Genomic DNA, 54541 nt, shown 5'->3' with positions numbered 1-54541 from the left:
GTTGTTAAAGCATATTGAAACTGCAGTCCTCCTGCAACATCTACATTAGTCATCAATCTTATTCCATAAGAGCTTGCCCTATCATTGTGATTAATCATTTCCAATGCTGAATTGCCATTACCCAACTGACCAAGCCTTAACTGTTCAAAATTGTAAACACCAGGTATAAGAAGTGCTTTCGAAGCAACAGAGGTGTTAAAATCACCTATTTGTAATAAGGAGGTAGGTGAAGCAGTACCAATCCCTACATTACCGTTAGGATTTATGGCTAATGCGGCTATATCTGTTCCGTTACTCTGCACAACATTTAATCTAATCTCTGAGTCTAACAATCGCATATACGAAGCTCCTTTAGTATTTAAAATTCTGGTGATAGTAGAGGGGCCGTTGATTACATTATTCCCAATTCCGACGCCAGTATATGATATACCTGGTTCACTTGCCCACAGCATTAAGTCTGCTTGATAAAGAGGATCTCCATGAGGCCAGCGCATATTAAATTGGGTACTGTTATGCTCACCCATCATTTGCATCAGGTATTGAGGGCTTGTAGTACCAATACCTACATTACCACTATTAGGAAATGTGTTTTGTGCCATAGCCAAAGGGCCAGCTAATAACGAGAAGGCTAATAAGATTTTTTGTTTCATATCTAGGTTATTTTTTCCCTGTCAGTTTTTTTAGTATAATATCTAACTTTTCTTGCCTCTCTTCTAATTTTTGAAGCTTCTCTCCTTGTAATTTCGCGACTTCTTTATTTTTCGTCAGCTCTTTATCCTTCTCAATCAAATGCAAGCTCAATTCTTCTATCTTCTTTTGCTGCAATTTTACCATCTCTCCTAATTGCAAGCCGTTAGCCTCAATTTCTTTGGCTCCGGGCATATCTGGCAGGTGTTTGTTGGCTTTAATGTAACTTTCCAATTCTTCCAGTGTTCCAACTTTATAACCTGGTTCAAAAACATAATCAGGCCAGCCTTTCATATCTACCCGTACTTCCTGTGTATGTATTTTACCATTTACAGCTAGTTTTTCATCAGGCGTGGTGGTGCCGATGCCTAAACTACCGTTCATATAGTTTACGCCAGCACCATATAACTGGATGGATCCTTGCACCGATTTCCCCGCAGAATTAACATAGCTATCAACTGTGGTTTTAAAGCCGTGTGCTGGGCCATTTACTTGCTGGTAGGGCAAAGGGTTTTGAACGCCATCATACACAACAGGATTTTGTTCTACATTTGAGCGATAATTATAAGAGGTATTTCCCCTTAGCCAGATAACAAAATCAGCACTACCGCTAACAGTGGCATCCATATAACCTGCTATAAATGGAACATTAATAAAGTTTGTACCATTATGTGAATTTGTTTCTTGCATAATATCTACATCCCAAAAACGAGCGCCGTTTCCCCAGAAGGTATTATGAAATCTAAACCTGGCCATTAAGGAACCTTTCCAATTGGCATCAGCATGAACATCAGATCGGCCGATTTCAACTTCGGTAGGCACATGGTTATACCAGTTCTTATCTTGAAATGCTACAGGATAAAATTTATCCAAATCGCCCTTTACCCAAAAAGACTTTGTTTGGGCTTGAACATATGATCCAAACAGAATCAACAATAGGGGTATTATGATATATCTTTTCATGGCTGGTTTTATTTGTTCTTACTTTGTTTTAGATTATCTACTTCTTGTTTTAAAGCTTTCATCTCTTTATCCTTTTCAATCAAATACAAGGTCAATTCTTCTATCTTCTTTTGCTGCAATTTTACCATCTCTCCTAATTGCAAGCCGTTAGCTTCAATTTCTTTGGCTCCTGGCATATCTGGCAGGTGTTTATTGGCTTTGATGTAACTTTCCAATTCTTCCAGTGTTCCAATTTTATAACCTGGTTCAAAAACATAATCAGGCCAGCCTGTTGCTTCTACCTTAACTTCTTTAGCGCGAATATTGCCATTCACAGAGAGTTTTTCTTTGGGCGAAAGTGTTCCTATGCCTACTCTTCCGTTCAAATCCATAAACATAGTGGTTTGATAACTCAACGATTCATAACTACTTGTTGTTAAAGCATATTGAAACTGCAGTCCTCCTGCAACATCTACATTAGTCATCAATCTTATTCCATAAGAGCTTTCCCTATCACGGTGATTAATCATTTCCAATGCTGAATTGCCATTACCCAACTGACCAAGCCTTAACTGTTCAAAATTGTAAACACCAGGTATAAGAAGTGCTTTCGAAGCAACAGAGGTGTTAAAATCACCTATTTGTAATAAGGAGGTAGGTGAAGCAGTACCAATTCCTACATTTCCTGTTGTGGGAAAAGTATTGCTTTGCGCAAAGGAGTTGAGAGAGAATAATGTAGAGGCGAGTGTCAATAAAGATTTTAATTTCATATCATTTTGTTATTTAGGTTTATTCGATGGTTTTGTTTTAATTTTTTTATGAAAAATACCATTCAACCATTTACTTATTTTACTAGGTTGCTGATTTACAATTATTCCATTTTTGTACTTCAAAATCTGCACGCTATCTGGATTAATATATTTTTTAAATAAACCATTTATTTTTCCTTCTTTGTATTTTCCTTCTTCAGCCAGCGCACCAGACTCTTTATAATTGAAAAATTTTCCGTTTGGTGTTCCCTTTTTATAGGAGACTACCTTTAGCAAGGTTCCATTATCTGCCCAATTCTTCCATGTTCCTGTTTTTAAACCAGCATTAAATTCACCCAGTTCTTTTAAATTTTTATTTAAATAGAATCTGCTAAAGCGCCCGTCTAATAATTTGCCGCTAAAACCACCTTGGGTTGTCTTTATTTGGTTATTGCTATACCAATAATAGGTTTTATTTAAATCGGTATAACTCCTCAGTTGATTATCTTCTACTACATGTAAAGTAATTTTTTCTTCGGGTAAGGTTACTGTATGCTCATAACTTTCCATACCCAAATGATACTTATCTTTTTGTGCTGAAACAGATATCGACGCCAAAATGAATGGCAATGTTAACATGATATTTAACCGCATATTCTATTTTAAAATAATAAACTTAGTTGAATTTTGATATTGTACTTTAACCGAATCACCAGCATATTTAAGCAATTTTAAACCATCCACTATTTGCCCTTCAGCCAGCATAATTTGTTTTCCGTTAAGTTGCATCAAAACTATTTTTTTCTTGGTTGATGGATTTTTGATATATCCCGTATATAAAATGCCCTGCCAGTTTACTTGTGGCTTAATTATTGGTTGGGTGGCAAGAAATTTATTTTCAATAGAAATGCCTTTAGATTGTATTGTAGGAGCCGTTTTATTTTCCGTATCGGAAAAGGGATCTCTGTAATCAAAGTTTAAACTTAATTGTTCCTTAGAGTGATCTGGAATATTAAAGTAGGCAGCTTTCTTTACTTTTTGAGTTATAATTATATCCTCGTCATTATTATTTAATCTCAAATAAATTTGATAAAAAATGACACCCCATAATGCACAAACGCATACAATTAACAAATAAGTAAACTTCTTATTTTTCATTTTTATTGAATCGTAAAACTAAATAAATCGCTTACCGCTCCAATATTCCCTGCTTGATCTATAGCCTTTACTGACCAGCTTATTTTATCTCCACTTACGCCTTCATTAAATGTATAACTGTTTGTATTTACTATAACAGGAAAGCTTTTACTAAATACTATTGTAGAATTGTCTTTGTAAGCAGTTACCTCATATTTTACAGCATCGGTTATGGCTATCCATGTTAATTTAACAGGTTTGGAAACTGTTTGACCGTTGGCTGGAGCTGAAAGTGTAACTTTTGCTGGTGGACTTGTATCATAGGTAAATGATTTAACCGTAGACCATTTCGAGTTTTCTGTCGCATTTTCGGCCCTTACTCTCGCTTGAAATTTACCATCTTTAATCTGTGTGTAATTATATAGAAGATTATCAGTAGTTGCATTTAATACCAGATTATTTTCATCAGCAAAATTGTTATTGTCAATTTGGATTCTATATCTAGTTGCTCCAAATAGTTTAAGCCATTCAAATGGCAAAGTTGGGCTATTTGTATATAAATCATTTGCTGGCTTGCTTACCTGTAGTTCCTGATCTTTTAAAGCAGCATAATAAATTGTTAAAGAGCGGGATACATATTCTGTATGACTACTTCCGTTTTCTGCACGTACTCTCCACTCATATATGCCAGGATCTAATGTATAGGCAAACTTATCCTTTTTAATAAGTGTATCCAATATAAGTTTTTGAATGCCATCAAATTTTGGAGAAACAATTTGTAAACGATATTTAAGAGCATCCTCATGTAAATTCCACCAAAAAATCTGGTTATAACTGTTACTTTCCAATTTATCTTGAGGAGCGAGCAGGGAAATTGTTTGATGCTCAAGACTCGGTTCAATAAATTCTTTACAAGAAAGTAAGAAAGAACTTAAAATGATTAAAAAGAGGTATTTTTTCATAAATGCATGTAATTATTTATTTAGATAGGTAATAACTTTTCAAATTATTGTATTAAGCCTTTCAAAGCTAAATCCATTATAAGTGGTTGATTTTTATTGGCAGTAGTTCCATCACTTTTTTTCAAGTGTATTTTAAGTTTTGCAATTTTACCAATCCCAGTACTTTTACTTAAAGTATCAGCCAATCTAACTAGATTGAAATAGTTCCCCGTAAAACTAAATTCATTAGAGAATACCTTTTTCAATACTACATTGGCAGTTGTATCTTGCTTAGCTTGAGTATCCTGGTTAAAACTAATCTTTACCTGACAAGCCATTGCCATTCCTGAAAGGCTCTGCCAGAGATAATTTTCATGGTCTTCACCTTTAACTTTATAGCTTTTAACAACTTTTAAATAAAACTCACTTTTTCTTTCCAGTTGGGGCTGTCCTGCTTCTCCACTTAAAGCACTTATATTTTCTTTACTTAGCTGCTTATTTAATCTAAAAGCCTCTAATGCATTTTTAAATGAGCATTGATAAGCAATATAAAGTAATAGCAAAACTGAAAAGGCAAGTGCTATCTGTTTCTTTCTATAATCAAGTTTATCAAACATCCTAATACGTTAATAATATATCAAATTGATAAAGATCACTATCTTCCTGCTGATTGTATTTCAAAAGTTTAATTGATTTTATCCAGCTTTTTTCTTTCAATAAAAAAATCCAGTTGTTTACGGCAGATAAATTATCTGTGCTACCCATAATTTTAATGTTGGTTTGCAAAGCTGATTTTTCTTCATCGGTTTTAAAATCATTCATTGAAATAGTAGTTAAAACCAACTGTTTAGGCATGCTTTTACCCAATTCGTTCAGTAAAAAGCCATAATTATATCCTCCATTCCAGCCAATTTTTTTTAATAAAACCTCATTTTCAGAAATTTGCTGATTAAGCTGTTCAACGTTGTCCTTAAAAGTTATATTACTCCCAACTAACTTGCTTAACCGTTCGTTATCTGTGTTATAGTAAGAAAAAATGCCAAAACTTAATAGTAGAAGAATAAAAAGAGAAAATATAAAAGCCAAACCTTGCTTTTTTAGACGAAAGTTTTCAATCTGCTTCGTAAAGTCTTTCTTAATTTTATTAACATTTGCCTCTATTACATCAACCTGATTATGTAAAATCAATTGAAAAGCTGTAGCGTAAGCAACAATATATTCTTCTTCTATTGACTCTTGTCCTAATTTAATTGAAAATTCATTTTTATTATTTGGAATGTATTGATAAGCAGATAATTTTTTCTCGTCGGATAAGATAAACAAGTGCCCATCAAAACGTATTTCTTGGCCATATATATTCAATTGCTTCCATATTTGAATAGTTACAACGGGACCGAGTGTAAGCTGTAGTATTTTTATACCTGCCCTTTCAAATGTTTCTAATAATGGATCGACTACAGAATGCCTAACAATACTAAAAAATTTCAAGGCACTTTCCTGGTAGATCTGTTTGTAAAATACTTTTGAATCAATACCTGGAAATGCAGTTTTTAAACTATTTTCGTCATCTTGGATACCATCTTCATTTATTATTTTATTTAACAACCCCTTCCCAGTTAAACATAAGGCGATGGGGAAATTTTTTGGTAAAGATTCTATAACTGTGGCTAAGGATCCTTTAACAATTTTTTTCGAACTAATATCCAAGCTGTTTTGTAACCTGTTTACTAAGCAAAATCTGCAACTGTATTCTCCTTCTGAAATCAGTTTAAGTTCTACCCCAATACAGTTATTTGTTATCGCAGATACCATACTAATACATAATTATTGGTTTGATAAATACGAGTGTTACTACTTTGTTATTAGATTTTTCGCGACTACTAAATAACCATTTCAAAATTGGGATTCTGGATAGTATTGGTACGCCAGATCCGGATTCACTACTTTCAGTGCGTTCCAAGCCTCCTAGCACAATCATATCTTCGTTTTTAGCCCGAATAATGGAGGTAAACTTACTTGTAGATTTTGGTGGCGGTGAATTAGCTGGTGGGTTTCCAATAAAATCAGAGATATTAACCCCAATATTCAATGTCACCTGGTCATCGCCTGACACAATAGGTTTGATCTCAATTTCAAGATTTGCATTAACTTCCGTAAATTGCTCTGTAACTACAGTTTGCGCATTCAATGAGGGAATAACATTTTGCGTTCGCTGACTATAATATCTGGAACTTCCGATACTTAAATTTGCTTTATGACCGTTTAAGGTTGCCAATTTCGGGACAGACCTAATTTCTACATTGCTATTATTTTCTAATGCATTAAGTTTAACATAAAAATTAGGTGTAACTCTACCTAAATTGATGGAATTGTTACTTCCAAGCTTAGATAATAAACGGTTAATAGACCCAGAACCAAATGTATAATCAATTCCTGGTAGTATTGTTCCGCCAGTTTTAATGGTATCAGAAACTCCTGCTGTTATCCCAGTTTTAACACTTTTACCTTTTCTAATATCCACCAAAGTAACTTCAATCATAATCATTGGAATTACTTTATCTATTTGACGAATATAATTTTCTATTTCCTCTATTTGTGGAGCTGAGCCTGAGAGAAGCAACGTGTTTTGCTCACGAAATTCTTTAATCTCAATACCTTTTTTCCATTCAGAAGGGATCATTACCTGAACGGTATCAATAGATCTGTGCTGAAGTTTAACAATTCTATTGGCTCGCAAACCTTCCAGCCTTCTATCTCCTATCAAATAAACATCGTTATCTTTCTTATAAGTAAAGTCTGATCCTTGAAATAATGCAGTTAAAAAACTATCGTATGTAATGCTTTTTAAATGAGTAGTTACAGCGCCCCTAATATCAGAATAAATGAAATAATTAACACCAGCCTCTATTGATGCTGACTTAATCAGGTCAATAATTGGGGTATTTAATGCATCAACATTAATACTTTTATTCCCTTTAGAATCTCTACTACTGCTAATATTAAAACCTCCCGATTGCCCGACAGATGATCCACCAGAGGCACCCATTAGTTTGTTAGATCTTTTTACAGCAGTTGTATTTTCACCATTAATATAAAGTTCTTCTCCTTCTTCTAAAGGTTGAAAAATATAGACATTATCATTCGTCTTATTTAGTTTAAGCTCATTGGCGAATGCTAATTTTTCTAATGCTGATTCAAAAGGAGCTGCAGCAATAAAGGCAGTCACTTTCTTTCCAAGTAATGCAACTGGAACAACAACATTCTTTTGCGAAAGTTGACTTATTTTTTTTGCTACCAAGCTTAGAGAATCTCCATTTAATTCGAATCCTAAATTATCAGAAGCAGATATATAATTAACTTTAATATCTTTCACTGGCACTGGGGCTCGCGGAGAAATAGCTTTTGTAATAGACATTATAGACCCAATTAAATTTATATCCAAATCGTATTCTTTAGAAATAAATAGAAGCACATTTAGTGCTGTTTCGCCTTTAAAATTTGAATAAACTTTAAAGTTAATCAGTGGATCTACATTAATATTTAGATTACTCGATTGGGCCAATGCTCTTAAAAATTCTTGAGCAGAAGCTCCAGCCATGGATAATTCTACTTTTTGGTTTAGTCCTGGAACCATTACAGAAAGATTCCTTAATCTTTCCTCAATTACTTTCAATCGTTCTGCGCTATTTGGATATTGAGCAAATGCAGAATTAACCTGAACAATAAATATACAAAGGAGTGCGGCGAATAAAATGGCAATTCTATTTTTCATTTAGATAGATAACAATAATGGAAATATTTCTTCTAATGTGGTTTCACCCATCATAAAAAGATTAAATGCGTTTTCTGAAAGTGTTTTAATGTTTCTTGATTTTAGTTGTGTTTCTACAGACATATTGCCCTGTTTAATTTCAAAAGCAAGTTCTGCATCAACGGGTATAACTTCATATACAGCTTTTCGTCCTTTGTAGCCGGTAAAAAAACATTCCGTGCAACCTTTCGCAATGTGATGCTTAGATACAGTAAAAGGAGGCTTAAATTGCTTGGGATAACTTGCTGAATCAAAATCTACTTCTTCCTTGCAATTGGGGCACAATAAACGTAATAACCTCTGTGCAACAGTTGTGTTTAAAGTATTGGCAACTAAGAACCCGGGTATTCCCATATCCATTAACCTGGAAACTGTACCCCAAGCAGAGTTGGTATGGATTGTTGAAAGTACAAGGTGCCCAGTAAGGGCAGCCCTAATTGCCATATTTGCCGTTTCAGGATCACGAATCTCTCCTACCATGATTACATCAGGATCTTGTCTTAAAAAAGTACGCAATGCTGAAGCAAAGCCCAGGCCTATACTTTCCTTTAATTGCACTTGGTTTATACCTTCTAATGTATATTCAATCGGATCTTCAATCGTTAAAATATTACGAGTAGATTTATTTAATAATTTTAAAGTGGCATAGAGAGTTGTTGTTTTTCCTGAACCTGTTGGCCCACTTATCAATATGATTCCATTTGGCCGCTGAACGCCCTGCATATAATGTTCCATATCCGTTTTGGATAACCCCAATGTATTCAAATCTATATCGGTGCTGCTATTATTAAGCAAACGGAGTACTATTTTTTCGCCATGTAAAGTTGGCAATACTGAAACTCTTATATCAAAAGATGATAAGCCTGCTGCTTTATAATTAATCCTGCCATCCTGAGGTAAACGTTTCTCAGCGATATCCAGATTAGCCATGATTTTAATTTTGTTAATTAATGCAGGGTAATCTTCCTTTCTAATTTGATAACGTTCTACCATCATCCCATCTATCCTAACCCTTACACGACACTTATTTTCATAAGATTCGATATGTATATCACTACTTTTAAGTTGCCTTGCTTCTGCAATTAACTGGGATAAAAAATCATCATTTGCGGCAATAACTTCTGCCTGTGTATTATTTTTAACTTTACTATTTTCTGAATAATAATGAATGGATAGAAGCCGTTCTACATCTTGCAATGGCAAACCTTCAAGAATTATTTTTTTTCCAAAAATAATTTCAAGTTCATCAAACAGCTCTTTTTCTTTATCTTCAACACAATAGAAGCTTAAAGATTCCGAATCCGCATTAAAAGGTACAACATGATAACTCCAAGCCAAGTCTTTGCTTACCATGTGAATAATTTCCGGTTCTATTTTAGACTTAATTTCCATCCCCTCTATTAGTTATTTCTTCTTTAATTTAAATTAAATACTTAATCCATTCATCAAATTGAAAGTTTAGCTTTAGTAAGCCTCCAGTTAATAAAATGACGATTAAAAGCAATGATTGTATGCCGGCAAGTGGGATGGTTACTTCAACATTTTTATATATAAACCTACATAAAAATGCGAAGAAAATAGAGATGATTAAAGTAAGAATATAAAAAGCAATATAACTAACGGGAGAAAAATAAAAGCAGGTTACAAATAAAAATAGAATATCTCCCCATCCTAAAAGATCATTTGTGATGTTAACCGCTCGTTTTGCTTTAATGGTGAAATAGAGCCAAAGAAAAAAAAGTTGAACAAGCAAAAAACCTGTTAATATAAAAGCGTCAGTAAAAACTATACGATAGTTAAGGAGCGCTATCTTTTCCGAAATGAAAAGGACTATTAATATTGGAAAAAGAAACCAATAAACAGCTCTATCTTTAAAATCTTGAAAAGAAATGAAAGCTAAAACCAGGATAATTGATATTTTTAAAAACAACATTAATCGGGAGTAATTTCTTTTAAATTTTTGTCTTGATCTATTTGCCAAACATTGAAAACTCCGTTTCCATTAAAATCTGAAACCGCCGTAGCTTTAGCCGTAAAAGTATTATTTGTTGCTGAAACTACTTCGATTTTATAATTCGCTTTTCCATCTTTTCCGTCAGAAGAAAGTTTCTCCTGAATAAAGCCAAGTTCATTCATATCAGTTGTATACTTAGAATGCTCATAAAAATAAGATTGCTCTAATTTAGATAAATGCTCAAGTTGCAATTTAGCCTCAGTAGTTTTAGCTTTTGTAATTAAAGGCATTAGATTGGGGAGCGCCAAAAGCACCAAAATCCCTATTATCACTAAAACCACCAAAATTTCAGTTAGTGTGTATGCTTTTAACTTCTTTCTTAATACACTATTCATAGGTTTATTATTTGTTTATTCTATTACTGTTGAGAATTTTTTAGCTAAAAAAGCATATTCCCTAGTTTTCATTTGTTTTCTAATTATACTGTGGCCTTTTCTATCCAAAAATCCTTTTTGTAAAAGTTACATATCAACATTTATCATTCTAATTATGGTTTAACACAACCGTCTTTCCTCAACTGATGTAATTTTGTTTTTATTCATCAAAAATTGGATTTAGTTGGACAAGCAACTTCCTTAGTAGAAATGTTAAAACTAATTCAGAAATTAGTAAGTGAGTCTATTTCTAGCTTCAGAAAAATCTATAAAAAAGGAGGGATTTGAGGCATTAATATATGAGTGCATAATTTGTTTTTATTTACCCCACAATATCTTCAAAAAAAAGAACTTCACAAAATAAATTAATCGTCTGCATCAATATGGCCAAATTTCAAGTCCGTCAAACAAAATTATTGAGCATCTAATCAATAACATGTATAGGTAGCATATCCTACAACAACTCTTTTAAAGAGCTATAATACCTGATTAAAAAAATATGACCACAAAAAAAGGACAAAATACGTCCGGTATTTTGTCCTTTAAGGGTGGAGAATATCGGATTCGAACCGATCACCTCTTCACTGCCAGCGAAGTATGTACTACAACACAAATAACTTTATTACAAGCAAATACAAGATTCGGAAAACTATAGTTGTAAAACATTTGTAACGAAAACACATATTTATATGCCTTTTATTACTTTTCAATCTTTGCTTTTTCCATTACAACTGCGACGAGGTCATAATTATAAAATGCGAATATTACTAAAATTGCTGTGATAGCTATTATGCCTAAAAGGACAAAATGATAAGCTCCGACCTTACCAACGTTTTCCCTAGTCATTACCCAAATCACAATAGCAAATAGAATAAGGCAGTAACCATAAGAAATTATCATTCTATAGAACAACATTGGATCGGTCCCAATAACAACGTTGGTTAAGAGCTGAATCGTTCCAACTGAAAAGAGAGATATTGCCGAGAAAATCGCTAATATTTCAATTGAACGTCGTTCTGTATTCCTTACTTTATCAGCGGTTTTATTTATATTATCAACAACAACGGCTAACTTTCCGTAGGAATTTAAAAGAGTGTCAAATTTAATTTTGTTAAGCTTCATTGTATTGAGCTTTTGTTCTTCACTAACATAATCTAGCGGGATCACAAATGAAGTAAAGAAAAACAGCCTATGCTCTCCATAGCCTGGAACATTAATTTTCACCTCAGATTTACACTGTTCAAATGGTAATTGAAAATGCACAAAATTTTTACCTTTAGACCATTTGAAGCAATATTCGAATTTTCCTAACACACTACTATATTGTTCAAGCAAAATTTTAAATAATTCAAAATTCGTATTGTTGAGTAGATCGTCCGAAAGTTTTTCAATTTTGTTGGCCAAAATCAAACAGATTTTTTCCCAAGGAAAGAAATTATGTACAAACGTTTTATTTTGAAAATTCTGCAACTCACGTACATCGTCAGATATCTCATCTCTAAAAGTTGCCTTTTCTATTTTAGCTTGTTCCGTTGCGAGAGAGATCTGATTATTATATAAATAGTTGCTTGTTATTTGCAAGGCAAACTTATTGAAAATCTTAGGCACGTCAAGTTTTGCTTTCGAAAACTCTGTTCGTAAATTTTTCAATTGCTCCACACTAGCAGAGTCATCTTTATACGTCTTTGCTAATGCATGGTAATATATGTAATCACCTTCATTGTTCGAATCATCAAAACTTTCCACTCGCTTCCTCTGAAGATGTAGGAACCCAGGAGCTAAATCATAATGAATATCTATAATTTCAATCCAATCTTGAAGCTGTGGGGAGACAGGAAAAGAATCAGTATTTATTGGAATTACACTATAGTGGTCGACAGAGAAACCTAGCGACTCATCTTTCTTATCGCATTTTAATCTATAAACCATTTTCTTTATAAGAAAGTTAACTTTCTCATGTAATGGAGCTAGCAATGGATTCTCTGTTTCCTTTATTCCAGAATCTAATAGCCTTTTTTGTATTACTATTAAGCTGATAAGATTATTCTCGGTATAACTATAATTGAAGTGTTCGAAATTAGCAATAGCAAGGTTGCTCTTAAATATTTCTACAGTATTACCTACTACTATATAATTATAAACATCTTTATTTTGTTTTTCTACTCTAAAAGTAGTTGTGTCTTTTGTTAGGGAAAATTGTCGTTCAATGTCCTTAAGAAGATAAGTGATCCCAGGAACAATAATATTATCTAATGGTCTAATGACATTCTCTAAAAAACCTACTTGCCCTCTTCTGACTAGTGTTACATCAAGAGTTAACAAGTCATTTAACTCAATTATTCTTGCTTGAATGAATACTTTTAGTTTTTCAGATTCTTCATCAAATTTAACATAAGACTCAAGGCAATAATCTCCATTAAGAATGAAAAGGTTATAAAAATTCAGAATTTCCAATGAAATATTCTGAATCGAATTTATTAGTAATGCTGTTGCATCTGGTACGGTTTTAGTCAAGTATTCAGTTGTCCAACCGACATAAAAATACTTCTTAATTAATAATTCCTGAAGATGAGTAGTTGAGAGCTTTGATTCCATTAATAGGTATAATATTTGAGTTCCTGCTTAATAAGACTAGGGCTAATTTCTTTCGAATAGCTCTCCAGTTTCCTAGCTTCACTAAAAGTATATTCCCATGAAAACCATCTATGACTTATATCAACAAGGTCAAAAGCCTTTGCTGCAATTAAGTCGTTGTTTCTTTCTTTTAGATTCCTTACCATATTAATAATTATCTCATTCCTCATCGGGTCACCTAAGATATCTTGAGTAGAAGAAGTTTGAATGGTATTGTCATCAGATATTATAAAATGTTTAAGGTTGTCAATATTATCATAAACATCGCTTTCAACATGACCAAAAGGCATGGCATAGAATCTATTAAATATATCTAAGGCTCGATGATCTGTAGAACAGGCAAAAAAATGTAGTTTAATTACCTTCAACTTACTTAAATCATTTTTGGGATGGTTATTAAATTCGTCAACTCTAATTCCATAGTATTCGCAAAACCATGTAATTAATTCCTTGACAAAATATTCAAAAAGGTCGATTTTCATATAACTGAATTATAATTCAAAAATAAATAGAATAGGCGTCTTGTCAGTTAAATCAATGTAATATATACCTAAAATACAAATTATATTGAATCTAAATGATGATTGACTCTCCTTTATTTACTAACATACTAACGTATTACACATTTTATTAGTTTCATTCATTTTATTTTTTACTTAACCACTCCCCTTTTCCAGTGATGATCCATTCAACTGAAACACCATAAGATTCGGATAAAATATTGATGACATAGAAACTAGGAGTCCTGGTCTTTTCCTTTCTCATTCTATGAAAATTGGGATAGATTAAATTATGAACACCGCAAAAATTGAACATATTCTTAATCTTACCTAATTGCTCAAGTCTATCCAGGGCTAAAAAAAATCGCTCGTTCACTTGAACATCGTAAGCTTTTGATCTTACACCTTCAGAAACAACTTCTTTATTTTCCATTTTTGTCAGCAAGGTTAGTCCAGCGTTTAAGCTGGTTGTCGTCGTAATTGTAAGCTGTGAAGTTTGTGGCTGCATTCTTATATTCTTTTAGTTCTTGTTCGGTCATATATGGCAAGTACTGCTCAATCTTTAACATTTCCTGTATATTTTGGTGCAGGAAATATTTAACTTCATTTATAGCGGTATTATCAATCATTTCTCCATCTCCCAAAATCAACCACCTGGCATTCAAATCCGGATAAAGTTTTAATATTTTGGTAACAGGATCCAGACCTACACTCCCACCCTCTTTTACAAGCTTTGCGACATATTGGGGTGTTGCATCAATAACTTCAGCAAAAGTCCTTTGACTTCCACCGCACTTTATATCTATTACTTGTTTTATCCTTAGATTAATTCCCATACCTAACTCTAAATTCTTTTCTGTTCATTGAATAATGGTACCGAAGATTATTATACCATAGATACTTTCCATTTTTAAACATCCGGGAAAAGTCTTTCTGGAAAACAAAACCTTCCACATATGCATCCTCCATTATTAACTCAACTATTTGAGTGAGCTCATTTATGCGCGGCAAATCTGTATGGAAAATATTTATGTTTAAAATCCCAACCAAAGCCCCGACATCCTTATTGCAAAACAGGTTATTGATTTCAATGGCATCAACCTTACACTCCAAGGGCCTTGGCTTAACATGAAAACCACCTAACGGCATTAAATCGTCAGACCATATCTCTCCATGTTTAATATGATCAACAGTATAATGCTGAACATCATAAATCCATTCTTTGATTGAGGCGTTATTCAAAATTTATAAATCAGATGATTCCCATTTTTTCCCACAAGTTTTGCATTTGTAACGGGTAATTTTATGTGTAAATCCAAGTAGTAAGTAAACAATTCCTACCCCAATCAGGCATATCGCAATAAGAGAAATAAAACCACTACTGGCTGATTCATTTATATAACCCATATAATAGAGCAAGCTTCCAATGATAAAAGTCGAAACACCCACTTTGAATTTGTACTTCCGATCTTCGTAAACTATTTTATAACCACCGCAATTCAAACATTGAATTTGTTGTTCCATAAATATTCAATATCAAATTACAACTTACCAATTTTCATCGTCACTTTTAATCATAGATTTATAATATGTCTCAATTACAGAATTGACATATTCATTTAAAGTTTTTACACTTTTTTCATCCCTCACAATTCCTTTCTTATTGAAAAAATCCCCAATCATTTTTTCTCTAAAAATATCTCCAGTATAGGTTGATAATCTATTTACTGAGAAACTTATCCGAACCTTATTATCTTTAAATTCATAAGTTGAAGTATAATTAACATCCCAACTTGGATTCAAATAAAGGACTTTCATTTTGACCGCTTTCTTATCTATTCCGTTTAGAGTAATGCTTTCACCGTCAATTAAAGTCATTACCTCTTTTGGATTCACATACAGTTTGGAGAAATAAACTTGAGATTTTTTATAGAGGTCTGCCTTAGATTTATTGGGTATATCAATTATAACATACTTTTTGGTACTGTCAAGCACGCTGGAAAAACCGTCATAATTAAGCTGTAACTTTTGTAACTCCTGTCCCTTTAAAATAAATGGGAAAATCAATATTAGTAATAGTATTTTTTTCATTCTATCTAGTTTTTTTTATAATTTGAACCACACTAAATATTTGCTCTACTTCATCTAAATAAAGCTCCTCATCAGGATATTCAGGATTTAAAGAGTGAATAGTAATAATGCCTTCTTCAACATCGTGCTTAATGATTTGCTTTATAAGTATACCCTCCGTTTTATGGACAATTACCCAATTATCATAATTATGGGTGTGTAATTTATATATCCATTGATGACGAGGAAGATCTCTCCCAATTGCTATTCTACCAGGAAATATACTTTGTTCAGCCAATTCAGCAGTTTCTAGGCAAACCATACTATCACCCCGAACTTCAAATCCTAAATACGTCCCTCTATGCTCCTGCTCAACAGCAATCACAACATATTCAAAGTCTTCAAAGTACTCCGGATCTGCAAACCCTCTTAGATATCCTGCGTAAGCTTTTGCCGGAACCACTCTCACCTTCATCCCCATTGTTCCATCTGCAGCATATAGGAACTTTAGACTTTTCCCGTCATCATCATCCTTTTGCGGGTAAAGGCTTATAGGCACCGCCTCGTGGCGAGGATTTTTATATTCATCATTAGGCCTAACCATAGGTGTTATCCCGTCGATGAAAAAATGCTCATTTAAATCGGGAAAAGTATTTAGAATTTTCTCCACAAACAAAGGCTTGAAGGCGGTTGCATTTTGAGCCATCTTTCCCAGTCTACCATTACCAACCATTAACATTTGCTCAGCTTCCCTCAGACTTAAACCTCTATATTTCAGAAACAAGCCTAATCTTTCGTGCTGATCTTTAATTTTTTTTTCCTGATTTTCAGACATTTAGAAATTTCTAATGAAATTTCTACATTTTTCTATTTAAGTGTAGAAATTTCTATATACTTTTGTATTATATAACAAAAACAAATGTACTCATATACATTTAAAGAGGCAATCCCAAATAATAACTAAATGTACAACGCGACCAAAAATAGCAGATTGATAGCAGGACTTGTAGATAAGGCCGTGGAGTTCTTTGTCCATAGAAATGAAGTATACTGTGTACATGATGGAAGAACATATGTATTTGAAGAAATTCCACGCTGGATAATAGATATCGTAGAACACGATATGCTAAAACATGAGGATGCTATTAAAGCTCTCGCGCTGTGGGAAAACTTAGCTGATGAAGATTATATAAGACAATACATCATTTGCAGGTTTGGAGGAATAGATGACGAGCCAGACATAGATACTAAAGGAGTGGTTCATGAAGCCGAATATTTTGATTGCGGTTTGAGAGGCACCTGTAAACACGAAGGAAAGCTTTGTACTGCCTTTAAGGTTGCAAATGGCTACTTAACCAAAATGGAGCTAGCGATATTAAAACTTATCAATTTACCTGATAAAATTATTGCAGACAGGCTTTCTATATCAACAGAAACAGTAAGTACACATCAACAAAACATAAGAATTAAAACAGGCTTAAAATCAAAAGTTGAGCTAGCAATTTTTGCACAAAAAAAAGGCATCATATGACAATCGTAACTATTACAAAGGCACCTACTTGGACTGATATGATCACCGACCTTGAACCTGAAGAGCAGCTTAACGCTCCGTATGAGAAGATGCGCGTCATCACCTCTCTTATAAGCGGAACGATAAAGTTAAAATTCCCTGAGCGGAAGTTCACTACGAGAAAGGAAGAGATCGAGGTTAAAAAGAAAATGGTCCAGGTACTGGTAATCACAAGAACAGCATAATCCAGTCAGCAACTCAATCACAACAACAATGAGATTATTCAATCGCAACAACAGAAAAAACGGCAGCTTGCAGCAACAAACTGCCGTTAATCAAAAGCCTTTGGTTCCTGTGATTTGCAGGTATCCACACAGGATTGATGAAAATGGCGACATCCCTACCAGGATTCGCTTTGTAAAATCTACAGCCGAGCCTGATCATAGGTATGTGAATTTCTTCGCTTGGGTTATTCATATCTATTTAATGACAGGATCAGCATTCCTTGCATTTATCATGAAAGGAGGTCGAGATGCAGCACATTGAGTTCACCCTTCAGGCACATGAGATCAGGAGGCTTATGGCAGAGAGCATGGAAATCGGTGTTAAAAAAACCCTTGTAGAGCTCGGTTTATTAACTCCATACCTGAGTAAACAACAGGCATATAAAATGTATGGCCGTGCCCAGGTTGATCGGTGGTTAAAGGAAAAACTGATTTCCAAGATCAAGGACGGCACCAACACTTCAAGTATCAGGCTGTCCAGAATGGAGCTTGAAACAGTGTCCAAAACGAGTAACAGGCACAGCTGGTACAATAACTATGTAATGGAGGAGGACTAATGGAACTGGTATTATTAAGAAAGAACTACCCCTTCACTAAAGCAAGTATTGTCGCCGAGCGATTTGGGAAAAAGAAAAAGGATGTTTTAGGCTTTATAAACAGAGCAGGTTTTTCGGAAGGTTTTTATAATAAAAACTTCTACCTGATTGAGAAAGCAAACAAGGAAACTACGGATGTAAACTTTGATTACTACGTAACATATGACGGATTCACAGCAATTACAGCGGCGTTAAGCGGAACAATAGCAGATAAAGCAAGATCAGAGTTTATCCATGCTTTCGCGAAACATCCGGTTCCAGATGAAGCATGTAAGCTTGGATTCATAAACAAAAACCTCCATCAGTTAGAAACATTCATTAAGCAGCTCAAAGATGAAATTAACTCATAATAATTACAGCGAACCTTCGGAAAGAAGAAAGTATCGCGAGCCAAGCAGGGAAGAAATGATCAAGGGAGATAGAGTAGTTTTTATCCTAATGACCCTTGCAGCAATTGCACTTGCATTAATGATCACCATTTAATCACAACAACAAAAAATAACAGCAATGAAAACAATCAATTTAAACAAACTTATCATCAGGAACTTTAAAGGAATTAAAGAACTGATCATTGATTTCAAAAAGAAAACCGACATTTTCGGGGCTAACGAAGCAGGTAAAACCACAGTATTCGATGCTTTTAACTGGTTACTCTTTGGTAAAGACAGTTATGACCGTAAAGATTTCGGTATTAAAAATACTGTTCACCCTGAGCTAAATCGCCAGGAGCATGAGGTTGAGGGAATACTTTTAATAGATGATGAGATCGTAAATATTAAAAGAATTTACAAAGAGAAATGGACCAAGCCAAAAGGAACAACAAGAGCTATCCATACTGGTAATGAACAAGAATTTTACTGGAATGATGTTCCAATGCAAGCGAACCAGTTCTCTTCAAAAATTAATGAGATTGTTGATGAAACAGTTTTCAAGCTGATTACCAATGCACTTTATTTTAACACGCTACCCTGGAAGAAAAGAAGAGAGTTTTTGTTCAAACTCGCTGGAGAGATATCAGATCAGGACGTAGCCAACACGAACAGTAAGTTCAATGACTTGGTAAATATTTTTTCTTCCAAAGGCCTTGATGGTTATAAAGCTGAAATTAACGCGAAGAAAAAGAAGTTAAAGGATGAATTAGAAGCTATCCCAACCCGAATTGACGAGGCTAGCCGTGCATTACCTGAGAGCAGAGATTTTGCAGCGTTAAAAAATCAGCTGCTTGCCATTGAAAGCAGTATAGCAGATATTGACACCTTACTTAATGATAAAGCCAAGGCGAATAATGAACACTTGCAAAATATTCAGGATAAGCAGCGCAATATCCATAAAATCAAAACTGAGATTCAGGATCTACGCTTTACTGCTGAAAGTAATTTTAACAAAAAGATCAACTCGGTTATTTCAACTCGTTCAGAGTTGAGTGATGCTATTGCAAATATTGAGCGAAACTTAAGGAGTAAAAAAATCCTTATGGATAGTCAGAATGACACCAAAAAAGGATTGGACCTTCGCAGAGATAATCTTCGTTTGCTTTTCGATTCTACTAATGGTAAGGAACTTGAATTCAATGAAAATGAATTCTGTTGTCCGACTTGCAAACGTGATTTTGAAGCGGATGATATCCAGAGTAAAAAGTCTGAAATGCGTAAGAATTTCATGGCGGATAAAAACAAAGCCCTTGATGATATCGAGGCCAAAGGAATCGCTTTAAAACAGGAATCCGAAGCATGCGAACAAATGGTTTCCACATTGACCAACACCATCAATGGTCTTGAATCTGAGTTAGAAGCCGCCAAACTTGCTTTAGTAAATTTTAATCAGGTGAACCAGAATGTTGCAACTAAATTCGATTCTGAGGCATTTGAAAAATCTGAGGCTTTTCAGGAGGTGAATTCAAAATTATTGAAGGCAGAAGAAGATTTATCGCAATCATCGTCTGAAAAACAGGATAATGAAGCTGATGAGCTGAAAATCAAAAAGGTTGAACTAAACCAAGAGCTGGATGCTTTAAAAAAGGAAATCAATCTTGCAGAAGCGATTACTAAGGGCCAGGAACGCATTCAAAAGCTAAAAGATGATGAAAGCAACTATGCAACACAACTTTCACAACTTGAAGAAATAGAGTACAATATTGACGCTTTCACAAAAACAAAAATTGAGCTTATTGAAGCAAGAATTAACGGCAAGTTCCAATATGTTAAGTTCAAAATGTATGACTACACCATTGACAACAATCCGGTTGAGACTTGCGAAACAATGTATAAAGATGTCGCTTTTAGCGATCTAAATACTGCAGGTAAGATTTGGGCAGGTATTGATGTCATCAACACTTTATCGGATCACTTTAAAGTTTATGCACCAATCTTTTTAGATAACCGGGAAAGTATCTCAATGATCCCTGCCACTGATAGCCAGATCGTCAGCCTAATCGTTTCACCGGAAGACAAAGTTTTAAGGGTAGCGTAATGAAAACCAATAAGGCTACCACCTACCCCCTTGTCAGGTGTGATGATTGCAAATTTTATAAAGCAACAGATCACCCAACATTAAAGTATTGCACTGGGATAAATATGGTGCAGCCAGTAGTAGAATTCAGAACATGTTTAATTAAACAAAAAATCAGCAAATAAAATGTCAACAGAACAATCACAACAACAAACAGCAGCAAGAGTACCAGCAAAATTTCAGGAAGGAACAGTTGATTCCATTCTTAAAAGAGTATCAGATTTTCAGAATACCGGAGAATTAGTTTTGCCCGCCAATTACATTCCAGAAAACGCTGTACGTGCGGCCTGGTTAATGCTTATGGAAACCACAGACAGGAATGACAAGCCAGCAATTGAGGTTTGCACTAAAGAGAGTATTGCAAATGCTTTTTTAGAAATGGTTACCAAAGGTCTAAGTGTAGTTAAAAAACAATGTTATTTCGTTGTATACGGCAATAAATTAAGCTTAGAAGACAGCTACATCGGAAAAATAGCAATCGCTAAACGTGAAGCTGGCGTAAAAGAAGTAAATGCAGTAACGATCTACGAAGGCGATATATTCAAATATGAAAATGATATTGAAACAGGCCGTAAAAGGATTTTAGAGCATAAGCAAGAGCTTAAAAACATTAACCCCGATAAGATCGTGGGCGCCTAGGCCATTGTAAATTATACTGATGGTACCCGTGATTGTGAAATCATGACATTACCTCAAATTCATAAAGCCTGGGCGCAAGGTGGCTCCAAAGGATCCTCCCCTGCTCACAAAAACTTCCCTGATCAAATGGCCGAAAAAACAGTGATTAATCGTGCTTTAAAAATTGAGGTTGGCTCTACTGATGACAGCACACTTGTTCGCGATCGTGCATCCGAAGTTGTTAACCATGAAATCAGATCAAATGCCAATACTAAGGAAATTGATTTTGAAGATGCACAAATAATCAACGAGCCAGTGGTACCTGCTGAACTTCCAGAAAAAGAGCAATCGGTACTTGAAAAGGTCGGGCAAGAACTTGCCTCAGCAGAAGAACCAGTTTCAACAGGAAGAAGAGCGAATTTCTAATGAACCTTCACATAGTAGGAACTGGAAGCAAGGGTAATGCCTATATCATCCAAAACGATGATGAGGCATTACTTATCGAGTGTGGAGTGAGATTCAATGAAATCAAAAAAGAATTAAACTTTAACATTTCGAAAGTTGCAGGCATGCTGATAAGCCACAGCCATTTAGATCACTGTAAAGGAGTGAAAGAGGTTACTGCTGCAGGTATTGATGTTTATTGCTTAAAGGAAACGAGCGACACGTTTGGTATAGCAAGCCATAGGATTAATAACATCCAGCCTTTAAAAACATTTATGGTTGGAAACTTTAAAGTGTCCTCATTTGATTTAAAGCATGACGTGCCCTGTCTGGGCTTCATGATTGAACATCCAGAAACGGGAAGATTCTGCTTTATAACCGACACCTATTATTGCGAATACCGTTTACCATCGATGAACAACATTATTGTCGAGGCAAACTATTGCGAAACCATTTTACAAAAACGATTAGAAGCTGGCGAAGAACCAAGCTTTTTACGGGACAGGGTATTGAGAAGTCACATGAGCCTTCAAACATGCATGAAATTCCTCGAAGCAAATGATCTTAAGCAAGTGTACAATATTGTACTGATCCACCTAAGCGACCGAAATAGTCATGCTATCCGGTTTAAAAAAGAAATTAAAGATTTAACCGCCAAAAAAGTAACGGTTGCTGAAAACGGAATTGTTATACCATTTGGCAAAACACCATTTTAAAAATGAATAATCAAATATTGCCAGTAATCGACATAGAGAAATTACAACAAGCAGCAAATGAGTTTGCGATGAAGGGCGCCCTTAAAACCCTTGAAGATTTCTATACGGGCTACAATTCTCCATATCGCAAAGCGATTGAAGATAACCTAAATGGCAAAGGAGTTGAATCCTATAAGATGGAATTGCCTGATATTATAGCGGTATTAAATGAATCTATCTCGAACGAGATTGATGCTATTGCCAATACCGCAATTGCAAAAACATTCGTTCCCTTAGTATCAAAATTTCTTACTCGGCAAGAAAAAGAAATCAAGATGTCCGATATCCTAAAACAGTTTGTTGAGACAGCTGCAACTTACAAAGGCCCTGATCGTGATGATTATAATCTTCAATTAAATTTTAATAGCCAATACAAATGGTATGAAATGGAAATTACCGATGGAATAAGAGCCTACACGGCAACCTTACATTGTGTGTATGCTACACGTGATTTACCCCTAAACCAACGGAAATACCAATTTCTATCCTTACCAAATGATGGTAATGCATACAAGCACTCGATGAAATTATCATGTGATGGTTGCACTTTGGAACTGCCATTTGTAAAAGATGTCCTAAAGGATGAATTTCAATCCTACATCGCAGGTTTATTAATAGCCTCATCTGAAATTAGCCTGGATATAGAATATTTCGAAGAATGGATTTTACCTGATCACGGGTGCCATTGCTAAATAATTAAAAACTTTTAGTTGGGAACTATGATGCAGCAACATCACCCATCTATTTAATTACAACAACAAAAATGAAAGCTACAGAAACATTCCAAAAGACAATTAGTGATTACTTAAAATCACGTGGTGAAAACGATTCACTATTTGCTTTAACACTGAAAAAGCCAAATAAAAATATCGATGACTGTATCAATTACATCTTTGAAACAGTTAAAACAAGCGGATGCAATGGTTTCGCAGATGAAGAAATTTTTAATATGGCGGTCCACTACTACGACGAGGATGATATAAAAGTAAAGGGCAACGTAAGTGGCAAAGTCATAGTGAACCACACAATTGAAAAACCTAAACAAAAAGAGTTGCCATTGGGTGGTCGTGATACCGCAAAGGATGCTCCGAAAAAGCCTGCATTGAAAGTTGTTAAACCTGTATCATCTAAACAAACATCTCTATTCTAATGAAACCATCAAATAAACTTCAACATCGAGTATACTCCTTGAGCAAGGGTTTACCGAAGATGACAAAGGAACAAGAGCAGTGGGCATTTAAGAACTGCCTTGAACATATTGGATACCGTACTAAGTCAAATGTATTCTGTTTGGATTGTGGAAATATTTGGGATGGTGATAAAAAGGCAAAGAACATGGTTTGTCCGGCATGCGGAATAAAATTGAGAATAGTAGATACCAAGAAAAAGAAATTTAGCCAAACTAAGAACAAAATGGCAATAGTTGATGTAGTCGACGGCTTCCAGGTAATCAGGCACTTTGAGATTTGGTCACACCACAGAGCGGGAGAAAAAGCCCGCCAAATGACTCACGAAATCGTACAACAATGGTTTACTCCAGACCTTAATGAAACGATAGTTGGTAGGGTGCAGTTTATTGGCAATGAATCATATACCGGAGATATGGAGATTCGCGGTAGCGGTAGAAGCTGGAGGGGAACAAACTACTATCCGTGGACGCATTTTGTCTATCCAAAATTCAACTGCCTACCAATCTATAAGCGTAATGGATTTACCTCAAGGGTGAGTGACATCGACCTTTTGACCTTGTTCAAAAAACTAATTCACGATAACATTTCTGAAACACTGATCAAGGCCAGACAATTTGATTTGCTTTCTTGCAGGGTCGGAAACAGGGAACACCAAGTCTACAAATTTTGGAACTCAATCAAGATCGCTATTCGCAACAACTACAAAGTCAAGGACGGTTTAACTTGGTTAGACTACCTTGAGTTAGCAAGTTATTTTAAACAGGATCTACATAACCCCAAATATGTATGTCCTAGAAATTTAAAGGATGAACATGATATCCTGGTTAAGCGAAAACAAGAGATTACCCGAGTAGAGGATGAGGCCAGAGCAGCACGAAATGCTATCTTACAAGAAAGAAATGCAGCAAGATCAGCAGAAATTAAGCATATTAAAGATGAAATGGATAGTTCTAAGTACATCCAAGAAAAAGGCAGGTTTTTTGGCCTCTTATTCACTGATGGAGATTTATCTATTCGTGTCCTTAAAACATTGGAGGAGTTTAAGCAGGAGGGAAAAATCCATACTCATTGTGTTTTCACAAATAACTATTTCAGCCTGGAAGATTCCTTAATTTTTTCTGCCTCCGTAAACGGTATTCCAGCTGAAACGATCGAGCTTTCATTATCCAAGATGCAAATTATGCAATCAAGGGGTTTCGATAACAAGCCTACACCATATCATGATCAGATAATAAATTTGGTTAATAAGAATTTGAATTTGATTAGGCGCTGTTTGAAACCGATGAAAGTAAAGAGAGTCTTACAGGAAAGAGTTGGAGCAGTGGCATAAGGTTAATATTGGAAGCATTTAAACCACAAAATAAACTCCAACACCGATAACACTAACAAGTACTATCACCATCACCAGGAATAGTATTAATAATTTTTCAAATGAATCAAGGCTTTGCATGATGATTAAACCCATTGGAAAATAAAAAGTTTTAAGGAATGGTAAATAATTGAGTAAATGAAAAACGGATATTATTCTCTTTCAGGTTCATTTCGGATTAACCCAAATGACCTGGCTAAGATCTTTGAGTTGTACGCTAACGGGCAGTCAATAGATGCGATTGCCCAAGCTTATTCAATTGGTTCTTACACTATAGAGAGACACATCAGGAAATACTATGAAGGAATCATCCCAAAGGAGCTACAGGAACGCGTAACATTAGATTCTAAGGCTAACTATCCAGACGGAATTATCCTTCGACAGGCAAGCTAAAAAACAACACCAACATATCTTTTGGATATACTACATAAAAACATTAAAATTGTAAATTAAATGGCAAGGATTAGAACTATAAAACCAGACTTTTTTAAGCATGAGGATCTGTCGGAGTTATCTCCTATGGTAAGACTTCTCTTCATAGGATTATGGACGCAGGCCGACAGAGAAGGAAAGCTGGAAGATCGTCCTAAAAGATTGAAAATCGAGATATTTCCTTATGATGATTTTGACATTAATGAAGGCTTAAATGCCCTTCAAAATGCGGGATTTATTCTTAGATATTCAGTTGAAAACGCCAACAGTGAAAGCACCATGCTAGCACAGTGCAAGAACAGTGCTAGCACATTTATTAAAATTCTTTCCTTTGTCAAGCACCAACAACCAAACACCAAAGAAGCCCGTAGCACTATCCCTAACCCTGTTTTTACCCAAGCACCATACAAGCACAGTGCCGACACCGTGCTAGCATCACAGGAAGGGGAAAGGGAAAGGAATGGAATAAGGGAAAGGGAACAGGAAGGGGAAGGGAATACGGAATCGACACCCTCCCGAGACCATGAACTCGAAGATTCAATTTTAAATTTTTTCGGGTTCACCGTTCAGCAAAATTTTGATAAAGCCAGAACCGTAAATGAGTTTTGTTTTGCTTTAAAAAATTCTGGAACGCTCAATTATTTCCGAACACAGTTCGACGCCTACAAAGATTTCAAAGAACTCTCTGGCGGATTCGCTCACGGTTTTTATAAATTTTTGGGCGATCAAAAAAAATGTTTTGAAGATGGAGCCTGGAATGCAGAAAACTGGACCTTCCGGTTAAACGAGGAAAAAGAAAAAAGTTCCGCAAAAAAAGAAAAATTCACGAACGGGCAGCAAACCGATCGCGGAATCAATGCGGCAATGAAAGTCGGAGAAATTAAAATGATGGAGGACTAATGACTCAAATCACAACAACAAACAGCACACTGGCCGTTCAGCAAAACAGCCACCCCCTACTCCAATTGCCAGCAATTCGAGAGGAAAAACAGACAATTTTCAAAGCGGTTCAAATTGGCATTGCGAAGTCTATGGCCGATTTAAACCACAAACCAATTCCCGATCAGGATTTGAATTATTTCGTAAATGAGCTTACCAACAACATTCGCAAAAAGGAAAATCTCAACAACATCCGGGCAATCGAAATCCCCGAAGCTTTTGCTCGTGGCATTCGAGGCAAATTCGGGGAATATTTCGGATTAAACGTGATTTCATGTGAGCAGTTTATCGAGGGATACCTAGAGAGCAAAGAGCGATTAGAACTCGGAAAAACGCTTCCTGCGCCAGAAATCAAGTACGAGCCAGATAACGAAACCAAGTTCAAAACCGCCAAAGGAAATGCCCTAAACGCCTTTGAGACCTTCAAAGCCAAAGGAGATTATGATCTAATCTCACTCCCTGCATACTCGTTTCTCGATGGAATTAAGCTTATTCAATTCTCGATCGAGGAGAAATATGACTTCATTGCCGAGGCTAAAGTTGAGCTTAAAAAGCAGCTTGAATCCAAAAAAACCAAAGAGTTCAAAAGAGAATCACGCAATAAGCTCGTCCACATGATCAGTCATCTTGCCGAGGGAGGTTGTAAAGACCAGGTTGTCATCATGGCAAAAAAGCTGGCTCTAAAAGCCTTTTTCGAATCTATCGTGCTGGAAGACATTAATTTAACCCAAATGATCGATAAACAAAAGAACGTGTTCATGGAGGGGCTAAACAATGGCTAAAGCACTGAAAACGAACGCTAAGGGCTCGAACCTCGCTGCAAAGAAGAAAAAAAAGAGAGGTCCAGACTTCTTTTGTGCTCTTGTCAGATCAGATCTGAAGCTTGATATCGTGACAGAACATCGCTTCCATCCTACCCGACGTTGGCGATTTGATTACGCCATTCTCGAACATAAGATTGCCATCGAAAAAGATGGTGGTATCTGGTTAAAAGGTGGAGGTGCTCACTCCCGTCCTCAAAACATCTTACGAGATATGGAAAAGCTCACGCAAGCGAGCGTTTTAGGTTGGACGGTGATAAGAAGAACTCCAGAGCAACTAAACAAGCAAGAAACGCTTGATTTGATTAAACAAACAATTGCTAATAAATCTCTTAATAGCGAAATATGAAAGACTTATTCGGAAATGATGTTTCAGTCAATGCAGTAAATCGCAAGAACAAATCTGGATCACTAAAAATCAATCCTTGTGTTGGAGCTTACGGGAAAGGGCCAGAAGGAACTAGGTGTAAAACATGTTTGCATTTGTATTGCAAATCTTATGGAAAACGATACTATAAATGCGATTTAAGAAAAGACACAAACGGACCGGCAACAGACCACAAAGTAAACTGGCCGAGTTGCGGAAAATATATCAAAAACTAAAAGCTATGAACAGCAACAAAAAAAAGCTTCACAACTTCAACGATCTTGTCCGTGAACATAAATGTAGTCTGACAGAGGCAAAAGAATTGTATTTGATGCTTCAGTTTATTCGCATTAAGTCGGTTTTAAATCCACATATTATTTATGATCGAATGAACGAATTCAGGCCTACCTAATTTAACTAACCTTTAGAGAAATAATTCATAAATAACAAGAGCAGCAACTCTTTAATAAACAAAATCATAACAACATGGAAACGAAAATATTAATCATAGGGGATTACGAAACACATATACATGATGCAATAGCCAAGGTAAAATCTGCAACTGGCCTTGAAATAGAAGTTGAATCGATAGAGAAAGTAATAAATACCTTCAAAGAAACTACAAAAATATCACCAGAGGATATTATTGTTTCTGAACTGAATCAGTTAGGAAAAATAGAGATTGAACACGCCTTTGAATTTACTAATCGCATTAATCGCAAAGGTGGATTAAAAAACAAGAAGAATTGGAGGTATTAATGATCAAGACAAACGAATTAAGAATCGGAAATATAGTCCGGCACACAAATGTAAATGGGACTTTTGATTTGCCTGTTTGCGAAATAGGTAAGCACATTTGCTTGCTTTGGTCAAAAAACAATAGCGAATGGGGCGTCCATGAAAGTCAAATAGATGGAATTTCAGTTACAGAACAAATACTATTGAAGGCTGGATTTGAAGCATCTGATTACCCCAACTATAAAATCAAAGTTTCAGCATTAACGCTCACCTGCAGAATCCAAATAGGCATTAATTATTCCGAATTTGGGGGAATTTATTTCGGTGATAAGTTTAGGTATTTACACCAGTTGCAAAATTTTATTTTCTCAGTTTCCGGACAAGATTTAAAAGTATTTTTATGAAAGAATCATAACTAGCACAGCATTTTATCGACTTCTTTTCTGATCACGAGATATACAAGGAAGTGCCTTATGCAGGAATCATAGATATGGTTTCCTTAAAAGCAAGCATAAAAACCAGTTAAATAAAATGTCTATCCATTATAAGGGGACATTTTAAACCATCTCATGCCATCCTTATCTTTCAAATAATAGCCTATCAAATCATACGCAAGCTTAGCATAATCCCTGTTGCGATTTCTGATTAAATCACCCCAGATAGTTTTTATCTCAGGGCCAGTTTTAGACATGTCGTTAGATTTTAAATGTATTAACCTATCGCGTAACTTTTTGAGTTGTTGATAGATTTCCCATAATTTTGTGCCAGAAGGACTTTTAACTTCAAATATATTAGGCAAAATTTTATCAAATTTAACATCCAGCGTTAAATTACGCTCTATCTGTTCGCTGTCATATTCTTCTATAAACTTCTTATCGGCTCGTTTGGTTCTAAATACATAATTACTTGGAATTGATGTATTAGCGAAGCATTCCAATGCCGTAAATGAAAAGATTGCTTGTGCCAGCATCAATTCAAGAAAATCAAATAGTATTTTATGTGTTTTAGGGGGTGAGTTTCCTGCGTCCGCTAATTCTAATAAACATTGCTTCATATCTATAACCTCAAGTTCCATTTTAGCTTTATAAGCTAAATTCAAAAACAGTGCAGGACTTGAGGGTAAACAGAAATGCACTGTTTTTTTATCGATAAACTCTGATGTAGCTAGACAAGCTGTTCCCGCTCCTAAGATTCCTATAGCATGATATCTTGGGTCTTCTTCGTTGAGTAACTCTTGAGGCTTTTTTTGCATTTTAGACAATAATTTCGACTAATATAAAAAACTTTTTTATCTGAATTTTAGAATACTTAACATCCAGTGATTACTCAAAATGGTAAATTATAATCTCCATAATCGATCCCGAGATGAGCATGATTGATCGCAAGATTGTTAATGAATTCGGATTTGAAACGGACTTATTATACCTTAACAAATAATTATCATCCGTCAACAACGTTTTTAAATAACACTTAAATCGGCCAACAGTCAGACAAATTTGCTGGCTCAGGTGGTATTCGAAACCTCGATCAATCTAAAGTCACCGGGAAAGATTCCCTGTTGTAACCACCATACTCGCTACCAATTTCATAACTATCATCGGCTAAAGTCATGGATGCCCTAAATAACGCTACCTTGCTATATGTTGATAATTGTGATACAATATCTGGGTAATAATGCCAAATGATCGCTAACACATTTCTAATTTGTTCGATTGTTTCGAATCCATTATAGATTACCTCTGCTTCAAGATCACCTACTGGATAGCTTTTAGCTGAATTAAACGGTGGAAATGTGTCAATAAAATGTTGTAAAGTATGTTTATTAATTGGTGTAAAACTATTGATGGATGCGTCATATTGTATCAAAGACTTGAAATTAATATCTAATAATAAATCAAATGTCCGCTCACCATCAAGTATGTATAGAAGTTTTTTAGTATTAAGATAAAAGTTTTCGACATAGTGGATGTGTGGGCTTTTACCAACTTGCATCCAATCCCCTTTTGTAACATCTTCTGTTATAAAAATTATATCTTTCTGTTTTTCAAGCGCATATTTCATCATTTCATGAAATATTATATAATCACCATAAGGATCATCTTGCTTCTCCTTTTTTTCATAACAACCAGGAAAGGTTTTAAATATCTGCTTTTCGATGTCATTTTTATCCAAAGTATTTAGGAATAAGTCAAACTCAGCTTTTATTTCCTTGATGAACTTTTCTTCAAGGGGTTCCAATAACTCCATTCCTTGGAATTCTGTGATAAAATCATCATTATACATAATCTCATTTGTAGAAATGTTTTTCACACTTATTGATTCAGAAATCAACTTCAAAAGATCTGCAGCATCATTTTGCAGTTTTTCAAGTTTGACCTCAACATCTGGATAGTCCACAAGTTTTGATTTATTTTTGTTTCTAAAACTTGTTATCGTATTAATTATATCCTTATTGAAATTATCCGGTATAGTGGTGGTTACTTCGTTATTGAATTGGGAAATTACATTCTCTCTATTTTTTACAAATTCCCATTGAACTTGGGATGTTAGAACTATACGTGATCCATAATCCTTAAAAAATTGGAGCAGTTTTCCACGGGCCTTAAAGGATGTACTATAAATTCTCAAAATAACATTGGTATCTAAAAATATCTTATAATCACCCTTTAGTGATTTCGCTTCATCAAATCCTGCATAGTATCTATCTAAAACTTCTTTATGCGATTTTAAAGTTTGTTTAAATCGTTTAGAACCAAAGGTTGGATATAGAATTTCCAAATTTTCTTTTTCTGATTTTGCCATGAGAGATTAATTTTTGGCAATATAAAGATTTGCCTTTGATAAGTAAAGTCGTATTTTGCAAGCTAAATTTTCGTACTCATGGACTTTTTAAATTCTTTCTTCCAAAACATAAAGGACAAACTAACCAGTCCGTTCTTTGGAACATTAACAGTCATACTAATTATTCACCATTGGGAGTTTTGGTACACGTTATTCAATTTCGACAAAGATTGCACACGCACAGAAAAGGTTGCAACGCTCCGGCTTATAGCTAATGCTGAATTTGGTGGTTGGTCCCTCGTCCACGACATTATAACTGCCGTTATTATTATGCTAATCGGCTATGGAATTGTAATGGCTACCAGAACCCTCTCGCTAACTATAGACTTCAGATTTATGCCTTGGATAACTGGAAAGGTTATAAACAAGAAGGTTGTCGAAAGAAGTGTTCATGAAGATGTAGTTAAAGAAAGAGATGAATATAGTGAGAAATATGAGGATCAGAGGAAATTAGTAAGGTCATTTTCGAAAGACTACGATGCTCAGTCCGAACAAATACAATCCAAGAATGATTCGATAAATTTCCAACAGGATCAAATCGCTTCATTACAAAATTCAAATGCCGAGCTAGAAAATAACCTTCAAACAGAAAGATCAACAACGAGAACTTTAAGAGATTCCAATGAGCAAATAAAAACTGAATTAGATATCACCGAATCTATATTGGCATCGGAAAAGAATGCCCTAGAAATATCAAACGACCAAATTGAGAGCTTATTGAAAATGTTACTAAGCCCTAATGTTCTAGCTTCAATACCTGATATGCCTATTCCAATATCAATTTTAGACAAAGTGAAAGACTTGAAAGATGCTGGCGAATGGGCAAACTTCCAAAAGTATATTAGTTTTGAAGAAAATGGAGGAAGCATGAATTCGTCGATATTAACACGCATGCAAGCATTGGGTATAGCAAGTATGGACAGACGCGAACGTATGACTCCGCTTGGAAAATACCTAGCTGCATACGAACCTTTTCTATCCTAAATATGAACTTACATTCACAATATGACCTACCATATATTGCCAGATTTTGTTGATAAATTACTGATAATATTTAGAGTAATTTTTGTAAACCGTCTAGTAAATCAGCCATAAAATGCTGTTTAAAGCATTTTGTTAGGCAGACTTAATGTCATAACAATGTCACATTAAAAATTAATTGCAATCAGAAATTATTAGATTGTAGCATTCATAAAGTTCCTTAAATGACTTCTGCTATCAAAAGTAATACTATCTACTACTTCCATTACTTTAATTGAGATCGTACCACTTAGCGCCTAAATTTTGGTTCAAAACAAAATTTAAATCCGCTTCTATATCTTTAGCATTTCTAATATTATCAATACCAAATTCTTTAAGACTCAGTTCAACTACTACATTATCTTTACTATTATAATTTGCAAAAATGGTATAACTTTGGCTTCTACCTAATTAAATTAATGCTCTATATAATTGGCTATCCAATTATATTTACTTACAGTTGAAGGAAGAAAATATAATATGACAACCATTTCTCATAACCACCAATTCGAGCGACTATCTGAATTCTCTCAGGTTTTTGAAGATTTTCAATCTTCGAGGAAATCAATCAGAAAATATTTCGGAATATTAGGACTTACAGTAACGTTACCCTTTCATATACTTTCCCTAGGTGTATCAATTCGTTTTCAATCATTGGCCTTAAAAAAAGCTTTAAAAGTAATTGAAGCTGATTTTAATAGAGCTGAAGAACGAGAAAAGATGAAAACAGAGGCTAAAGTTGTTAGGTCAATAAAAACATTAGAGAGCAAGCTTCTTCCAGTTATTTCTAAACTAGAAAAGAAAAATCTTCCTTTTACTAGATTCTTTGTTAAATCTGCCCTAGAATATCTAAATCAAATCAAATCTATGGGGGACATGATGACGTTTGCTGTCTATCCTGAAAGAATTGATCCAGCAAAGGATCCTGTTTTATTTGACCGATTAAAACAATCATATAAAAACGTAGATTTATCTGATTGGAAAGGCGAGTCCAATTCTATTTACGACACTCTCTATCCAAACAATGCCTGCGTATAAGAGAGGGGATGTTTTATTAGTTTATTTTCCATATCAAGATGATCCTGATCAATCTAAAAAGCGCCCTGCGGTGCTTTTAGAAGACGCGATAGACGATCATATTGTTGTCAAATGCACAAAAACAGACAAATCACAGTATGGACCGTGTATATTTATTGAAAAGGACTCTGAAGAATATAATGAGATGGGATTATGGGAACCTACCTATATATCCATAGCGGAAACAGCAGAATTAACTAAATGGGATATATATAGTTATCTAGGCGAGTGCCCAGAGAGTCTAATGGACAAAATAGAAAAATTACTTGACCAACATAAAAAAGGCAATTGAAAAGCCTTTTTTATTTAGACATAAACATATCCTTTAGATATGTTTTATTATTATCTTTGCGTATATGGAAATCGTTACGCAATCAATACCTACCCTAAAAATCTGGCCTAACACTGGTCAGATCGCTGGCATTCCAAAAAATCCCAGGTTCATTAGAGATGAACGTTTTGCCAAGCTTGTAAGATCGATAATCGACCATCCAGAAATGTTGGAGCTTCGAGAATGCCTCGTTGTCGAGTATGCAGATGAATTTGTTGCTATAGCTGGGAATATGAGGTTGAGAGCAGTTGTCGAGGCTTCATCAATGTCTGAGGATGAATTTGCTTTGATTATTGAAGAGAAACAATCAAAAGATAACTTCAATGACTGGCTTGCTGCAATTACTGAGTTAAGATCAACTAAAACCATTCCTTGTAAGATTATCCCAAGGTCAGCTACAATTGAGCAAATTAAGGCATATATGATCAAGGATAATGTTGGTTTTGGTAGCGATGATTATGATCTGTTAGCAAACGAATGGGATCAGGACGATCTTTTAGATTGGGGAATGATCCTTACCAGCTTAGATGGAGGTGATGATGAGCCGGAAGAAAAGGAAAAGAAGTCTGTTGTGAGATTAGTAATTGAATTTGATGGTGATCTTGCGAACTATGACGAAGTGAAAAGGCGCGTGAGCGATATAGTGGAGGAATTTCCAGATGCAAAGTTGAGGGATTAAGATGGGTAATGTTAAGGGAAACAGAACAGCTACACAAATAAGGGAGGCGCGGCTTGTAGTAGTTTCGGAGCTATATAAGAAGGGCTACGGATATGATGCGATGCGTAAGCAGGTTATGTCACGTCTTGGACTTGCTACTTATTCAAAAAGCACTCTACACAAAGATATTCATATTCTCCTGAATGAATGGAGAAGTACCAGGATTGACAATACTGAATTATCAGTTCAATTAGAACTTGAAAAGATCAATGCTCAAGAGGTGGAATTGTGGGAAGCCTGGGATAAGTCTAAGATCGACCATAAGTCGACAAGTAAGAAACAAAAAGGAATAGCCGGTAAAGCAAAATCTGTTGGGCCTAACGGCAATATAGTGGATTCTGAAAAGATAGCAACGACCGCCATTGAAAGGATCGAAAAGGATGAGATAAACTTTGGAGATGCTAGGTACCAGGCGGAACTAACCAAGTTAGGCCAAGAGCGAAGAAAACTTTTAGGGTTATATGCTCCGGAGAAGAAAGAATTAAGCGGAAACGTTGGTTTTTACGATTTCCTACAACAGAATAACGTTTTAGAAGATTAACCAATGACCAAGCAAGCATCTAAATTCGAGGATAATGCCAGATCAGCAGTTAAACTTTGGACGGAAGACTGGAATAAGTTTGCCGCTGAAGCATTGGGCGTCTCGCTGGACAAAGATCAGCAAGCAATTTTGACATCAGTACAGTTCAATCCACGAACGACCGTAGCATCAGGCACCGCACGAGGTAAAGATTTCGTAACAGCTGTAGCGGCAGTTTGCTTTATGAACCTCACGCCCATGTGGAACAAGAAAGGTGAGTTAATTGCCAATACAAAAGTAGCGTTGACTGCTCCTACTGATCGTCAGGTTAAAAACATCATGATGCCTGAGATATCTAGATTGTATAACCGGGCGAAAAAACGTGGCATTCAACTGCCTGGTAGATTAAATGCTTATGATGTTCGTACAGAATATGAAGAATGGTTTTTAACAGGCTTCAAGGCTGATGAGCATAACCACGAAGCATGGTCAGGTTTTCATGCTGTTAATACAATGTTTGCCATTACTGAGGCATCAGGTATTTCTGATGATACTTTCGGAGCTATTGAGGGTAACCTTCAGGGTAATTCAAGAATTTTATTAGTATTCAACCCGAATGTCACAATCGGTTATGCTGCTAAATCACAAAAAGGTGATCGTTGGAATAAATTCCGCTTAAATTCTCTTACAGCACCTAACGTTATCGAGAAAAAGCCCATTATCCCAGGGCAAGTTGATTATGAATGGGTAGCTGATAAGCTTGATAACTGGTGTACGAAAATTAGACCTGATGAAATTAGCGAAACTCAGGATGACTTTGAGTTTGAAGGACAATGGTACCGACCTGAAGACATTTTCCGAATTAAAGTACTTGGTAAGTTTCCTAAAGTATCCGAGGATAGTTTAATTCCGGAACAATGGATTGAAATTGCTCAAAATAGATGGCTTGAGTACGTTGAAAAGAATGGCCACAATGCAATTCATAAAGGATTGCTCAAGCTAGGTGTCGATGTTGCGGGTATGGGACGTGACAGCTCTGTTTTTTGCCCTAGGTATGATTCCTTCGTCGACCATTTCTATAAAACGAATTCTGGAGGTAAAGCAAATCACATGGAAATTGCTGGAAAAGTAAAAAACATTCTTGATTCCAATCCAGGTTCAACGGCTCAAATAGACACAATTGGCGAAGGAGCTGGAGTTTATTCCCGACTAGAGGAACAGGGCTATGAAAACATTGCTTATAGCTGTAAATACTCTGAAGCTGCCAAGGATAAGTTTGGTGAGTTTCTAACAGATATTACTGGCCAATACAAGTTTGCAAACATGCGTGCATGGTTATTCTGGGCTGTTCGCGACTGGCTTGATCCAAAAAACAAAATGAATCCAATGCTTCCCCCTGGCAACACTTTAACAGAGGAAGCAACAGAAATAAAATGGAAGTTTCAAAGTAATGGAACGATCATCATTGAAGCGAAAGACGACATCAAAAAGCGTTTAGGCAAATCAACAGATGAGTTTGATGCACTTGCAAACACTTTCTATCCAATAATTGATAATACACCACAAGACTTAGAAGGAGTTTTTTAATATGAAAGTTGAAGATATTGCACCTGGTGCGAAAATAGACACGATAATCGCTAATCTTAAAATGAGGCCTTATCCCCTACCAAAGGTTGAGTTATTCGAAAAAAGACTAAATGTTAAAGGTCACAAGGTATTCAGTACAACCGAAAGAGAAGACAAGATTATTTATCCTAATCCAGAAAAAGATGCTGCTGGTAATATAACTGGTAAGGGGGAACCAAAAATAGAAAAGGTCAATCGAATTGGTTTCGCTCTCCAAAAACTGATCATCAAACGAGCCGTGTCATTCCTGTTTGGCAATCCGGTAGTTCTGGATTATAATGCTGAAAGCGAAGAAGAAAAAGCACTCATGGTTTGTCTGGAAGAAATTCTTGATGACAACAAAGAAGAGTTCCTAAACAAAAACGTAGCTCGTAAAGTATTTTCATTTACCGAAGCTGCAGAATATTGGTTTACGGTAGAACACGAAGAGCATGAGGAATATGGATTCAAGACTTCAAGAAAGCTTAAATCAAAGTTATTTAGTCCTGATCAAGGAGATGTATTATATCCTTATTTCGATGAATACGGTGATATGGTAGCGTTCAGCAGGGAGTTTAAGATAAAGAAACCTAACCTTGAAACAGTCTATTTCGAAACCTACACAAGTGAAGAGCTTATCAGATGGAAGCAATCGAGCCTATCTATGGATGGAGCGTGGGTTCAAGACCATTGGGAGGAAATTCCAATCAAGAAGATTCCCATTGCTTACGCTAGACAGGATGAAATGGAGACTGAGGATATTGAAAGCATCATCGATCGTCTTGAAAAAATGTTTTCAAATCTTGGCGATACAAACGATTACCATTCGGCACCAAAGATCTTCGTTAATGGCCGGATACTGTCATTTGGTTCCAAAGGATCAAGCAATACAGTAATTCAAGGTGAAAAGGATGCAAAAGCTGAATACTTATCATGGGATCATGCTCCAGAGTCGTTTTTGGTCGAGGCGAATAACCTTATCAAGATGGCTTATACCATTACTCAAACGCCAGATATCAGTTTTGAAAGCGTAAAAGGCATTGGTGCATTATCTGGTATAGCTTTAAAGTTGATGTTCCTTGATGCTCACTTAAAAGTGAAGGATAAGGAAGAAATTTTTATCCCTTTCTTACAGCGAAGATACAAGATTATCAGAGCCTACGCTTCTGAAATGAATAACAATGGCTTTAAAAAAGCTTCCAAAATGAAGATTAAGCCAACAATCACTCCTTATATGATCGCCGATGATCTTTCAGCAGCACAAGTGCTCCAAGTGGCCAATGGCGGTAAACCTTTCATTTCTCAACTGGAATCAGTTAAGAACTGGGGCGGCAATGAAGATGATTATGATAAGATCCTTGAGGAGAAGAAAGCAGATTCTCAATCTAATGTTTTTGAAACAAGTTATTAGTTAATTGGCCAAGCGTAAATTCATAACCATTGACGATGCTCGTTTTGAAAAGCAGCACCTTTCACGTATGGAAAAATACGCTGAAAAGGTTGAGGCTATATTTCGTTCTGCACTCGACGAATATGCAAAGCTTGGCTCATCAATTAAAAACGTAAACCTTGATAAGCTTTTCAGTTTTAAAGATTACCCTGAAACGAAAGAGAAGCTGGATAAGATCATTAATGTGACTTATGGCAATACTTTAGCAACCGTTCAATCAGGAATTAAAGATGAATGGAAGTTCTCTGCTTTAAAGAATGATGAGGTCGTCAAGGCCGTTCTCGGAAAAAGCAGATTGTCAAAAGCCGATATTGAAAAATATGCTAATCAAAATATAATTGCTTTAAAAGCATTCCAAAATAGAAAGGACGGTCCAAAACGATTAGGATTATCAGAAAGAATATGGAATTATGCCAATGATCAGAAAACAGAGGTAGAACTTGCCTTAGATATTGGTATTGGCGAAGGTAAATCTGCCGTTGAGATTGCCAATTTATTAAAAACCCATTTAAAACAGCCTTCAAATATATTTCGCAGAGTTAGAAATAAGCGTGGAGGCCTTGTTCCATCTAAAGCAATGGAAGCTTATAATCCAGGTACAGGCGTTTACAGATCTTCTTTTAAGAATGCAGCTCGTGTTGCAAGAACTGAAACCAATATGGCCTACAGAGCAGCTGACTACGAGCGTTGGAATCAATTAGACTTCGTTGTTGGAATTGAGATCAGGCTAAGCAATAATCCTAACCATTGCAAACTGTGTGCTGCCTTAGCTGGCAAATATCCTAAAGAATTTAAGTTTGTCGGATGGCATCCGCAATGCCGCTGCCACGCTGTATCCATATTAAAAACTCAAGATGAAATCGACCGTGAAGAAAGGGCGAAATTTTCCGGTAATTCCGATAATTCCAAAGGAAATTCCGAAAATTCCGTTAATGACGTGCCGGATAGCTTTAAGGAATGGGTAGATATCAATAAGGATAGAGAGGTTAAAAACACCCCATTTTGGGTAAAAGATAATTTTAAGGATGGGGATATTAAGAAGGGCTTAAACTTTAAATCCAAAAAAGATAAACCTCCACGTAAGGCTGTAGAAATTGATGATGACGATATTATCAATCTTAATAATTTTATTAAAGGTGATCAGCCTACAAACAAGGAGATTGAAAGTATCATGCTGGCATACGCGCAAAAAAATCCGGAAAACTTTAGAACCGGCTTAGGATCTGTTAAGTTTACAAACTCTAGATCATTCATGATGCAGCATGCTGCCAGCTATAAGCCTTCAACAAATGAATGGGTAGGAAAAGCCGATATTACCATTAGCAATAATACATTCCTAACCATCGGATTTAATCCGGCAAACGAGTTTAAACAGGCATTAGTAAATATAAAGAATGGAGTTAATCTAACATTTAACCAGGAGTACTCAATAGAAGCTTTATGGCATGAAATTTTACACGCTAAAACACTTTCACCACCAAGAAAGCTCAGCGAGGCTCAAACTGCAGCTATGGAAACCGTTAATCAATTTGTTGCCAGACATACCTATACCGATTTCCTTAAATCACTGGGTGGAAAAGCGGTTAATAAAAAAAATATTTTAGAAAAGGGCTATGGTTATACCAACTGGATAAAAGATTTTAGGAAAAGGCTAAAAGCAAATGGAATTTCAGAAAAGACAGCCTTAGAAGAGCTTACTCCAATCTTAATGAAGGATTATAGATCAATTCAATTTGAATTAATGAGGTTTTTCGAGAAACATAAAAAGTAGTTTATTGAGGGTTTAAGACATGATCATGCCCGGCTCTGTATTGTCTTTCAATATCAGGAATCTTAGACCATATTTCGTCAGCTTCTTTAACAAGGCCACGATGCTCAAGCAGCTTAGCTAAGTCAAGCAATGTGCCTTCTTCGCTATTTTCAACCTTATAATCTTTAACTGGCAATAGTAAAACGGAGAAGCCGTAAGCCATCGAATCTGACTTCTTATCATATCCGAATAGCTCCACTAATTCGGGATTGGTTGGATTGTAATCAAATATTGTTTTCATAATTCTATAAAATTAAGATTTCATCCTTGACTTACAAAGCCTGGCTTGCTGGTATCCGTATTTTTTATTTCAATTCTAATTTCAAGTTTTTGAAATTTCGCAGTATTAAGAATTGTTGATTCGCTTCGAATATACAAACCTGAGTTAAAAGCCATATCTAATCTTTCTAAGATGCCGACCTTAAATTTTTCCAGATCTTCTTTGGTTGTTATTTTTTTCATTTGCTATAATCCATTTTCAATGCATTTATGTTTACTTCTCTGTATTATGATTTAGATTTTTAAACTATCCTTAGCTAAATGAGTTTTGTAAAGAATAACATTAACGTGGGATAGATTTCAAGCTTGAACAGTGTTAGAGTAATGTTATAATGCAGAGGAACTCTACCTCTGCATTTTTTATTTAAACCATCGAAAAGTTTCAATATGCTTTATTAGCTTCATTAATAAGCTTCTGTTTATTGGGTATTTTCATCCATTTATTATATTCTTCCTTCGCCATTTGGTTAAGTTTTTTGCTTTGATAAAATCGAAGAGCAACCAAAAAAGGTCTTCTTCCAGATGCAGGCTCTGCTACACGCCCCTCTCTTTCGATAGAGTCTTTTCTTATCATTTCAACTAAATAGTCGCTCCCTTTACTAATAGCTTTTCCGTGAAGAATTATAAATACAGGATTATAAAATGATTTATCCAAACTAATTATTTTGTCTGTTACTTCTTTGCTTTCCAAGCCTTTCAAAAGACCGTTATAAAAAACCTGGTCTTTATAGGTTTGTATCCATTCTTTCTCATTTTCTTTACCTTGTCCAAATGTTGAAAGTGAAAATAGAATTAAGGCATTTATAATTAATATTTTTCTCATAAGTTTTATTGTAATTTCCATAGTGTTATTTTACTTACCCCCCCTTTTGCAGTAAAGTAATAATGTGTCACTGGTGGTGTAGTATAAAACCCTGCATGTCCTGAGGCACCAAAATAAGTTGGTCCCGGATAGTTAGGAATCATTATATATATACCATTTAATCCATTCAGTGCTGTAGCAAATCCTTCACCATTTTTTCCAGCATTTGCTGCTGTTAATCGAACGCTATTGCTTGCTGTAGGGGGGAATGTTTTTGTCATCCAAGCATTTAAACTCGCAGCTGATAAAAAATAATTTTTACCATCACCGCCTTTATATGTCCCTGAAACTTCCGGAATAGTCACTCCTGAGTAATTTAATGCTCTTGAAACCCTTAGCGCACATGCATTACTATATGTATTATTATTATATGGGTCCGAATCGGAAAGCGAAGCATCACGAAGTGCTTTTGGAGTGCCTCCAACCAAATCGAATACCTCAGGAGCTGACATTTCAAATTCGGCTTTACCAAACCCAGATTTAGGATAAGCTAGTGAAAACTCAAAAAGAGTTGGCAAGGTTTGCTGCTGAATCACAAGATTTGGATCGTTCCAATAATTCTCATCAAAATCTTCAGGCCCATCTGAACCGTCTGCCTTAAAATTTAAGAAAGCATTTTTAAACTCTTCAAAATTTCTATTATTAAATAAATAACCGACACTCCAATTTGCAAAATCGATTGTTTCTGCTGTCTTGCCATTAATTCTCAAATACTCCAACACTCCAGAACTAACATCAGGCGATGCAGCAAGGAATGACTTTATGCTCACATCGGTTATACTAAGAATACTTATTAAATCTTGTCCAGGAGTTGTATAGGTAACTCCTCCAGGAGGCATTAAAAACAGACTTGTTTTTCCATTATAATAAGTTACTGGAAAGGTTAGTCCAGTTAAACCATAACCAAAGTTGGGAGCAGGCCCATATCCATCGCTGCCTCTAAAACCTACGCTGTAGTAAATCCCAGGCGTATATCTATCATAACTATAATCAGGTGTGAAAAACGATCCTGTTAAAGCTCCGTTAAGACGTATTTCAACCATGGTTCCATGGAATGAAACTCCGTTAAGTTCTACTGTTGTACCAAACGGATCGGATGCTATATAATTTATTGTTTTTAAATATTGCAGAAATGCATCAAAATTATCCACAAGGATTTGGCAATTTAGACATTTTGGATCCAATCCGAAATCAGCAGGGTTTCCTGAGGTACCAGGTCCTCCACCAGGTCCGCCACCACCTGGCATTTCATCTATTCCACAAGTCCTGCCCACAAATTCTTCAGAGATAATCACACCATCCTGATCTCTTGTAACTAAATACCAATCTATACACTTCCCACCCCCAACACTAGAAGGATCACCAGTCATAATTTTATTTTGTGCAATAGTTTGAGTATTTGAAGAACTTGATTTTATATTACCTCCACTTGACTTATTTGTTAACACCACATTGCTAACATCACTAAGTTTTCTTTGCTCACTTCCAAAGGCCTTTTGGTATAAAGATTTGGCATCATATGATCTCGTCTCGTCTTTTTTAAGGATACGATGTGCATTTTGATCATCATTAATCGATTTTACTTCATATCCAGTTGCTTTTTCATGCATTACTAAGACCGGATTAATAGTTTGTCTTAGCTCGAGAGGAACATCTACTTCTAATGGAACAATATAAATATCCGTTTGATCGTCCAATCTAGATGCCTGCACCTCATTCCATTTGGGTTTTATATCCAGAGGAAAAGAATAACCATTAATAGACATTAAAGTACTTGTCGATTTATCGAATTTCTGATTATACCAATTCTTTGCACGTTCGACAGAATCTGAGGCATTTGGCATTAGATTATCTTTACGACAGGATTGCGCCAAAAATAGGCACATAATAGCAAGGCAAGCCATAGCTTTGCCTTTAGAGAGTGTTAGTTTGTTCATCAGTTAATTAGTTAAAGTAAATTTTGAGAGATGATGATTTAGCGAATATAATTTTTATTTCCGCAAAACAAGAAATTCAGAAATTAATTTTTATTGATTCTATTTACTAATAATATTAGTAATTTTGATTCTTTTTAATCTTTAATCAAAATGAAAATCACAAAATCATATGTAAAATTTGAGCATAACGGGGAACTAATAGTAATAAGAGCTGGTAATTATAAAAACATTTTGCATATCGGAGAGAGATTTGCAGGGTATTTATATTACAATACTAACTCATTCAAAACCCTCCCTAAAATCAATCTATCCAAAGAGTTAATTGATGAAATAATTTTAGGAGTTGAGAAACTTGACGAAATAAACTCTCATGTTTATTTAACAACACATATTAGAATTCGGGAAGAACTAAAAGTGAGAAGAAGTTTATCAGCAGATATTTATTCTAGTTAGTTGTATTTTCTATTTTCTTTGAATTACTAAATATATTAGTAATTTTGAAGCCCTTATTGATCCGAAAATGGAAACGAACTTCAGAAACTACAAGCCCGCCCTCGAAAGACAAATACAAAGCTGGTTTTGGCTTAATGATAAGATGCGACCTTTCATAATCAGTTTAGATCGCTTAATTGAAGTTGATGGATCTGATGGGGGAGATATTTTTATAAACCTTCATGCTCTAAATGATTTATATACTGATCGTTTCTTTAGAAAACAGTTGACTGAGGTTGCGCCAAAATTAATAGATCAAATTCTTAAACCAGGCTTAGCTGAGTTTCTTAAAGTTGTTGGATGGGAATCTTTTCTATTTAGCATAAAAGTTAAGATTGGTGGTGAGTTGTATGAAAAATTACTACGCGTTAAAAATCCCGACTTCGAATGACATGGGGGCCTCTTCCAGATCCCGCAAAAGATTACCGTGCGCATCTGGCATTACAAGCAAAAAAAATGAATTTTTGGATTTATAGTAAAACCACTAAGTTATGGTATACCCCTGAAGAATTCATATGGAGCAATGAGGATATAAATGTGCATAGAGGAAAAGCAAATGCCCCTCAACTTATATTAATGGATCCTAGGGAAGGGCTTAAAAAAGCTAACGATCTAATTCTAAGAGCATCAAAATTTGTTGAGGAACACACAAAAAAAATAAATCAGTATTATGATTTAAAGAAAAAGTAAAACAATATTTATTAAATTAGATTTAACTATCATGCTTACAACCACATTTAATATACATCCTTTTGGTGCAAAAACTGCTCAAAATGTTATCATCCATATTGATGATGAAATTTACTTTGTGCATGTAGAAGGAAACTTTATTGGCTCAATGGTGATGGATTCAGAATCAGAATTTGGGTTTTCAACTGAAAACGAAGAGTTAAAACAATTAATAGAAACTTTATCAGGGCACCTTCAGCAAAAGCAGTTTAAAGAAAATTTTCCAAGGATAATTAAGGAGCAATGGAGAGAAAACATTGTTTCTGTTGAATTTACTGACGAAGAAACAATAATGGTTGTATGCCACCCAGAAGTTGATATAGATGATTTCGGATCTGTTGTTAGAGATTCTATTTACGATCTGGTCGAATTTGACGAGCATCTGAATGTGATTCTGACAAAAGCCGGTAGTGATGAAATATTTGATATAGGTCTAAATTAAATAATATGTGTTATTATGTAAGCCACGCAGTAAAATTGGAGGATTTAAAAGAATATTATTCTGCAGATCCAAAGTACCAGGAAGATGTTGAAGAATACAATCCCTACCACATTGTTTCAGGTTTTGTGCATCCCACACTTTCTTTAATAACTCAAAGTGAAAACAGGGCAATACAAAAAATGCAATGGGGATTAATCCCAAATTGGAAAAAGCCTTTTCCTGACATGCTAAAAATGAGTAATAATACTCTTAATGCAATGTCTGAAACACTATGGGAAAAGCCATCTTTCAAAAATTCTATCGGCAAAAACAGAGCAATATTGCCAGTAAACGGTTTTTATGAGTATAAACATGTGGATGGTGACAAGCTTCCATATTTCATCCATCCAAAATCCCATCCTTATTTTAACCTTGCGTGCATATATTCTAATTACCAAAACCCAGATACTAAAGAGTGGCTTACAACCTTCTCAATCGTTACTGCTGAAGCTAATGAATTAATGGCCGATATACATAACTCTAAAAAACGTATGCCTTTAATTTTGGATAATGATCAAATTGATTCTTGGATAAATCCATCTTTAGCTAAACCAGAGATTGACAATCTTTTAGTTGGATGTGACGACCGGAATATGGCTGCATATCGGGTAGATCGAAATTTAATTAAATTAGGGAATGTCCAAGAAGCATACAAACCATTATCGGGTAATTAGCCGATAATTGAATTTATCGGACATTTAGCCGATATTGAAGTTTCAGAAAGTTTTATATATTTGCTCTTGAGAGCGTTAATTTAGATACAGGTACAAGGCAGCATGCTTTGTGCCTGTTTTTTTTTATAAAACAATCTTTGCAGATACTTGTTCAAAGTCTCACAATACTTATTGCTGCTAAGATGAAAAAAATATTAATGATTGACGATGATTATGGGGTACTGGAAGCAACAACCTTAGCGCTTGAAATAAGTAACTTCGATGTTTTAGCTCTACCTGATGCAATTGGTCTTGAAGAACATATTGAAAATTTTAAGCCTGACACAATCTTAATGGATTATAATATTGGAGAGGTTCAGAATGGAAGAAAGATTTGTGAAAACTTGCGCACCAACTCCAAGACTAAGGGGATTAAAGTCATTTTATTTACAGCAGCAGTTATTACAGATTCAGACTTTAGAAATCCTTTATTTAGGTGTTTTGACGGATATCTAACCAAACCCTACGATCTTGACGATTTAATTAAAATTGTAAGTTAGATATTACTTTCAATAATCAACTTCATCATTTTTAACCTAATTAACAGCGGATTATTAATTTTAGCATCAGGATGAGCCTTTAAAGGCGAAAAGTGACTATCTAAGAACTTAGCATAATCATTTACCTTGCTAGCATCATTTAACATCACTGGCATTTGAGGTTTTGGTGCATTCGCAAACCATTCTTCTAACTCTTGAATTGTCATGTCCAAAAGTAATTAAACAATCAGGAACAAATCAGTGTTATTGTATAAAACATTAATTATGAGCGACAATAAAAACAAACAAGATGGTCGTGACGACACTAAAGTAGATCTGAACGACGCAAGTGAAGTGGCATATGCTGCAAAAGAAGCTGGAGTAACTCCAAATCGATACAAAGAGTTAGCAAAGCAAAGCGGAAGCTCTTCCAGAGCAAAGATTGCTGATTACATTAAAAAAAATGGCTAGAAGAAAGCTGATAGAAGCACAACTTGAAGGTGTCGCTAAATTACTTAAACCAAAAGTTTATCGTGATGGCGACACTTTCATTTGTTTTCTTGATGAAGATATTAATGAAAGCGTCTTAGGGCGAGGAACTAGCCTAATTGAAGCAGTAAATAATTGGGATGAAAAACTGAAAGCTCACTTACGCAATGCAGCTGCAGATGATCCAGTTGTTCATTTTGTAAAATCGCTAATCGATATCCCTGGCAGATCAACTGAAAGAAAACCACGGACGGAAGTTAAGAAACCTCAACATGTAACTGATTTTGAAACTCAGTTTTATTCTCGGAAAAAATAGATATTGTGAGCAACATAAAGAGCATAATCACCTATCCCTATACGGACCTTTGCCCTTAATCATTAAAATAATAATTACAAATATTGCCGATGAAATTAAAAATATTTTAGCTCCCAAATCATCAAATATTAAGAATGTTTATTAATTTCCTTTAAAACAACGGACCTAAGCAAGTTCGGACGCATTTCTTCAAGCAAATCAATTATCTTTTGCTTAACCTCATTTGAAAACTCGACAGCATTGACCTTTCCCAGGAGATCCTCCAGTTTTATTTCGGCATCAAATATTATAAATTGGATGCGTGCCTTTTCCTCTACCTTTTTAACAAAATTGTTGCCCATATGAATCCTAAACTTACACAATTTTTTACAACATCATGAGCCGAATAACTGATTTATTCGGCTCATGAATTAATTAACAGGTTTACCCCTATGCGTCCTTTTGCCCCTTTTGGAAAAGAACGTTCCAATTTCTGTGAAAATATCGCAATACCAACTTTGAATAGCGCGATCTGCAGCTTCTTTAATTCGTCTTGGTCCATTCCATTTATGCATTATTTCAAAATTAAGTTATGAGGATCTATAATTATTGAGGGTTTCCGTAGGTAATAAAATGGTTAATGCTTTCACATAGCTTATTTTTTTAAAAAAAATGTAAACCCCGCCTTTATTTCAGGACGGGGTTAAATAAAATATTAATTAATATGCTGAATTTCCTGGGAAAACTGCCCCGGGAGGGAATGTAGTCTGCCCATATTTGGTAAGGTGAGGAACATAATAATATAAGCCATCAGTAACCGCAACAGTCCAGTATTCGTATGGATGGCAACCTGCATATTTACCGCAAACGCAACCTCCTGTATTATGGGGATAAGTATCTGCCCCACTTGGATAACCACCGCCAGGCGCCTCAACTCCTAATACATCACTTTTAATTATTGTAGCTTTTTCAACCTTTTCGATTTTTGAATCGTTTGAACTAACCAAATTTTCTTCTTTTTTGCATCCTACACCTAGTGTAAGAGCAAAGGCCAATAGCCCTATAAGTAAATTTTTCACTACCTCCTTATGCTCGCGTCCAAAAGAGGATCGCGAGCTAAAAAATTAAATGAATATTACTTTAAAAAGGAAGGTCTCCGATATCTGGATTATCTGGCTCCAAAATCACAACCGTCTTAATTTCTGTGACCGGAACTTCGACCTTTTTGACTACTCCAACCACCTTTAATATTTTTACTTCAACATTATGTAAGAGATGCAAACGCTTTGCTTCTTGAATTGCCGATTCAATGTTATTGTGAGTATATCGCGGAGGAGTAGTTCCGTTAGCGGTCATTAGTAAATATTGCTCGATCATTGAACTACCCATACCCTTTCTTCGATTAGATGGTTTAATGAGCTTTCATCCATTAGCAAGGTGTGTCCATTAGCTTCTAAATCGTATATACCTCCAGAGTATGACAATACGTTAATGATGCCTTCAGGACTCTGAAGTTTCGAGCCTGGTCTTAAAACAGTTTGAACTACCATTTCTTACCTCCCTTCTTTTCATCTTTTGCAGCTTCTTTTTCAAGAACTTGAAAATTTTCAAGAATGTATTCTTTTAACTGACCAGATCTTTCATTGCGGTATAGCCAAAGTAAATAGCCTGCTGGTACATTAGCTATGGCGATGTTTTTAAACTTTCCGAAAGGCATAGCCGTTTCGTCAGTAATTTTAGTTGCTGTTGCGTTCATTGTTGTTGTGATTTTATTTAAGAGTTGCTGCTCTTTAGTTATGCTTCCCAAACTTCAAAAGCATTGTAAGACGCCATATCTGCATCGTTCACTACCTTTAGATTAAGTTTTTTAGCCTCAATTAGCTGACGAGCAGATGTTACTTGACGATCAAGATCTTTTGCTTTGAACATCACCCTTCCAGGCTTAATGTTTTTCACACTGCTTCCAAAAGCTTCAATAAATTGTTCAAGGTCTGTTGGCTTTGATTTAGTCATTTAGAACCTCCTCTCTAAGCTCATCGGTCAATAAGGTATTTATATCTATTCCAGTAAGATTGGAAAGAGTAATTACCACGCTCAATGGAGGTTCAGCCCTTTGTTCCTCATAGGAAGCGTATGACGGCCTACTAATACCCAATTGCTTTGAGAACGCATCTTGGGTAAGACCTTTTTGTTTTCTGATATGCTTAAGATTATGACTTATGCATTTTTTAACTGAGGATTGATCCTGGATTTCTCCATCAAGGACAAAGAAAGTGGAGTCATCTTTCTTTTCGGCATGGTCAATATCCATACCAGCCCCATTACACTTTTTCGTGTTCATATTGCTGTATTAAGTTAATCACTGTTGTTGTGTTCGTCCTTACCAGAAGTTGCTGCTTCTATCGGTAACGACTTTGCAAATATGATTAGCAAATTTTACAATTCCAAATTATTTCAGAAATAAATTAACTAATTAGTTTACTAATCAAATTTGCAATTTAAAGCCATTAAAGACCTAAAACATATCCAAAGGATATTTTATTTGATTTTTTGATTTATCTTTGAGTCTACTAATTAGTTAACGTTAAATTTTAAACATGGCATTTAGAAAAGAAATCTTTCAAGGACTGAAAGCAAAACACAAGAATGTACCAAAAAGCATCCTGGACAAGGCGGCTGATTTTCTTGAAAAAGGGGTAACTGAAGAAACGCAAGTAGAGGATACTGTAGAAAATGCAGAGGATTTAGTTACGGGCTTCGCTACGCTTTTCCAATCGGAAGGAGACAGACGTGCTGCTGACGCTTTGAAAGGGGTTAAACCTGATGCAAATAAGGGCAACGAGGACAAAGATCCAAACACCCCTGAACCTGGTAAGGATGATAAGGAAACACCAGCTTGGGCAAAGGCATTAATCGAATCAAACAAAACATTGACTGATCGATTAGCAGCAATAGAACAAGGAAAAACCGTCGATTTAAGGAAACAGGCTTTGGAAACGAAGCTGCAAGGGGTTGATGAGAAGTTTAGCAAGCAGACAATGAAAAACTTTTCAAGGATGAAATTCGATACTGATGAAGATTTCAATTCATTCCTTGAAGAAGTTGAAACTGATGCTGCCGACTACGGACAAAATCTTTCAGACAAAAGCTTGAGCCAACAAACAAAGCCAAAATCTGCCAATATAAAAACTGGCAAGGAGGCATCAGAAGCAGACATAAGTGCTGCAATTGGTAACATGAGTATTTAAACTTAAACTATGTCAACGACAGTCGATTTAAACGAAGACGGAAACATCATTGACACTGGTAACGATTCAATCGTTATCGTTCGTCATTTGGATTCAATCCGAGGAGGCAGATCCCTAAATGTAACAGGGTTCACCCCAAAAGTGATCAGTGCAGGGCATTTGATCATTCAAGATCCGGTAAGTAAGGATTTTAAGCCAATGCCTATCAATGCAGGCGCAACAGCTTATGCCGCTTTACCAGCAGATCACATCTATGTTGGTGTGTTGATCGCATCAATTTTAACTAAACGCCCATTTGCGGCAATCCTGACAAACGGAACGGTGAATCCCGTGGCTTCTCCATTCGCTCCGCCAGCTGGTGCAATTACGGCATTAACTCAAATCCAATTTAGAGCAGACTAATGGAAGTTACAAAATACTTAGAACTGGTTGAAGCATACTTCCCAGGTTTAGTCTTGAAAATCGTTGAGACTATCAATGGCGAGAATAGCCCTAGAACTTACCTTTTTCGTAGGTTCTTAAAGAAAACGTATTCGGTTGATGGCAAATGGGAAGCAATCACCGTAAATGGTCAAATCATCACTGCAGACTATGTTGCAATGGACTCACCTCTTCCTTTGAAGAGACGCCCTTCTCAAAGTTCTGCAAGTGGAACAATTCCTAAATCAGGTCTTGAGATGCAGTTAAACGAATCTCAGATGGACGCAATCGACACAATGATTGCCTTAGGTAAGCCACAAGCTTTAATCGCTGCAAAGTTATTGGAGCACTTGCCTATCGTAATCCTTGCGGTTTATGAAACCATTGAGTCAACTTTCTTGCAATCATTATCAACTGGTATTGGATTGGTACAGGATGATAAAAATACTGGTGTTGGTATCCGTATGGATTTCAAATACCGTACTGATCATAAATTTGGTGTAACCAAGTTGTGGTCTGATCCAACATCAAAACCATTTGACGATTTAAATCGTGCAAAGGCCCAAGCCAAAAAAGAAAACAGGACCATCCAGAGATGGCTAATTACCGAAACTGATTTGATGAACATTGCTTCAACAGACCAAGCTAAGCAACTCTTTGCTTTCAGTCAAAACTTTGTGGGATCGAACATCCCTGAGCCTGACTTTGAACAATTGAATGCGACGGCCAAAAAACGTTTCGGTTATGTTTTCGAAGTGGTTGATCGTTCTATGGTTTCACAGAAAAACGGTATCAATACAACATACCAGCCGTGGGCAGAACATGCCGTTGTTGGTATTTGCACAGAGCAATTGGGTGATTTGGTTTGGAAAGAACCTGCAGAAAAGAATCGTCCGGTGGATGGAGTTAAATATCAGACTCCTGAAGACTTTCTTTTGGTTTCTCAATTCCGCGTTAACCGTCCTACCCTTGCTGAGGTAGTAAACTCACAGGCACGTATTGTTCCGGTGATCAGCTCAATTAACGATATTTTCTTACTTGATTCAGGCATCATTCAAGCATAATGGCACTTCATCACGCAACATTAAAGGCAGCCGTTGCATTATATGCAATTCTTCTTACCCAGGGTAAGAATGAAACGGAAATTAAGGCTGAGATCGCAAAGGATCCTAAAGAGTTTTCAACTGAAGAAGTTGAAGAAATCTACCACGCCATCGTAAACCCTAAACCAGAAAAACCAAAGGTTTTCAAGCACATCGTCACAGGTTCTTTTAGAGATATCAAGGATTTCTCAAAAGAGTATAAAGCTGGAGATGATGTTAGCGATCTGGATCCTAAACGTTTGGCAACCTTAGTTGACAACGGTCTGGTTGAAAAAGTAGAACAGGAATAATGACAATCGGGAATTATATACAGGCGAAGCTAAAAAGGTTTCAATTCAGCATGGAAGATGAGGAATTAGAAGCTGTATTGGTTGATCAGGAAATTACTCCAGAAATGGAATATACTCCTGCTTTAGCCAATAAAATTAAAAAGGCTTTGATCTCTATAATTCCCGAATTGCTCCTTGCTCCTGACATATCACAAGGCGATTATTCAATTAAGTACAAGGTTGATGGAATCAAAGCATACTACTCGATGCTCTGTAAGGAAGCTGGAGAGCAAGATGTATTTAATCCATCAAAGGATATAATCGTTGATAAGAGCGCCTTATGGTAATCGACGTTCAATACCCACATCAGCTTAAAGTAACCTATCAGGAAGGCGAGTCTGTAAAAGATAGCAATGGAAACTGGGTGAATTCGAGTATTCCGGTTGAAATAGAAAACATTAGGTGCAGAATTCAGCCAAACTCAAAAGGAACAGTAATTACAGGTGTTGATGGAAATAAGATTGTTTTCGATGCAATTATATACGTTGAGGGGAGATTGGAAACTATTCCATACGAGGCCAAGGTTGAGGTATTCGAAAATGATGAACTAATTCTCAATACAACATTATTGAGGTTTTCCAGAGATAGTTTTCATTCAAGGATATGGGTATAAAAGCACAGTTCAGCAAAGCAGAAATCCGAAAAGCCATTAAAGCAAAGATTGAAGAGTATAGAGATGCTGTTACTGATAGATTGAAGTATTCAGGTGAGGAGTTCATAAATCTTGCACGCACAAGCGGAGAGTATACCGATAGAACAGGCAATCTGAGAAATTCAATCGGTTATATGCTCCTCTACAATCAGAAAATAAAAGGAGAAGGTTTTGTGGGTTCGGGAGGCTTATCTGTAAAAGAGGCAAAAAAGATTGCTCGCAGAATAGCCAGAGATAATCCTGATGGTTTTTTATTGGTAGGTGTTGCTGGGATGGATTATGCAGCTGCTGTTGAGGCGAAAGGAAAAGACGTAATTACTGGCTCATCTCAAAAGGTAGGAAGGCTTTTAAAGGCATCGTTAAAAAGATTAAATAGAAATTTCAATGTCTAAAAAAATATCAATAGAAGTAATTGACATCGTCTATAAACTTCTGATTAGCGGAGGAATAAATCTTGAAATCTTTAAAGGAAATAAGCCTGCTTCTTTCAGTGGTGAATGTATAGTTATTAATGCTCTACCCCTCTCGAATGATCAGCTTCAGGAGTGCATAATTAACGTCAATGTATTTGTTCCAAATCTTACTTTGAAAATCGGAACAAACCAGGATAACAGTCAGGCGAATTATGAGCGGATAAAAGTTTTAAGCTTGAAAGTGTCAGAAATCCTGAACGAGGTCGACATTGACGATTGGAGCTTAAATATTGATCAGGAGTATGTTTTGGAGAACGAAGGTTTTAACGAACATTTCAACAATTTCAGAATCAGTTTTAGAAACGAAAATATTTAAAAAATTAAAATTATGGCAAAGTCATTAAAAGGTTATAAAGCATTCCGAATCGGTGCTATTGCAGCGGACGGAGGAATGGGAACAGCGTTAACAGCGTTGGGTACAACCGTAAAAGGTTCAACGAATGCTACAACTTCAGAGGCTCAAACGCAGGACTTCAATATTGAAGAACAATCTGAAGCTTTTGAATCTGTTGTAACGGAAAACCCTCAAATGTCGGGGGTACTCGAGTGCTACGATGTAACTCCTGCAACTGCAGTTAAAGTTTTCGGCGGAACGGCAACGACCACTGGAACAGGTGCAGCAAAACGTGCTGTGTTTACTCCACCAGATGTTTACAATCCTTTGGAGGTTTCAGCAGAGATAGAATCGAAAAACGGTGCTATCCTGGGTGTAGTTCGCATGCAGTTACTTCCAGTATGGAATTTATCATTTCAAGATGGTGAATTAGGTAAAATCGTAATTAACTGGAAAGCATTGGCTCCAACAAAGGCCGCGACTCCGGCTTATACGCTTTCGGTTCCAGATCCGGCTTAAACATTAATTAATAGCCCTGCCGATCGTGCAGGGCTTTAAAACAATAAAATGAACGAGAAAGATATTCTAAGGCAAGTCGCTAACGTAGCAACGAATCGGGAAATTGATATAGAGATTGATATCGTTAAGCCAAGCATTTTAGATCGGTTACGAAAAAGGAAGTCCAAAGTTTTTAAAGTAAGGCGATCATGTTTAAGCACATTATTGTATTTATCGGAGTTAATCCTCGAATTAAAGACTGAAATCGATACTTCCGAGAAGAATAATGTTGCAAAAATCTTAAAGGCATTTGGAGATGATGCAGCACTAACCGTCAAAATCATTGGAGTATTGATACTTAATACTAATCAGCTTCCTCCCTACTGCCTAACGAAATTTCTACTGAAAAACCTTGATGCTGTTGAGCAAAAGTATTTACTCTATAAGCTTATTGACCATAACAGATTAGAGGATTTTTTGAGTTCTATCATCTTAATGAAAGGGATGAGCCTACTGAAGACGGAGGAGATGATAGCCTCCGAAAACGAAGTCCTTGGGAAACTGTCGGAGGAGCAATAAAATACTTCCGGTTTACCTGGCATTATTGCCTTTATGAAATTAGCTATGCGAACTTAACCATGCTGATTGCAACAATACCGACCTCTAAAAGTGATAAAGAGGATAATAAAAATAAGTCTCAAGCACAAAAAACAATAGAAGAAGCAGGATTTTAATATGGGCGTTAGAATAGTAGAAGGAGGTCTGGGGTTCACTGCAACAATTGATGACAGTGAAATTGACCGTATTGCCTCACGCATTGAAAGCAGAATAGAAAACCTTAGTAAAAAAGTACAACAACAAGGAGATGCTTTAGATAATTGGGCAAAAAAAGCTGCAGCGCTTGCTGCCAGTTACGCTTCATTTAC

General features: G+C 35.7%; 77 protein-coding genes and 1 pseudogene (2 of these 78 only partly in view). 45 read left to right on the top strand and 33 right to left on the bottom strand.

Going from position 1 to position 54541, the window contains the following annotated elements; all coding sequences use genetic code 11:
* The 20 genes from EHC72_RS00805 to EHC72_RS00710 all read right to left on the bottom strand — a co-directional run.
* On the bottom strand, nt 1-650 hold the 5' portion of the coding sequence (locus EHC72_RS00805; RefSeq protein WP_131535577.1) for a hypothetical protein. The gene continues 415 nt to the left of window position 1, outside the view; only the first 650 of its 1065 coding nucleotides appear in the window; the start codon lies at nt 648-650; the stop codon falls past the left edge of the window.
* Between the two features lie 7 nt (nt 651-657).
* On the bottom strand, nt 658-1650 hold the full coding sequence (locus EHC72_RS00800; protein ID WP_131535576.1) for a hypothetical protein: 993 nt from the start codon (nt 1648-1650) through the stop codon (nt 658-660).
* An 8-nt stretch (nt 1651-1658) separates the two neighbouring features.
* A complete protein-coding gene (locus tag EHC72_RS00795; RefSeq protein ID WP_131535575.1) occupies nt 1659-2399 on the bottom strand; it encodes a hypothetical protein in 741 nt (246 codons plus the stop codon).
* A gap of 9 nt (nt 2400-2408) precedes the next feature.
* Nucleotides 2409-3017: a toxin-antitoxin system YwqK family antitoxin gene (locus EHC72_RS00790; RefSeq protein ID WP_131535574.1), complete on the bottom strand. Its 609-nt coding sequence runs from the start codon at nt 3015-3017 to the stop codon at nt 2409-2411.
* Nucleotides 3018-3035: 18 nt separating this feature from the next.
* On the bottom strand, nt 3036-3536 hold the full coding sequence (locus EHC72_RS00785) for a hypothetical protein (RefSeq protein WP_131535573.1): 501 nt from the start codon (nt 3534-3536) through the stop codon (nt 3036-3038).
* A gap of 2 nt (nt 3537-3538) precedes the next feature.
* Entirely contained in the window at nt 3539-4477 is a 939-nt protein-coding gene (locus EHC72_RS00780; RefSeq protein WP_131535572.1) for a fibronectin type III domain-containing protein, read from the bottom strand.
* 44 nt (nt 4478-4521) lie between these two features.
* On the bottom strand, nt 4522-5073 hold the full coding sequence (locus EHC72_RS00775) for a hypothetical protein (RefSeq protein ID WP_131535571.1): 552 nt from the start codon (nt 5071-5073) through the stop codon (nt 4522-4524).
* Nucleotide 5074: 1 nt separating this feature from the next.
* A complete protein-coding gene (locus EHC72_RS00770) occupies nt 5075-6061 on the bottom strand; it encodes a PilN domain-containing protein (RefSeq protein WP_165585747.1) in 987 nt (328 codons plus the stop codon).
* Between the two features lie 208 nt (nt 6062-6269).
* Entirely contained in the window at nt 6270-8228 is a 1959-nt protein-coding gene (locus tag EHC72_RS00765) for a type II secretion system protein GspD (RefSeq protein ID WP_131535569.1), read from the bottom strand.
* A complete protein-coding gene (locus EHC72_RS00760; RefSeq protein WP_131535568.1) occupies nt 8229-9659 on the bottom strand; it encodes a GspE/PulE family protein in 1431 nt (476 codons plus the stop codon).
* Between the two features lie 28 nt (nt 9660-9687).
* On the bottom strand, nt 9688-10200 hold the full coding sequence (locus tag EHC72_RS00755) for a hypothetical protein (protein ID WP_131535567.1): 513 nt from the start codon (nt 10198-10200) through the stop codon (nt 9688-9690).
* Nucleotides 10200-10616: a type IV pilin protein gene (locus tag EHC72_RS00750; protein ID WP_131535566.1), complete on the bottom strand. Its 417-nt coding sequence runs from the start codon at nt 10614-10616 to the stop codon at nt 10200-10202. Before EHC72_RS00750 ends, EHC72_RS00755 begins: the two co-directional genes overlap by 1 nt.
* Before the next feature lie 738 nt (nt 10617-11354).
* On the bottom strand, nt 11355-13250 hold the full coding sequence (locus EHC72_RS00745; protein ID WP_131535564.1) for a hypothetical protein: 1896 nt from the start codon (nt 13248-13250) through the stop codon (nt 11355-11357).
* Nucleotides 13250-13771 carry a hypothetical protein gene (locus tag EHC72_RS00740; RefSeq protein WP_131535562.1) on the bottom strand — a complete coding sequence of 174 codons (522 nt, stop codon included), beginning with the start codon at nt 13769-13771 and terminating at the stop codon, nt 13250-13252. The genes EHC72_RS00745 and EHC72_RS00740 overlap by 1 nt, the downstream gene beginning before the upstream one ends.
* Nucleotides 13772-13934: 163 nt before the next feature.
* Nucleotides 13935-14222, bottom strand: coding sequence for a hypothetical protein (locus EHC72_RS00735; RefSeq protein ID WP_131535560.1), 288 nt, complete (start codon nt 14220-14222; stop codon nt 13935-13937).
* A complete protein-coding gene (locus EHC72_RS00730) occupies nt 14212-14625 on the bottom strand; it encodes a hypothetical protein (protein WP_131535558.1) in 414 nt (137 codons plus the stop codon). Before EHC72_RS00730 ends, EHC72_RS00735 begins: the two co-directional genes overlap by 11 nt.
* Nucleotides 14615-15031 carry a hypothetical protein gene (locus EHC72_RS00725; protein ID WP_131535556.1) on the bottom strand — a complete coding sequence of 139 codons (417 nt, stop codon included), beginning with the start codon at nt 15029-15031 and terminating at the stop codon, nt 14615-14617. Before EHC72_RS00725 ends, EHC72_RS00730 begins: the two co-directional genes overlap by 11 nt.
* A 3-nt stretch (nt 15032-15034) precedes the next feature.
* The gene (locus tag EHC72_RS00720) at nt 15035-15313 is read right to left on the bottom strand and encodes a hypothetical protein (RefSeq protein ID WP_131535554.1); all 279 of its coding nucleotides are present in this window, start codon (nt 15311-15313) and stop codon (nt 15035-15037) included.
* 24 nt (nt 15314-15337) lie between these two features.
* Complete coding sequence (locus tag EHC72_RS00715) at nt 15338-15880, bottom strand: DUF4468 domain-containing protein (protein ID WP_131535552.1); 543 nt, start codon at nt 15878-15880, stop codon at nt 15338-15340.
* Nucleotide 15881: 1 nt separating this feature from the next.
* Nucleotides 15882-16694, bottom strand: coding sequence for a S24 family peptidase (locus EHC72_RS00710; RefSeq protein WP_131535550.1), 813 nt, complete (start codon nt 16692-16694; stop codon nt 15882-15884).
* Between the two features lie 129 nt (nt 16695-16823).
* On the opposite strand from EHC72_RS00710, the gene EHC72_RS00705 reads away from it, so the two are divergent.
* The 18 genes and pseudogenes from EHC72_RS00705 to EHC72_RS00620 all read left to right on the top strand — a co-directional run bounded on the left by EHC72_RS00705 (nt 16824) and on the right by EHC72_RS00620 (nt 28834).
* Entirely contained in the window at nt 16824-17390 is a 567-nt protein-coding gene (locus tag EHC72_RS00705) for a response regulator transcription factor (protein WP_131535548.1), read from the top strand.
* Complete coding sequence (locus EHC72_RS00700) at nt 17387-17614, top strand: hypothetical protein (RefSeq protein ID WP_131535546.1); 228 nt, start codon at nt 17387-17389, stop codon at nt 17612-17614. The genes EHC72_RS00705 and EHC72_RS00700 overlap by 4 nt, the downstream gene beginning before the upstream one ends.
* A 28-nt stretch (nt 17615-17642) precedes the next feature.
* Entirely contained in the window at nt 17643-17915 is a 273-nt protein-coding gene (locus EHC72_RS00695) for a hypothetical protein (RefSeq protein WP_131535544.1), read from the top strand.
* Between the two features lie 34 nt (nt 17916-17949).
* Nucleotides 17950-18210: a hypothetical protein gene (locus EHC72_RS00690; RefSeq protein WP_131535542.1), complete on the top strand. Its 261-nt coding sequence runs from the start codon at nt 17950-17952 to the stop codon at nt 18208-18210.
* Nucleotides 18210-18599, top strand: a complete 390-nt coding sequence (locus tag EHC72_RS00685; RefSeq protein WP_131535540.1) for a Rha family transcriptional regulator — start codon at nt 18210-18212, stop codon at nt 18597-18599. The genes EHC72_RS00690 and EHC72_RS00685 overlap by 1 nt, the downstream gene beginning before the upstream one ends.
* Nucleotides 18583-18732 (top strand): hypothetical protein, encoded by a 150-nt coding sequence (locus EHC72_RS22585; RefSeq protein ID WP_165585746.1) that lies wholly within the window; start codon nt 18583-18585, stop codon nt 18730-18732. The genes EHC72_RS00685 and EHC72_RS22585 overlap by 17 nt, the downstream gene beginning before the upstream one ends.
* 24 nt (nt 18733-18756) lie before the next feature.
* Nucleotides 18757-20718, top strand: coding sequence for an AAA family ATPase (locus tag EHC72_RS00680; protein ID WP_131535538.1), 1962 nt, complete (start codon nt 18757-18759; stop codon nt 20716-20718).
* Nucleotides 20719-20883: 165 nt separating this feature from the next.
* Nucleotides 20884-21801 (top strand): annotated as a pseudogene (locus tag EHC72_RS22990) (recombinase RecT).
* Entirely contained in the window at nt 21801-22535 is a 735-nt protein-coding gene (locus EHC72_RS00665) for an MBL fold metallo-hydrolase (protein WP_131535532.1), read from the top strand. Before EHC72_RS22990 ends, EHC72_RS00665 begins: the two are co-directional and overlap by 1 nt.
* A 2-nt stretch (nt 22536-22537) precedes the next feature.
* Complete coding sequence (locus tag EHC72_RS00660) at nt 22538-23266, top strand: hypothetical protein (protein ID WP_131535530.1); 729 nt, start codon at nt 22538-22540, stop codon at nt 23264-23266.
* Between the two features lie 71 nt (nt 23267-23337).
* Nucleotides 23338-23724: a PcfK-like family protein gene (locus EHC72_RS00655; RefSeq protein ID WP_131535528.1), complete on the top strand. Its 387-nt coding sequence runs from the start codon at nt 23338-23340 to the stop codon at nt 23722-23724.
* Nucleotides 23725-23783: 59 nt separating this feature from the next.
* Complete coding sequence (locus EHC72_RS00650; RefSeq protein WP_165585745.1) at nt 23784-25094, top strand: PcfJ domain-containing protein; 1311 nt, start codon at nt 23784-23786, stop codon at nt 25092-25094.
* A gap of 177 nt (nt 25095-25271) precedes the next feature.
* Nucleotides 25272-25526 carry a helix-turn-helix domain-containing protein gene (locus tag EHC72_RS00645; RefSeq protein WP_131535524.1) on the top strand — a complete coding sequence of 85 codons (255 nt, stop codon included), beginning with the start codon at nt 25272-25274 and terminating at the stop codon, nt 25524-25526.
* A 60-nt stretch (nt 25527-25586) separates the two neighbouring features.
* Complete coding sequence (locus EHC72_RS00640) at nt 25587-26465, top strand: hypothetical protein (protein ID WP_131535522.1); 879 nt, start codon at nt 25587-25589, stop codon at nt 26463-26465.
* Nucleotides 26465-27286, top strand: a complete 822-nt coding sequence (locus tag EHC72_RS00635) for a hypothetical protein (protein WP_131535521.1) — start codon at nt 26465-26467, stop codon at nt 27284-27286. The genes EHC72_RS00640 and EHC72_RS00635 overlap by 1 nt, the downstream gene beginning before the upstream one ends.
* Nucleotides 27279-27674, top strand: a complete 396-nt coding sequence (locus EHC72_RS00630) for a PDDEXK family nuclease (protein ID WP_131535519.1) — start codon at nt 27279-27281, stop codon at nt 27672-27674. Before EHC72_RS00635 ends, EHC72_RS00630 begins: the two co-directional genes overlap by 8 nt.
* Nucleotides 27675-28178: 504 nt before the next feature.
* The gene (locus EHC72_RS00625) at nt 28179-28451 is read left to right on the top strand and encodes a hypothetical protein (protein ID WP_131535517.1); all 273 of its coding nucleotides are present in this window, start codon (nt 28179-28181) and stop codon (nt 28449-28451) included.
* Complete coding sequence (locus EHC72_RS00620; RefSeq protein WP_131535516.1) at nt 28451-28834, top strand: hypothetical protein; 384 nt, start codon at nt 28451-28453, stop codon at nt 28832-28834. The genes EHC72_RS00625 and EHC72_RS00620 overlap by 1 nt, the downstream gene beginning before the upstream one ends.
* 131 nt (nt 28835-28965) lie before the next feature.
* On the opposite strand, the gene EHC72_RS00615 is transcribed toward EHC72_RS00620, so the two are convergent.
* Together EHC72_RS00615 and EHC72_RS00610 are read right to left on the bottom strand one after the other, a co-directional pair.
* A complete protein-coding gene (locus tag EHC72_RS00615; protein ID WP_131535514.1) occupies nt 28966-29682 on the bottom strand; it encodes a hypothetical protein in 717 nt (238 codons plus the stop codon).
* Nucleotides 29683-29957: 275 nt separating this feature from the next.
* Entirely contained in the window at nt 29958-31232 is a 1275-nt protein-coding gene (locus tag EHC72_RS00610; protein WP_131535512.1) for a PIN-like domain-containing protein, read from the bottom strand.
* Between the two features lie 78 nt (nt 31233-31310).
* On the opposite strand from EHC72_RS00610, the gene EHC72_RS00605 reads away from it, so the two are divergent.
* From EHC72_RS00605 to EHC72_RS00570, 8 genes are all read left to right on the top strand, one after another.
* Nucleotides 31311-32255: a coiled-coil domain-containing protein gene (locus EHC72_RS00605; RefSeq protein ID WP_131535511.1), complete on the top strand. Its 945-nt coding sequence runs from the start codon at nt 31311-31313 to the stop codon at nt 32253-32255.
* A 468-nt stretch (nt 32256-32723) separates the two neighbouring features.
* Nucleotides 32724-33329 carry a hypothetical protein gene (locus EHC72_RS00600; RefSeq protein WP_131535509.1) on the top strand — a complete coding sequence of 202 codons (606 nt, stop codon included), beginning with the start codon at nt 32724-32726 and terminating at the stop codon, nt 33327-33329.
* Nucleotides 33316-33660 carry a type II toxin-antitoxin system PemK/MazF family toxin gene (locus tag EHC72_RS00595; protein ID WP_131535508.1) on the top strand — a complete coding sequence of 115 codons (345 nt, stop codon included), beginning with the start codon at nt 33316-33318 and terminating at the stop codon, nt 33658-33660. Before EHC72_RS00600 ends, EHC72_RS00595 begins: the two co-directional genes overlap by 14 nt.
* A 64-nt stretch (nt 33661-33724) precedes the next feature.
* Entirely contained in the window at nt 33725-34378 is a 654-nt protein-coding gene (locus EHC72_RS00590) for a hypothetical protein (RefSeq protein ID WP_131535507.1), read from the top strand.
* Nucleotide 34379: 1 nt separating this feature from the next.
* On the top strand, nt 34380-34958 hold the full coding sequence (locus EHC72_RS00585; protein WP_131535505.1) for a hypothetical protein: 579 nt from the start codon (nt 34380-34382) through the stop codon (nt 34956-34958).
* 3 nt (nt 34959-34961) lie between these two features.
* Nucleotides 34962-36524, top strand: coding sequence for a hypothetical protein (locus EHC72_RS00580; protein WP_131535503.1), 1563 nt, complete (start codon nt 34962-34964; stop codon nt 36522-36524).
* 1 nt (nt 36525) lies between these two features.
* Complete coding sequence (locus tag EHC72_RS00575) at nt 36526-37953, top strand: phage portal protein (RefSeq protein WP_131535501.1); 1428 nt, start codon at nt 36526-36528, stop codon at nt 37951-37953.
* A 4-nt stretch (nt 37954-37957) separates the two neighbouring features.
* The gene (locus EHC72_RS00570; protein WP_211660252.1) at nt 37958-39763 is read left to right on the top strand and encodes a structural protein; all 1806 of its coding nucleotides are present in this window, start codon (nt 37958-37960) and stop codon (nt 39761-39763) included.
* A 1-nt stretch (nt 39764) separates the two neighbouring features.
* On the opposite strand, the gene EHC72_RS00565 is transcribed toward EHC72_RS00570, so the two are convergent.
* The 4 genes from EHC72_RS00565 to EHC72_RS00550 all read right to left on the bottom strand — a co-directional run bounded on the left by EHC72_RS00565 (nt 39765) and on the right by EHC72_RS00550 (nt 42880).
* On the bottom strand, nt 39765-40043 hold the full coding sequence (locus EHC72_RS00565; RefSeq protein WP_131535498.1) for a hypothetical protein: 279 nt from the start codon (nt 40041-40043) through the stop codon (nt 39765-39767).
* A gap of 20 nt (nt 40044-40063) precedes the next feature.
* Nucleotides 40064-40264: a hypothetical protein gene (locus tag EHC72_RS00560; RefSeq protein ID WP_131535496.1), complete on the bottom strand. Its 201-nt coding sequence runs from the start codon at nt 40262-40264 to the stop codon at nt 40064-40066.
* 199 nt (nt 40265-40463) lie between these two features.
* The gene (locus tag EHC72_RS00555) at nt 40464-40904 is read right to left on the bottom strand and encodes a hypothetical protein (RefSeq protein ID WP_131535494.1); all 441 of its coding nucleotides are present in this window, start codon (nt 40902-40904) and stop codon (nt 40464-40466) included.
* 5 nt (nt 40905-40909) lie between these two features.
* Nucleotides 40910-42880: a T6SS effector amidase Tae4 family protein gene (locus EHC72_RS00550; protein ID WP_131535492.1), complete on the bottom strand. Its 1971-nt coding sequence runs from the start codon at nt 42878-42880 to the stop codon at nt 40910-40912.
* Nucleotides 42881-43030: 150 nt separating this feature from the next.
* On the opposite strand from EHC72_RS00550, the gene EHC72_RS00545 reads away from it, so the two are divergent.
* From EHC72_RS00545 to EHC72_RS00520, 6 genes are all read left to right on the top strand, one after another.
* Nucleotides 43031-43333 carry a hypothetical protein gene (locus EHC72_RS00545; RefSeq protein WP_131535490.1) on the top strand — a complete coding sequence of 101 codons (303 nt, stop codon included), beginning with the start codon at nt 43031-43033 and terminating at the stop codon, nt 43331-43333.
* A gap of 67 nt (nt 43334-43400) precedes the next feature.
* A complete protein-coding gene (locus tag EHC72_RS00540) occupies nt 43401-43763 on the top strand; it encodes a hypothetical protein (protein ID WP_131535488.1) in 363 nt (120 codons plus the stop codon).
* Between the two features lie 65 nt (nt 43764-43828).
* Nucleotides 43829-44062, top strand: a complete 234-nt coding sequence (locus tag EHC72_RS00535; RefSeq protein WP_131535486.1) for a hypothetical protein — start codon at nt 43829-43831, stop codon at nt 44060-44062.
* A 31-nt stretch (nt 44063-44093) separates the two neighbouring features.
* Entirely contained in the window at nt 44094-44543 is a 450-nt protein-coding gene (locus tag EHC72_RS00530) for a hypothetical protein (RefSeq protein WP_131535484.1), read from the top strand.
* Nucleotides 44544-44548: 5 nt separating this feature from the next.
* The gene (locus EHC72_RS00525; RefSeq protein WP_131535482.1) at nt 44549-45256 is read left to right on the top strand and encodes an SOS response-associated peptidase; all 708 of its coding nucleotides are present in this window, start codon (nt 44549-44551) and stop codon (nt 45254-45256) included.
* A 182-nt stretch (nt 45257-45438) separates the two neighbouring features.
* Entirely contained in the window at nt 45439-45795 is a 357-nt protein-coding gene (locus tag EHC72_RS00520; protein ID WP_131535480.1) for a response regulator, read from the top strand.
* Here the strand turns inward: EHC72_RS00520 and EHC72_RS00515 are convergent.
* Nucleotides 45792-46001: a DUF6965 family protein gene (locus EHC72_RS00515; RefSeq protein ID WP_131535479.1), complete on the bottom strand. Its 210-nt coding sequence runs from the start codon at nt 45999-46001 to the stop codon at nt 45792-45794. The two genes, EHC72_RS00520 and EHC72_RS00515, sit on opposite strands and share 4 nt — an antisense overlap.
* Nucleotides 46002-46059: 58 nt before the next feature.
* Here EHC72_RS00515 and EHC72_RS00510 point away from each other — a divergent pair, with 58 nt between their 5' ends.
* Nucleotides 46060-46245, top strand: coding sequence for a DUF3606 domain-containing protein (locus EHC72_RS00510; RefSeq protein ID WP_131535477.1), 186 nt, complete (start codon nt 46060-46062; stop codon nt 46243-46245).
* Nucleotides 46238-46579 (top strand): hypothetical protein, encoded by a 342-nt coding sequence (locus EHC72_RS00505; protein ID WP_131535475.1) that lies wholly within the window; start codon nt 46238-46240, stop codon nt 46577-46579. Before EHC72_RS00510 ends, EHC72_RS00505 begins: the two co-directional genes overlap by 8 nt.
* 698 nt (nt 46580-47277) lie before the next feature.
* Here EHC72_RS00505 and EHC72_RS00500 read toward each other — a convergent pair.
* From EHC72_RS00500 to EHC72_RS00480, 6 genes are all read right to left on the bottom strand, one after another.
* A complete protein-coding gene (locus EHC72_RS00500; RefSeq protein WP_131535473.1) occupies nt 47278-47637 on the bottom strand; it encodes a hypothetical protein in 360 nt (119 codons plus the stop codon).
* A 61-nt stretch (nt 47638-47698) separates the two neighbouring features.
* Nucleotides 47699-47914, bottom strand: a complete 216-nt coding sequence (locus EHC72_RS00495) for a hypothetical protein (RefSeq protein ID WP_211660251.1) — start codon at nt 47912-47914, stop codon at nt 47699-47701.
* Between the two features lie 17 nt (nt 47915-47931).
* The gene (locus EHC72_RS22580) at nt 47932-48108 is read right to left on the bottom strand and encodes a hypothetical protein (RefSeq protein ID WP_165585744.1); all 177 of its coding nucleotides are present in this window, start codon (nt 48106-48108) and stop codon (nt 47932-47934) included.
* Nucleotides 48102-48314: a putative quorum-sensing-regulated virulence factor gene (locus EHC72_RS00490; RefSeq protein ID WP_131535470.1), complete on the bottom strand. Its 213-nt coding sequence runs from the start codon at nt 48312-48314 to the stop codon at nt 48102-48104. The genes EHC72_RS22580 and EHC72_RS00490 overlap by 7 nt, the downstream gene beginning before the upstream one ends.
* Before the next feature lie 38 nt (nt 48315-48352).
* A complete protein-coding gene (locus tag EHC72_RS00485; RefSeq protein WP_131535469.1) occupies nt 48353-48571 on the bottom strand; it encodes a hypothetical protein in 219 nt (72 codons plus the stop codon).
* Nucleotides 48564-48899 carry a helix-turn-helix domain-containing protein gene (locus tag EHC72_RS00480; protein ID WP_131535468.1) on the bottom strand — a complete coding sequence of 112 codons (336 nt, stop codon included), beginning with the start codon at nt 48897-48899 and terminating at the stop codon, nt 48564-48566. The genes EHC72_RS00485 and EHC72_RS00480 overlap by 8 nt, the downstream gene beginning before the upstream one ends.
* Nucleotides 48900-49155: 256 nt before the next feature.
* On the opposite strand from EHC72_RS00480, the gene EHC72_RS00475 reads away from it, so the two are divergent.
* The 11 genes from EHC72_RS00475 to EHC72_RS00425 form a co-directional block, all read left to right on the top strand.
* Nucleotides 49156-49806 (top strand): hypothetical protein, encoded by a 651-nt coding sequence (locus tag EHC72_RS00475; RefSeq protein ID WP_131535467.1) that lies wholly within the window; start codon nt 49156-49158, stop codon nt 49804-49806.
* A 9-nt stretch (nt 49807-49815) separates the two neighbouring features.
* The gene (locus tag EHC72_RS00470) at nt 49816-50208 is read left to right on the top strand and encodes a hypothetical protein (RefSeq protein ID WP_131535465.1); all 393 of its coding nucleotides are present in this window, start codon (nt 49816-49818) and stop codon (nt 50206-50208) included.
* On the top strand, nt 50208-51290 hold the full coding sequence (locus EHC72_RS00465; protein ID WP_131535464.1) for a hypothetical protein: 1083 nt from the start codon (nt 50208-50210) through the stop codon (nt 51288-51290). Before EHC72_RS00470 ends, EHC72_RS00465 begins: the two co-directional genes overlap by 1 nt.
* Nucleotides 51290-51619 (top strand): hypothetical protein, encoded by a 330-nt coding sequence (locus EHC72_RS00460; protein ID WP_131535463.1) that lies wholly within the window; start codon nt 51290-51292, stop codon nt 51617-51619. Before EHC72_RS00465 ends, EHC72_RS00460 begins: the two co-directional genes overlap by 1 nt.
* 50 nt (nt 51620-51669) lie before the next feature.
* On the top strand, nt 51670-51945 hold the full coding sequence (locus EHC72_RS00455; protein WP_131535462.1) for a DUF6706 family protein: 276 nt from the start codon (nt 51670-51672) through the stop codon (nt 51943-51945).
* The gene (locus EHC72_RS00450) at nt 51939-52271 is read left to right on the top strand and encodes a hypothetical protein (RefSeq protein ID WP_131535461.1); all 333 of its coding nucleotides are present in this window, start codon (nt 51939-51941) and stop codon (nt 52269-52271) included. The genes EHC72_RS00455 and EHC72_RS00450 overlap by 7 nt, the downstream gene beginning before the upstream one ends.
* Entirely contained in the window at nt 52262-52702 is a 441-nt protein-coding gene (locus EHC72_RS00445) for a hypothetical protein (RefSeq protein WP_131535460.1), read from the top strand. Before EHC72_RS00450 ends, EHC72_RS00445 begins: the two co-directional genes overlap by 10 nt.
* Entirely contained in the window at nt 52695-53099 is a 405-nt protein-coding gene (locus EHC72_RS00440; RefSeq protein ID WP_131535459.1) for a hypothetical protein, read from the top strand. Before EHC72_RS00445 ends, EHC72_RS00440 begins: the two co-directional genes overlap by 8 nt.
* A 12-nt stretch (nt 53100-53111) precedes the next feature.
* The gene (locus EHC72_RS00435) at nt 53112-53636 is read left to right on the top strand and encodes a hypothetical protein (RefSeq protein WP_131535458.1); all 525 of its coding nucleotides are present in this window, start codon (nt 53112-53114) and stop codon (nt 53634-53636) included.
* A 48-nt stretch (nt 53637-53684) separates the two neighbouring features.
* The gene (locus tag EHC72_RS00430) at nt 53685-54194 is read left to right on the top strand and encodes a hypothetical protein (RefSeq protein WP_131535456.1); all 510 of its coding nucleotides are present in this window, start codon (nt 53685-53687) and stop codon (nt 54192-54194) included.
* A 156-nt stretch (nt 54195-54350) separates the two neighbouring features.
* On the top strand, nt 54351-54541 hold the 5' end (the start) of the coding sequence (locus EHC72_RS00425) for a tape measure protein (RefSeq protein ID WP_131535455.1). It continues 4042 nt past the right edge of the window; 191 of the gene's 4233 nt are visible here — the first part of the coding sequence; the start codon lies at nt 54351-54353; its stop codon lies off the right edge, out of view.

Source organism: Pedobacter nototheniae, from assembly GCF_004335085.1.
GTDB classification, from domain to species: domain Bacteria; phylum Bacteroidota; class Bacteroidia; order Sphingobacteriales; family Sphingobacteriaceae; genus Pedobacter; species Pedobacter nototheniae.
This window is presented reverse-complemented; position numbering and strand designations above follow the sequence as displayed.

Excerpts from the sequence above, each read along its gene's own strand:
- EHC72_RS00800 (WP_131535576.1), bottom strand. The coding sequence starts at position 1,650 with ATGAAAAGATATATCATAATACCCCTATTGTTGATTCTGTTTGGATCA.
- EHC72_RS00795 (WP_131535575.1), bottom strand. The coding sequence starts at position 2,399 with ATGAAATTAAAATCTTTATTGACACTCGCCTCTACATTATTCTCTCTC.
- EHC72_RS00790 (WP_131535574.1), bottom strand. The coding sequence starts at position 3,017 with ATGTTAACATTGCCATTCATTTTGGCGTCGATATCTGTTTCAGCACAA.
- EHC72_RS00785 (WP_131535573.1), bottom strand. The coding sequence starts at position 3,536 with ATGAAAAATAAGAAGTTTACTTATTTGTTAATTGTATGCGTTTGTGCA.
- EHC72_RS00780 (WP_131535572.1), bottom strand. The coding sequence starts at position 4,477 with ATGAAAAAATACCTCTTTTTAATCATTTTAAGTTCTTTCTTACTTTCT.
- EHC72_RS00775 (WP_131535571.1), bottom strand. The coding sequence starts at position 5,073 with ATGTTTGATAAACTTGATTATAGAAAGAAACAGATAGCACTTGCCTTT.
- EHC72_RS00765 (WP_131535569.1), bottom strand. The coding sequence starts at position 8,228 with ATGAAAAATAGAATTGCCATTTTATTCGCCGCACTCCTTTGTATATTT.
- EHC72_RS00760 (WP_131535568.1), bottom strand. The coding sequence starts at position 9,659 with ATGGAAATTAAGTCTAAAATAGAACCGGAAATTATTCACATGGTAAGC.
- EHC72_RS00755 (WP_131535567.1), bottom strand. The coding sequence starts at position 10,200 with ATGTTGTTTTTAAAAATATCAATTATCCTGGTTTTAGCTTTCATTTCT.
- EHC72_RS00750 (WP_131535566.1), bottom strand. The coding sequence starts at position 10,616 with ATGAATAGTGTATTAAGAAAGAAGTTAAAAGCATACACACTAACTGAA.
- EHC72_RS00745 (WP_131535564.1), bottom strand. The coding sequence starts at position 13,250 with ATGGAATCAAAGCTCTCAACTACTCATCTTCAGGAATTATTAATTAAG.
- EHC72_RS00740 (WP_131535562.1), bottom strand. The coding sequence starts at position 13,771 with ATGAAAATCGACCTTTTTGAATATTTTGTCAAGGAATTAATTACATGG.
- EHC72_RS00735 (WP_131535560.1), bottom strand. The coding sequence starts at position 14,222 with ATGGAAAATAAAGAAGTTGTTTCTGAAGGTGTAAGATCAAAAGCTTAC.
- EHC72_RS00730 (WP_131535558.1), bottom strand. The coding sequence starts at position 14,625 with ATGGGAATTAATCTAAGGATAAAACAAGTAATAGATATAAAGTGCGGT.
- EHC72_RS00720 (WP_131535554.1), bottom strand. The coding sequence starts at position 15,313 with ATGGAACAACAAATTCAATGTTTGAATTGCGGTGGTTATAAAATAGTT.
- EHC72_RS00715 (WP_131535552.1), bottom strand. The coding sequence starts at position 15,880 with ATGAAAAAAATACTATTACTAATATTGATTTTCCCATTTATTTTAAAG.
- EHC72_RS00710 (WP_131535550.1), bottom strand. The coding sequence starts at position 16,694 with ATGTCTGAAAATCAGGAAAAAAAAATTAAAGATCAGCACGAAAGATTA.
- EHC72_RS00705 (WP_131535548.1), top strand. The coding sequence starts at position 16,824 with ATGTACAACGCGACCAAAAATAGCAGATTGATAGCAGGACTTGTAGAT.
- EHC72_RS00700 (WP_131535546.1), top strand. The coding sequence starts at position 17,387 with ATGACAATCGTAACTATTACAAAGGCACCTACTTGGACTGATATGATC.
- EHC72_RS00695 (WP_131535544.1), top strand. The coding sequence starts at position 17,643 with ATGAGATTATTCAATCGCAACAACAGAAAAAACGGCAGCTTGCAGCAA.
- EHC72_RS00690 (WP_131535542.1), top strand. The coding sequence starts at position 17,950 with ATGGCAGAGAGCATGGAAATCGGTGTTAAAAAAACCCTTGTAGAGCTC.
- EHC72_RS00685 (WP_131535540.1), top strand. The coding sequence starts at position 18,210 with ATGGAACTGGTATTATTAAGAAAGAACTACCCCTTCACTAAAGCAAGT.
- EHC72_RS22585 (WP_165585746.1), top strand. The coding sequence starts at position 18,583 with ATGAAATTAACTCATAATAATTACAGCGAACCTTCGGAAAGAAGAAAG.
- EHC72_RS00680 (WP_131535538.1), top strand. The coding sequence starts at position 18,757 with ATGAAAACAATCAATTTAAACAAACTTATCATCAGGAACTTTAAAGGA.
- EHC72_RS00665 (WP_131535532.1), top strand. The coding sequence starts at position 21,801 with ATGAACCTTCACATAGTAGGAACTGGAAGCAAGGGTAATGCCTATATC.
- EHC72_RS00660 (WP_131535530.1), top strand. The coding sequence starts at position 22,538 with ATGAATAATCAAATATTGCCAGTAATCGACATAGAGAAATTACAACAA.
- EHC72_RS00655 (WP_131535528.1), top strand. The coding sequence starts at position 23,338 with ATGAAAGCTACAGAAACATTCCAAAAGACAATTAGTGATTACTTAAAA.
- EHC72_RS00650 (WP_165585745.1), top strand. The coding sequence starts at position 23,784 with ATGACAAAGGAACAAGAGCAGTGGGCATTTAAGAACTGCCTTGAACAT.
- EHC72_RS00645 (WP_131535524.1), top strand. The coding sequence starts at position 25,272 with ATGAAAAACGGATATTATTCTCTTTCAGGTTCATTTCGGATTAACCCA.
- EHC72_RS00640 (WP_131535522.1), top strand. The coding sequence starts at position 25,587 with ATGGCAAGGATTAGAACTATAAAACCAGACTTTTTTAAGCATGAGGAT.
- EHC72_RS00635 (WP_131535521.1), top strand. The coding sequence starts at position 26,465 with ATGACTCAAATCACAACAACAAACAGCACACTGGCCGTTCAGCAAAAC.
- EHC72_RS00630 (WP_131535519.1), top strand. The coding sequence starts at position 27,279 with ATGGCTAAAGCACTGAAAACGAACGCTAAGGGCTCGAACCTCGCTGCA.
- EHC72_RS00625 (WP_131535517.1), top strand. The coding sequence starts at position 28,179 with ATGGAAACGAAAATATTAATCATAGGGGATTACGAAACACATATACAT.
- EHC72_RS00620 (WP_131535516.1), top strand. The coding sequence starts at position 28,451 with ATGATCAAGACAAACGAATTAAGAATCGGAAATATAGTCCGGCACACA.
- EHC72_RS00615 (WP_131535514.1), bottom strand. The coding sequence starts at position 29,682 with ATGCAAAAAAAGCCTCAAGAGTTACTCAACGAAGAAGACCCAAGATAT.
- EHC72_RS00610 (WP_131535512.1), bottom strand. The coding sequence starts at position 31,232 with ATGGCAAAATCAGAAAAAGAAAATTTGGAAATTCTATATCCAACCTTT.
- EHC72_RS00605 (WP_131535511.1), top strand. The coding sequence starts at position 31,311 with ATGGACTTTTTAAATTCTTTCTTCCAAAACATAAAGGACAAACTAACC.
- EHC72_RS00595 (WP_131535508.1), top strand. The coding sequence starts at position 33,316 with ATGCCTGCGTATAAGAGAGGGGATGTTTTATTAGTTTATTTTCCATAT.
- EHC72_RS00590 (WP_131535507.1), top strand. The coding sequence starts at position 33,725 with ATGGAAATCGTTACGCAATCAATACCTACCCTAAAAATCTGGCCTAAC.
- EHC72_RS00585 (WP_131535505.1), top strand. The coding sequence starts at position 34,380 with ATGGGTAATGTTAAGGGAAACAGAACAGCTACACAAATAAGGGAGGCG.
- EHC72_RS00580 (WP_131535503.1), top strand. The coding sequence starts at position 34,962 with ATGACCAAGCAAGCATCTAAATTCGAGGATAATGCCAGATCAGCAGTT.
- EHC72_RS00575 (WP_131535501.1), top strand. The coding sequence starts at position 36,526 with ATGAAAGTTGAAGATATTGCACCTGGTGCGAAAATAGACACGATAATC.
- EHC72_RS00565 (WP_131535498.1), bottom strand. The coding sequence starts at position 40,043 with ATGAAAACAATATTTGATTACAATCCAACCAATCCCGAATTAGTGGAG.
- EHC72_RS00560 (WP_131535496.1), bottom strand. The coding sequence starts at position 40,264 with ATGAAAAAAATAACAACCAAAGAAGATCTGGAAAAATTTAAGGTCGGC.
- EHC72_RS00555 (WP_131535494.1), bottom strand. The coding sequence starts at position 40,904 with ATGAGAAAAATATTAATTATAAATGCCTTAATTCTATTTTCACTTTCA.
- EHC72_RS00550 (WP_131535492.1), bottom strand. The coding sequence starts at position 42,880 with ATGAACAAACTAACACTCTCTAAAGGCAAAGCTATGGCTTGCCTTGCT.
- EHC72_RS00545 (WP_131535490.1), top strand. The coding sequence starts at position 43,031 with ATGAAAATCACAAAATCATATGTAAAATTTGAGCATAACGGGGAACTA.
- EHC72_RS00540 (WP_131535488.1), top strand. The coding sequence starts at position 43,401 with ATGGAAACGAACTTCAGAAACTACAAGCCCGCCCTCGAAAGACAAATA.
- EHC72_RS00535 (WP_131535486.1), top strand. The coding sequence starts at position 43,829 with ATGAATTTTTGGATTTATAGTAAAACCACTAAGTTATGGTATACCCCT.
- EHC72_RS00530 (WP_131535484.1), top strand. The coding sequence starts at position 44,094 with ATGCTTACAACCACATTTAATATACATCCTTTTGGTGCAAAAACTGCT.
- EHC72_RS00525 (WP_131535482.1), top strand. The coding sequence starts at position 44,549 with ATGTGTTATTATGTAAGCCACGCAGTAAAATTGGAGGATTTAAAAGAA.
- EHC72_RS00520 (WP_131535480.1), top strand. The coding sequence starts at position 45,439 with ATGAAAAAAATATTAATGATTGACGATGATTATGGGGTACTGGAAGCA.
- EHC72_RS00515 (WP_131535479.1), bottom strand. The coding sequence starts at position 46,001 with ATGACAATTCAAGAGTTAGAAGAATGGTTTGCGAATGCACCAAAACCT.
- EHC72_RS00510 (WP_131535477.1), top strand. The coding sequence starts at position 46,060 with ATGAGCGACAATAAAAACAAACAAGATGGTCGTGACGACACTAAAGTA.
- EHC72_RS00505 (WP_131535475.1), top strand. The coding sequence starts at position 46,238 with ATGGCTAGAAGAAAGCTGATAGAAGCACAACTTGAAGGTGTCGCTAAA.
- EHC72_RS00495 (WP_211660251.1), bottom strand. The coding sequence starts at position 47,914 with ATGACCGCTAACGGAACTACTCCTCCGCGATATACTCACAATAACATT.
- EHC72_RS22580 (WP_165585744.1), bottom strand. The coding sequence starts at position 48,108 with ATGGTAGTTCAAACTGTTTTAAGACCAGGCTCGAAACTTCAGAGTCCT.
- EHC72_RS00490 (WP_131535470.1), bottom strand. The coding sequence starts at position 48,314 with ATGAACGCAACAGCAACTAAAATTACTGACGAAACGGCTATGCCTTTC.
- EHC72_RS00485 (WP_131535469.1), bottom strand. The coding sequence starts at position 48,571 with ATGACTAAATCAAAGCCAACAGACCTTGAACAATTTATTGAAGCTTTT.
- EHC72_RS00480 (WP_131535468.1), bottom strand. The coding sequence starts at position 48,899 with ATGAACACGAAAAAGTGTAATGGGGCTGGTATGGATATTGACCATGCC.
- EHC72_RS00475 (WP_131535467.1), top strand. The coding sequence starts at position 49,156 with ATGGCATTTAGAAAAGAAATCTTTCAAGGACTGAAAGCAAAACACAAG.
- EHC72_RS00470 (WP_131535465.1), top strand. The coding sequence starts at position 49,816 with ATGTCAACGACAGTCGATTTAAACGAAGACGGAAACATCATTGACACT.
- EHC72_RS00465 (WP_131535464.1), top strand. The coding sequence starts at position 50,208 with ATGGAAGTTACAAAATACTTAGAACTGGTTGAAGCATACTTCCCAGGT.
- EHC72_RS00460 (WP_131535463.1), top strand. The coding sequence starts at position 51,290 with ATGGCACTTCATCACGCAACATTAAAGGCAGCCGTTGCATTATATGCA.
- EHC72_RS00455 (WP_131535462.1), top strand. The coding sequence starts at position 51,670 with ATGGAAGATGAGGAATTAGAAGCTGTATTGGTTGATCAGGAAATTACT.
- EHC72_RS00450 (WP_131535461.1), top strand. The coding sequence starts at position 51,939 with ATGGTAATCGACGTTCAATACCCACATCAGCTTAAAGTAACCTATCAG.
- EHC72_RS00445 (WP_131535460.1), top strand. The coding sequence starts at position 52,262 with ATGGGTATAAAAGCACAGTTCAGCAAAGCAGAAATCCGAAAAGCCATT.
- EHC72_RS00440 (WP_131535459.1), top strand. The coding sequence starts at position 52,695 with ATGTCTAAAAAAATATCAATAGAAGTAATTGACATCGTCTATAAACTT.
- EHC72_RS00435 (WP_131535458.1), top strand. The coding sequence starts at position 53,112 with ATGGCAAAGTCATTAAAAGGTTATAAAGCATTCCGAATCGGTGCTATT.
- EHC72_RS00430 (WP_131535456.1), top strand. The coding sequence starts at position 53,685 with ATGAACGAGAAAGATATTCTAAGGCAAGTCGCTAACGTAGCAACGAAT.